Genomic DNA, 56,049 nt, shown 5'->3' on the forward strand with positions numbered 1-56,049 from the left:
ATCCCGAACGGGATCGCCGCAGCGCTTATCTGCCGAGAGTCTTACTTTTTGCCGCCGCCGAGGAGACCGCCGAGCAGGTCTCCGAGGCCGCCGCCACCGGATCCACCCAAGATGCCGCCGAGTGCGCCACCGATGCCGCCACCGGAATTGCCACCGCCGCCGAGAATTCCGCCGAGGAGATCCCCGAGCCCGCCGCCGGAGGCCTGGGCCTGCGTACCTGCGCCGCCGCCGGTGAACTGCTTGGCGAGGTAGGCCAGGACGATGGGAGCGAGGATCGGCAGCAACTGCTTCACCAGATCGTTTCCGCCGCCGCCGACTCCGCCTAGTGCGCTGGCGACCTGATCGGTGTTGCCGCCGAAGATGTTCGAGACGATCTTCTGACCGTCAGCGGTGTCGACTTTGCTGATGTCGACGCCGTCGTCGAGAAGGCTGGTGTCGGCGTGCGACTGCAACGCGCTTTCCAGCGAGGCCGCGCCTGCCGGATCTTGCGCATTGGCGCCGAGGCCACCGACGAGGGTCGGCAGTGCCGTCTTGACCGCCGATTCGGCAGTTGCCTGGTCTACGCCGAGTTGCTGCGCGATCTGGTCGATGGGGATCTGGGATAGAAGGTCGTCAAGCGATGCCATTGATGCCCTACCTCTTCTGGGGTACTACTCGTCAGTACCCGGCTTTTGCAGACACTAGTGAATGTCGGCGTCGACGGTAACCCTCCGGTTGCCGAGCGGTCAGGCTCGGGTCTTCTCGCGGGGGACCAGGCACGCTAGGAGCGCGATAATCAGTCCACCGGCCGTCAAGATGAATCCTGTCTGATTTGTCAGGATCGTGGAGTAGTTTTCCCTGATGACGTTGTCGAATTGGTCGTTCACTCGGTAGTAGAACGTGCCCAGAGTTCCCAATCCCACGATGATTCCGATCCACGCTGCAAGACGAGAACCGAACAATGCGGCAATCAGAATCAAAACGGCGGCGGCGAGCAAAAGTATCGCCATCGAACGGTAGAAGGTCACCGACTGATCGCCGATCTGCTCGATCGCCCAACCCGCCGGAAAGCCGTCCCGCAGGTCCTCGAGACGAACGTTGCCCGGTTTGACGCCGGCCAGAACGTACATGAACGAGCCGACGGCTACGGCGATCCCACAAATCAACAGAACCAGATGAACTAACGTGCGCATGCCACTCTCCCCATGATTGGAGTTCGGTAACGCGGTCGTCGCCGAGCCTAGCCGTGTCGAGAGTGTGAAGCCCGGTATCGAAGCGTGCACAATCATCTCCATGCCCGACAACATGCGTCGACTCGAAGAGATCTCGCTGTCCCTGCCGGAGGCAGAGCGTGTCGACATCGAAGCGTGGGATGGTCACCCGACGTTCCGGGTGCGCGGCAAGAACTTCGTGTTCTGCAACCTCGAAGCCACCTCCTTGACAGTCAAGTTGAGCAAGGAGGAATCCGAAGCGGTGGTGGCCACCGAACCAGGCGCAAGCGCTGCCGGCTACGGGCTCGGTCGCCACGGGTGGGTTGCACTCGACATCGGTACCGACGTTTCCGAGGAGAAATGGTCACAGCTCGAGGAGTGGATCTACACCTCGTTCACCCTCGTTGCGCCGAAGCGGCTTGCCCGGATCGTTCTCGATGCGGATGAGGAACGCTCGTAACGGATAGATTCGTCAGTACAGACGCCGACTAGACGAGGAATTGTCATGACGACACCGGAAACTTCACCGGCCACCGCACAGCCGGGCATGCCGCCGTGGGCGAAGAAGGCCATCGGGATCGCAGTGATGGCGGTGGTCCTGGTCATCGCCTACTTCATCCTTGCCGCCTTCCTGCCGCGTTGGTGGGCGCAGCGCATTGCGTCGCTGGCGAACGGTAGCTTCAGCGCCGGTATTGCGTGGGGACTACTGTTCGGTCTCGTCTGCACACTCGTCCCGCTGATCTTCTTCCGGGCGGTTTGGCAGGTGCGCAAGCGCAAGCATGCTCGAATCATGCAGATCACGGCTCTCGCGTTGGGTGTCATCTTCGCGCTGCCGAATCTGCTCTCTCTGACAGTTGTTCTCGGCAACAACAACGCAGCGCATGCGGGCGAGCGGATCCTCGACGTCGACGGTCCCGGATTCCGCGGAGCCTCCGTTGTCGGTGCAGTCCTCGGCGTCGCGTTGTTCCTGGGTCTCGTTGCGCTCGGCTACCTGTACAAGAAGCGTGGCAAGGATCTCGACAAGATGCGCGGTGAACTCAAGCAGCACGAGCCGCAGAGCAAGGGCGAGGCACCGGCTCCCGAAATCTGAGTCAGCTCTTCGATCGAGTACTCAGGCCGACACCGACTCCGACGGTTCCCGCCGCCACCAATCCGGCGAGCGGGACCGCCCAGTGTCCGGCAAACGTGCAGGCGAGAACCAGGATTGCGCTCACCGGTAGAACGGCCTGCTCGATCCTGTCGCGCTTGAAGTGCCGTGAGTGCATGAGCCACACGAAGATCAAGAACATCGCGGCTGGGATCGTGACCGCAGCAGATGCTGCGAATGTTGAAATGTGCGCTTCGCCGACTGCTTCCTCGACGGCTACTTCGATCCCGGCGCCGATGGCCGCAGCGGACCCGAATACGAAGCAGTGTCCGTACCCCCACAACAGGACAGCGCGATTGCCCTGGTCTGCGAGGTACTCGTGGATCGGGACGGCGAAGTAGATCCACAACGCGGAGAACACGATCAGAACTCCGCCGACGGCAATGGGGATCAGTAGATCGGCGGCGTCGAAGTCACGAATGCCGGATTGGACCGCGATGGTGGCGGCAGCAATGGTTTCGCCGAGCATGATGATGGTGAAGAGGCCGTAGCGTTCGGCGATGTGATGCGGGTGCCACGGCGTCTGGTGGTTGCGTTCGGCGATTGCCGGCACCGCGAGTTCGGCAATCATCAGAACGAAGAAGCCGGGTATCCACGCCGACGCCGGCATCAGAAGCAGCACGATCCAGCCCGCCTGAACGATCACGAGTCCGGCGGCGTACTGCAGCGCTGTGGTTCGCGCCGCACCGGTTTCACCGCTCGCGGCTCGAAGCCATTGGCACGTCAGTGCTATCCGCATGATGAGGTAGCCGACGATAGCTGTCGTGCGGTCGGTTCCGTCGAAAGCGTCGGGGATTCCGGCGGCAAAGACGAGAACGCCACAGATCTGTACGAAGGTCGCGATCCGGTAGGGGACGTCGTCCGTGTCGTAGGCAGAGGCGAACCAGGTGAAGTTCACCCACGCCCACCACAGCGCGAAGAAGACGAACATGTAACCGGCGATGCCGTCGGCGTAGTGGCCTTCGGCAACGGCATGCACCAGTTGAACTCCGGCTTGCGCAGCTGCCACCACAAAACACAGGTCGAAGAACAGTTCGAGTGGCGTCGACGCTCGATGGTCCTCGTCGCGGCTGCGTGCGCGCATCCGGATGATCGGCATAACGGCCCGGCCGTGGCCCGCGCCTGTACTGGTGTGTTCTGTCATCGTCCCCACCTTGCTCCGACGTGAAGTGCAGGAGCGCAGTCTAGGGCGAATTCCGCCGGGTCGACGAATGAGACATTTCGCCCCTCACCACACGAGAACGGGTTTGATGACGCGCCCCGACGCTTGATCTTCGACGGCTTTGTCGATGTCGGAGAAGGCGTAGCGCGTCACCAAGCGGTCGATCGGAAACCGGCCACCAGTGAAGAGTTCGACGAGTTCGGGGATGAATGTCGCGACTTCCGATTCACCTTCGATGCATCCTCGAATTGCCTTTCCGCTCAGCATGATGTCGGCCATGTTCACCTCGACTGTCGACGCTCCGAGCCCGACCACCGCCAGTGTTCCCCGCGCACGAAGTGATGCGACGGCTTGTTTGATCACGGCGCCGATGCCGGTGGTGTCGAGGGAATGCGTCGAGCCACCGTCGGTGGCGGCGCGAACCGCTTCCATCGCGTCTTCGGTGGTCGGGTCGACGGTGATGGCGCCGTATTCCTCGGCGAGGCTTCGTCGATGTGCAACGGGGTCCACGGCAACCAGGGTGGAAACCCCGGTAGCCCGTGCTGCCAGCAGCGCCGCGAATCCGACGCTTCCGGCTCCGAAAACGACAAACGTCGAGTCGGGCTCGGGGCGAAGCAGATTCAGGACCGCACCGGCGCCGGTTTGGAACCCGCAGCCGAGCGGAGCCGTGACGGTCAGATCCACCGCAGGATCGACGACAACGGTGTTGTCGGCAGAGGCGATGACGTATTCCGCGAAACTGGACTGACCGAAGAATGCGGACCGTATCGGAGTTCCGTTTCGCCGGATCGGCGTCGAGCCGTCGGTGCGTGCGCCAGAGCTGTTGAGCCTGTGGGAGCTTTCGCAATATGCCCGATGACCGCTGAGGCACTGCCTGCACGCACCGCAACTGCGGTAGCTCAGCAACACGTGATCACCGGGTGAAATGCTGTCGATCGACGAGCCGACGGCCTCGACCACCCCCGCCCCTTCGTGCCCGAACACACAGGGGCCGAGGCTTTCCGGGAGCACCGACTTCGTGAACAGATCTGTGTGGCACAGACCTGTTGCGACGATGCGAACAAGGATCTCGTCTGCACGGGGTTCGTCGATCTCGACGGTGTCGAGTATGAAGGGGGAGTGCGGTCCGTGCGAGAGCGCCGCTGTCATCTGCATTGCAGACGTCGAATTCTGTTCGGCGCGAATCACGCTCGCTCGAGTAGGAAGTAGTAGTGCTGCCCGCCGTCGAGAACCAATGCCGACTTTCCGTTCATGATGCCCATGAGTGTCGAGTCGTCGACCTTCTTGAAGTGGTCGAAGATCGGCGCGCCGTCGTAGACCATCGTCGCCGTGACTTCGCCGCGAAACTCGATGTTCCACAGGCTTGCTTCGCCATTGCCGCCCTTGACGTCGGAATAGAGGTTTCCGTCCTCGTCGCGACAGATCAACGGCTTAGCGTCTTCGACCGAGTTGAACGTCTTGCCGTACCAACGGCTCGCGAACAGCTTTTCGTGCAGCCGGTGACCGGTGGCGAAGTCGTCACCCTTCCATTCACCGAGTATGTCCGCGGCGGCGACGGTATCCAGCGCCGCCCACACGTCGTCGAGTTCTTCTGGCGACACACCACTTTCCGCTGCACGGAGCCGGGCGAAAGCGGTTTGGGCTTCGTCGAGATTCATGTCTCTCCTTGCATCGGCGGGTAGGCCGCATGTCAGTTCGCGAACCAAATTGTTCGTCAACTTTGCACGCTACGCCGAACCGGATGGTTCGGCAACGGTCGATTCGTTCTAGGCTGTGAACATGCGCTCAGCAGGGGAAGCCACGAGGGACCGCATTCTGGCGGCCGCAAAGGACGAATTTGCCACGTACGGTCTGGCCGGCGCGCGGATCAATCGAATCGCCGCGCAAGCGCGTGCCAGCAAAGACCGTCTCTATGCTTACTTCGCAAGCAAGGAAGAGTTGTTCGCTGCCGTCACTGAACAGTGGACGTCCGAAACCACAGCGGAGACAGCGCTTCGAGGTGATGACCTGCCGGGCTATGCAGGTCGGCTTTTCGACAACTACGTCGCCCATCCCGAGAACGCTCGATTGCAGCAGTGGGCGGATCTCGAAGCGCCGGATGTCATGAGCGAGGACGACATACGAAGCAAGACCTTCCGGCCGAAAATTGCGGAGATTCGCAAGGGACAGCTCGAGGGGCACATTGATCCGGAGTGGAATCCCACGGAATTGATTCTGTTGATCACGGACATCGCCCGGATGTTTGCGCTCAAGTCGTCCCGTACCGTCGCTCGACGTCGCGAGGCTGCGGTGGAGGCGGTTCGTCGATTGACTGCTGTGCCCTGACTCGGAGAATTACGGATCTCAATGCTGCTCCGCTAGGCGTGACGTGGAACTATTGATCCACAAATCTACCTAAAAGGGGCACATTGATGAGTGGTCGTTCCGGAGCACACGAGTTGCCGATAGGCGGAACCGATACTCCCGGTGATCGTTTCGGTCATCTGATCGAGCGTCGTGACGACGCAGATTTCCCGTTCTACAACGATGTTCCCGCTGCGCTCTCGGTGAAGCAATGGTTGACAGTGTGGGCATCCGTCGTCGTCGGATTTGCTGCATTGGTGCTCATCCCGCAGCCCGACAACATTGTGGCCCTGATTCCACGAATTCTGTTCGTGACGGTTCCGTTGGCTGTGCTGGCCATGGTGACAAGAGATCATTGGCGCGCCCTGTTTCGCAAAGTCAGTGGCCACGATGTGTTGGTGATGATCGGTTTTGCCGTCCTCAACCTCATTCTGACGGTGGTATTGGCTTTGATCGTCAAGTCGGTTTTCGGGGTATCGGCCAACGACGTCATCGAGGATGTCGGCGACGCCGGCGCTGTGGACACCGTTGCCTTTTACGTAGGGACACTGTTCCAACTTGTCGGTGAAGAAGTCTTCACGATCATCCCGTTCCTCGCCGTGATGTACTTCCTGTTCGCCAAGGCAAAGCTTTCGCGCAAGAACGCGATTCTCTTGGCCTGGCTGATCAGTTCCCTGTGGTTTGCGGCAGCACACCTTCCGACATACGACTGGAATTTCGCGCAAGCCTTCATCATTATCGGTGGGGCTCGAATTATCCTGACGCTTGCCTACATTCGCACGAAGAATCTGTGGGTCTCCTCAGGTGCGCACATCATCAACGACTGGACGCTTTTCACGCAGGCACTGGTGGCCAACGCGGCGTTCCTCGCCCTCTGAACCGAGAAACGCCGCATTGGACAGTGGTCGGCTGTCGGTCAGAGCTTGACCGACGGCTGACCACTCCTGATTCGGCTTACCTCGGATCGAGCGAATTCGACTCGACCGCTTTCTGTTCCGCGGCCTTCGGCCAGCGCATCGGCAAGATCCGCGGCGGCCTCGAGCACGTACCCGTTGCGCTTGCGGTCGGCATGGTTTCCCGCTGACTTCCGGAAAGCCTTGCGTGCCTTACGGTCGCCGCACACTGCCGTCAGTTCATCACCGGTGATGACGCCGCGCTCGACCTCCGGGGCGAGAACCTCACGGAGGAACTGGCGCTCACGCGGAACCGTCATTCGAAACACGCGGACCACGAGGATCAATGCGGCAGCGATCATAATGACGAAGAGCAGAAAGAGGAGTGCATTCTTGCCCTGTGCCAAGGCGCCGGCGGAATCCCACAGGCCGTGGAGAAGCATCGCGGATGCCATCAAGGCGAGACCACGCCCAACACGCCGTGGTTCGGCCGGACGCCCAAGGAGGTAGACCAGTCCGGTGCAGAAGATCGCACTGTAGAGAGTATGTGCTGCCACTCCGAAGACCATGCGGAGGACGATCGTCGACATTTCGGCGCCGACCGGATTTGCTCCGAACTGCGAGGCAGCCGAGTTCAACGCGTAGAGAATGTCTTCGAAGATCTGGAAGCCGAGCCCGATGAAGGCGCCGAGAATGAAGCCGTCGAACGCGGTGCGCACCAAGCGAGATGCCAGCGAGATGAGCAGGAGCAATCCGACGCCCTTGGCGATTTCCTCGGTGAACGGCGCTGTCAATCCTGCGCCCCAATCCGACGCCCATGCCTGTCCGAACGTTTTGGCGTACAGGGCAAGTATCGCGTCGTTGGCGTTCGCTGCCATCACCCACGTAGCCGCGAAACTGCCCCAGAAGAACGCCACCACGATCAGTTTGACGGGCTGGCGTGCGTACCGGTCGATGTGGTGGGTGAACCACCAGAAGACCGCGCCGTACACGCCGAAGAGCGCGATGGACAATGCTATGGCGTCGCCGTAGGCGGGTGCGGAGGCCGAGAGCATGGAGAAGAGCTTGAAGGCGCCGCTCACCACCAACAGCAGGTACACCCAGAAGGCTGCGTTGCGTGGTTGATAGAAAGCGAAAGACCGCCCCCAGCCCGAGTTTTCGATAGCTTCCGCTCGAATGGTGATCAGATCGTCGGTCGTCTGTACTACGGGAGCGGTCATCACTTGCCCTCTCCGGTTCGGTGGCCGATGCTCACTATCATGTGAGCGATGTCGTCGGTGATCGTCGGAGCCACGTCGCTCGGACCGGTGGACACCACTTCGATGCCCTTACCGTCGACGACAAATGCGGCGATCACGCCGTCTGTGGTCGAATTCGAGTAGCTGGTCAGTACTCCGCGGATGCCGCTTTCCGTAGTGATTGCGGAGGCATCGTCGCTCACCCGTAGTGACTTCTCGGTAGCGAGGGCATCGGAAGTCTTCTTGATCTGTTCGAGGAGGGCGTTTGCGTCGCCGGTGAAAGACGCTGTGTATACGGTGAACATCGCACCTCCGTTCACGAGGGTGGCGCGAGGAGGGAACGAACCGGTCACCGGTGCATCAGCCTCCCGGACGCCGTCGGTGATTCCCCACCCCGGAGCGGGAACGAAGGTGACGCCGTACTGGAGTTCCATGACGTCGCCCGCGACGACGGGGTCGTCGTAGGAGACGGCGTCGTTGATCTGCGGAATGACGATGCTCATCACGATTGCGACAGCCAATACGATGGCGGCCGGAAGGATGGTCGTGCGGTCGAGACCGAACCACCGCCGATCAACCGGGACCCAGCGGTCGTCGGGTTCGTATCGGGTAGGCGTCGGACCTTCCCGTTCCGTGACGTTGGTCTGCGTCATCAATGCCTCGGCTTCTGTGGGTATCTGGGTTGAAGAGTTCGCGCACAACAGTTTCCGATGCCTGTTCACCGGAGAGTGCCGGCAGGCCCCGAGAATCCGAGGAGTGAGCTTGTCTGTGAAGAAATTATCAAACCGGATGTTTCGGACTGCGGACGAAACGCGTTGTTTCCATCGGGACTTGCAATAGGTGCAGCTCGATCGTCGCGTGAGGCGGCGGTCTGGATTTACGGATTTCTCAGTAACGGTGCGTACGTTGGGCGTCGGCTCGTTGACGCCCTCGGGATGTTGACGTGCCGCCAAAACTTTTGTTGTCGACTGTTCAGATGCTGGTGAGCAAAAGGATCGCGGCCGGCCACCCTGGCTGAATATCGTCGACACCGAGCGTGTTCCTTCGGTGCGCGCACCTGTTCAGCATCTGGAGTGGACCCGTGTCGAAGTGGCAGTACGCAAGATCTCGAAGAAGATGGCGATGGTCGTTGTGGCGGCATTCGCCCTGACAGTGGGGTCGGCGCAAGTCGGAACCGCCCGCGCGGACACGCCGGTCAGGGTGAGCGTGGCCGGCCATGTAGTGAGCGCTGGGCATTTCGAGCAGGTGCGGCGCCCCAACCGGTGCACGAAGGCCGCACCGGGGAAGCCGAAACCGAGCGAGCAGAAGTCCACGAATCGCAGTGGGCGTCGAGGTGGTGGGGGATGCTTCTGACCTCGTCGGCTGCATTCGAAGGTTCCGTCCTGCAAATCTGAAACACGTTCTAGTATCGGGTCATGGACGTGACTTATGAGGGGACCGAACGGGAAGTCGCTACCGACAAGGGCACCTTGCGCTATCACGAGGCAGGTGAGGGTCCGCCGTTGATCCTGTTGCACGGCTCGGGGATCGGCGTGAGTGGTTGGCGGAATTACCGGGGGAACCTCGCGGTGTTCGCGAAGCATTTCCACTGCTACATCCTGGAGTTCCCGGGGTTCGGCGTGAGCGATCTCGTCGACGGTCATCCGGTTCTCACGGCAGCTTCGTCGGTGAACCGATTCATGGACGCGCTGGGAATCGAATCGGCTGCGATGATCGGCAATTCGATGGGTGGGGTAGTCGGCGTCAACGTCGCAATGAGGTTTCCCGATCGCGTCCGCAAGTTGGTCACCATCGGTGGCATCGGTCCGAACATTTTCAGTCAGAACCCGAGTGAAGGCACGCGACTCCTGCAGGACTTCGCCGACGGTCCCAGTCGCGAGAAGTTGGTTCGCTGGCTCGAGTGCATGGTCTACGACAAATCCGTGATCACCGAGGAGCGGATCGAGGAGCGGTGGGAAACGGCCAACGACCCGGCCTCGAACCAGGCATTGTCGGCGATGTACGGGTCCAAAGCCTTTGCCGCTCAGCAGCAGATGATGGCCAACTCGGACGCACCGCCCTACTGGTCGATGATGCACAAGGTGCAGTGCCCGACCTTGTTGACGTGGGGGCTCGATGATCGGCAGTGCCCACCGGACATGCCGATGATTCCGATGCGACTGATTCCGAACGCAGAACTGCACGTCTTCCCGAACTGCGGGCACTGGGTGATGATCGAAGCCAAGCAGGCATTCGAGCGGGTGACCCTCGAGTTTCTGCTTCGATGACTTGCTGATGCATTCATGTAGCTCGAATGCACAAGACCCGGCGCCTCCGAATGAGGTGCCGGGTCTGCGTTTGTGCCCCCAGTAGGACTCGAACCTACGACCTGCGGATTAAAAGTCCGTAGCTCTACCAACTGAGCTATAGGGGCGCGGCGCAGAGTCTAACGGGACCGCAGGGTTCGTGAAAACACCACCCCCACCAGAAGTGCAATTCCGATGATGGCGATGGTCCCACCGGTGCGATGCAGACCCGCGTCGTCGATGGTTCCGCGCATGGTCAGCTCGATGACGACGGCAGCAAGATTGGCGCCGATGTACTGGATTGTTCGGTACAGGCCGATCGCCGTTCCGACATCTGCAGAGGTGGTCACCGAGTTGATCAGGTTCTGGTTTCCCATGTTGTTGAAGCCGTTGGGAATGCCCAGGATCGCCGCAATCAGTAGGAGCGCCACCAGTGGCGTCGAGCTCGATTCGACAAAGGCGATCAGAACCCCGCCCACCGCCAAGGCGGCGGTGCCGATCAGCAGGGTGGTCCGTGCGCCGAATTTCCCGTACACCCTCGATGCGGACATGGTCGCGAAGATCCCGACCGCAGCGACAGGGAGCATGAAGAGTCCGGCGCTGATCGGTGACATTCCTCGGGCCACCTGCAGCCACTGGGGGAGTCCGAAGAAAATGCAGTAGAACGCCGTGTAGGTCAGAAGGGTCCGGCCGAGAGTCATGCTCAACGCTCGGTTTCGCGCGACAGCTCGGACGTCGATGAACGCCGAGGTGGTTCGCCGTTCCCACCAGACGAACAGGAACGCGAATAGAGCCGTCGACGGGACGAGGTACCACTTCGCTTGCTCGGCAAGAGAGAGGAGAAAGAGCATCGTAGATGTCGTCAGTGCCAGGAACAGGGCGATGCCGAGTGGGTCGAGAGACTTGAACAGAGCAGCGGCACCGGCCCGGTCGGGCAGGGCGGAGTCGCTCGGAGCGGCGAAGAGGACCCATATTGCAGTAACTACGACAAGTGGGAGGTTCACCCACATGATCGACTGCCAACCGAGTGTGCCGACCAGCAACCCACCGAGGGTAGGCCCCAGTGCGACTACCGATTGTGCACAAATGGTGAGTGTTGCGATGGCTGAACGGGTTTGAGCCCGGTGGCGATCGGCATATTCACGGATGACGGTCATTGCATTCGGATACTGTGTCGCGGTGCCGATTCCGAGCAGGATTCGTGCGGCGATCAGCCAACCCAGTGACGGAGCGAGCGAGCCGAGGATCGATCCAGCAGCGATCAGGCCCAACCCGGCGAGGTAGACGCGTTTGGCTCCGAGAATAGATCCGAGTCGCCCGGCAGCCGGGGCCGTGACAGCAGTCGCGATGTAGAGGGCCGAGATCACCCAGGCCGTGCCGGAACTCGAACCGAAGTAGGTGGCGATCGGGACGATTGCCACCGCAATCATCGACGAGTTCAGTGCCTGAAGAACGGTTCCCGAACCGAGAGCAAGACTCAGTTTCAGCGGAACGGAGGTTTGGGGTGTCGACGTTACGGCGACGGCGGTCACGGGTTCATCAGTGACTCCTCTGATGCGGATGCGGATGCTGGGGTCACGTCCTGGCCGAGTTTGCGCAGGATGCGGCCGGCGATCAGCAGCAAGTCGCGCTCGGCTTCGGTGCACTCGGCTTCGATGACCTCGGCCAGCCACGCTGTGCGTTTCGTTCGGTCTTCGTGCAGGGTCGATGTCCCGAGTTCGGTCATCGTGACCAGGACCGCGCGACCGTCCGATGGATCCGAACTGCGTGTCACCATCCCCTGCTCTTCGAGTGCGGTCACCGTCTTTGCGATGGACTGCGGCGTGACTCGCTCGAACTGCGCCAACGCTTTCGCGGTCGACGGACCTTGTCGATCTAGGTGGCCGAGGGCCTGGATTTGGCTTGGCGTGAGTTTGTGGTCGTTGCGTTTGGTGCGGAGCCGCCGGACGAAGGCGCCCAGATCATCCCAAAGTACGTCGATGTCGTCTCTGGTTTCGCTGCGATCCTTACCTACGTTCATTTAGACAGTCTAACTGTGTTATTTCAATGCTTCCAGTGCTGTTTTGTCGAAAAATAGGGAATAAACAATCGCTTTGGTTGTTTAAAACACTGGGACTGTTACGCCTTGGTCGGCAAAAGTGATTTCGCCCGAATGGTCGGATTGTCGACGTCCCAGGCAATAAAAAGCTCGGATGCGCACCCCCTGTGCCGCACCCGAGCGGCCAAAACCATACCACTTGGTGTCCTTTGGGCATAAAGTCGGTTGTTGTCCCCTGGACAGCCGATTGCGACTAGTACTTTTGGCGGGTATCGCTCTAGTCCTTACGTAGGGTGTGTTGGAGGGGATACTGTGAAGTTTCGGGGGGATGACAGGCGCCGATCACGGCGATTCTGCGTACCAACTCTGCGAGAGGCACAACACCGTAAATGGCACGTCAACAAGAGCGTGCGCGGCGTACCCGCGCCGCCCTGGTCGAAGCGGCTGCAGTCGAATTCGCCAAGCGCGGCTATGCAGCTGCGTCGGTGAACACGATCCTCGAGGGCTCCCGCGCCACCAAAGGCGCCATGTATTTTCATTTCCAGTCCAAGGAAGAGCTGGCGCGAGCAGTTCTGACCTCGGCCATCGAAACCTTCACTGGAATCACTGATCGTTGGGCCAAGAGAACAGACCTCGATCCATTCGTCGCATTGCACGGACTCGTGCTCGACATTGCCGAAGTCTTTCGTGCCGAAGTGATCGTGCAGGCGGAATTCCGGTTGATCATCGAGCCCGAGTTCTACAAGGACGTGCAATCGGGTGGTGGGCAGGTCTGGGGTAAGACCGCTTACGAGTTGGCAGTACGTGCCAAGGACGACGGATTGCTGCGAGAAGATGCCGACCCGGTCAAATTCACGCGCGTGCTGGCGGCCGGCCTTGCGGGTCAGCGGTACATGGCAGACCTGATTGCCTCCAGTGGAGAGCTGGGCGAGTGGTTCGAGGAGTCTCTCGAAGTGGTCCTCGAAGCCATGGCGACGCCGCAGTGGTTGGAGACGTTCCATCGTGACGGATGGCCTCAGGTGGAGTTCCCTGACACCGAATAGCGTACTTTTTCGCCCGTGAACAGGCGATTTGTGATTTCCGAATGCCGTGCCATAAGCTATCCAAGCTCCCAACGGAACGCCGTTGGGGTACTAGTTCGGAGAGATCCGGCGGGCCCCCTTCGTCTAGCGGCCTAGGACGCCGCCCTTTCAAGGCGGTAGCGCGGGTTCGAATCCCGTAGGGGGTACGTTTTGCGAAAGCGAAACGATGCAGTATGGTTTGACCCGCACGACACGCTTTGAGATGCACAAATGCCAGACCAGGACAGTGGTTTGGGAGCGGCTCGAAGATGTAGTACGGTTTCACAGCAAGGAAAAAGCAAGGCCCTGTGGCGCAGTTGGTTAGCGCGCCGCCCTGTCACGGCGGAGGTCGCGGGTTCGAGTCCCGTCAGGGTCGCAAAGCGTTGTTCTCAGTCTCTTGATTGAGAACAACGCAATGCGATAGGCATTCGGTTCGGGTGCCGTCCGGCCAGGTAGCTCAGTTGGTACGAGCGTCCGCCTGAAAAGCGGAAGGTCGCCGGTTCGATCCCGGCCCTGGCCACCATGATCTTTTGAGAAAAGGCTCCGACATCATGTGTCTTGACATGATGTCGGAGCCTTTTCTCGTTCAGTGATTGTTTTCCTTCCAGAGGTAACTATTCTCCGACCCGAACCGGCTGGGAATGCTGCAACGGGTAGCTGTAAGCATTGTTCCGGCGCTTACAGCTACCCGTCGCGAAGTCCAAACCTCAATCATGGCGTGGCATGAGAATCCGATGCTGTCAGGGGATGCTCTCATCGAGGAAATTGGTGTAAAACCTTGTAGTTCAGACCCTTTCGGTGAAAGCGCCTACTTGGCCGCGTCTTCATGTCCGTCCGCATCCACCGCTGAGCGATATGTAAGGCATGCCCCTCATCGGTCTGCCCACAATGGTCTCTGAGTTGTGATGACAGAACGGTGCGAACCGCCGGGAAGCTCGGCACTTCGAATCCTGGCGACGTATCGATCGACCGCTCTGGAAATCGGTGACGTGGTAGGAATCTTCACCGTCTCAGGACAGGGCGCGACCCGACGTTTTCTGTCCCAAAACCACCACAACAGCGATCGCGGTGGCCAGTAATGCGACGAGGCCGAGGAAGATCTGCGCAAAACTGACCCCAGCCGCGGACAGGTAACCGATTATGATTGGTGTGACGATGGCACCTATTCGCCCGACTGCGGACGCCGCGCCCATGCCCGTCACGCGGATCGAAGTCGGGTAGAGCTCGGCGGTGTAGGTGTAGTAGACGGCAGCGACTCCGTTCAAGAATGCGGCGAGCAACGCTGCACCGATAAGCAGCATCACTTCGCTGTCGGACAACGCCACCAGCAAGGCGGAGCCGGTTGCACCTAACACGTAACCGGCGATCAACCATTTGCGTTCCAGCCGATCGATGAGCAATTGCGCGACGAAGTAGCCGGGGATCTGCGCGATCCCGACCACCAAGGTGAACAGGAACGACTTGGTGATTGTGAATCCTTTGTCCGTCACAAGCAGCGTTGGCAGCCAGGTGGAGAATCCGTAGTGGGCGCCCGTCAGAGCGAACCACAACAGCCACAACATCAGCGTCGTGCGTGCCAATGGCCCGGCCCACAATTTCGTCAACGGCGCAAACACGCCCCCGGCACTGACGTTGGACTGCGGTGGTGCACTCGTCTGGGTCGGCGCGGTTTCAGTGAGAGCCTCGGGATCGACCTCACATTTTCGTTCGAAATCCTCGATTATCGCGGTGGCTTCGGCGACCCGCCCACGTGAGAGGAGGTACCTGGGTGACTCGGGCATGCTGCGCCGCCACCAGAGAAGCAAGACTACGGGCAGTGCTGCGATCACTGCCGCGATCCGCCAACCGGTTTCGGGGTGGGGTGCGATCACCACTGGCGCCAGTATTCCCGCCAATATGTACCCGAGCGCAAGGAAACTGATGGTGCGGGCGACGAATCGGCCACGGACGCGAGCCGGCAGAAACTCGGAGATATACGGCGCGATCAAGGTGGCCTCAGCGCCGAGTCCCACGCCGGCGAGCATCCGCCAGACAAACAGTTCGGGAACCGTCGTCGAAGTCCCTATCAAGAGACTGCAAAAACAGAACACCAGGAGCGCGGTGAGCATCATTCGCCGACGGCCGAAGCGGTCCGCCAAAACGCCGGCCACCAGAGCGCCCACCAGGTAGCCGGCGAAAATCGACGACAGCAGCCATCCCGCCGTGCTTTTCGGAATGTGCCAAATCACGATCAGCGCTGAAAGCGCATATGACATGAACGCGCCGTCGAAAGCATCGAAAGTGTAGCCGAGTCCACCCATCACCATCAGCTTGCGATGAGGGCGCCCGGGCTTGAGTCGATCGAGGCGGAGCAGCAAATCGTCCTCATTCGAGACTGCGTGTGTAACGGGTAATTCGGTCAAAATTCCTCCAATCGACGGGAATATCGTCGGCAACGCTAGCTGCATGGAGTGTCTTCTGCAATACTTGTTGCATGAAAAGTATGAGTTTGCTCACGGTTGAGATGAGGTCTGACCTGCCTCGGCAAGAGTGGGCGTTTCCGACTCGTGCGTGGCCGGATTCGTCCGTTCAGATGAATTTCCGGTCACCGGGAGCGTGCTGCGCGTCACTCCGCCAAGAACTTCACTATTAGCTGGTTGCGGCCGATTCCTGGCCGCGTCTACTGGAAGTGAGGTGGAATCTCCGTGTCGAACTCGAGATCTCGGCGTATCGGGAAAGTCGGCCGTGTCGCCGTGGCGCTGCTCGGTGCCGGTGTCCTGTTGGTGGGCTGCGCGAGCAGCAATGACGACAGCGGTACCGACACGACGGCCGCGTCGGGAGACATCGTGACCGGCATGGTCAACGAGCAGTCCGATCCAGGGAGCGCTGTCGCCGGCGGGGCGATGACCTACGGCGTGCAGGTGCTCGTTCCCTCTCTCGACCCGACCAAGACTGCCGCACGCGGCGGTTCCGGCGGTGAGGCCTTCGCTGCTGTGTACGACGTCCTGATGAGTTACGACACTGCGAGCGGCGAGTTCGAGCCCAAGTTGGCTGAATCGCTCGAGACAGCTGACGACGGAGCCATCTGGACGCTGAAACTTCGCGACGGTGTGAAGTTCAGCGACGGCACTGCGCTCGATGCCAACGCGGTGATCGCGAGTATTGATCGGTACAACGCAGGTAAGGGCAACGGCGCAGAACTGTGGCTGGCATCGGTCGCCTCGATGAAAGCTTCGGATGCCACTACCGTGGTCTTCAATCTGAGTACGCCCTGGATGCGTTTTCCGTCGATGCTGGCCCTCGGCCACGGAATGATCGTCGCTCCCAGTTCGCAGCAAGGTGACAAGTTCGCCGCGGTTGGTGCCGGACCGTTCACCGAAGGCGTGTTCAGCCCGGGCGTCGAGCGAATCTTCAAGGCCAACCCCGCCTACTACGGTGGTGCTCCCAAGCTCGAACAGCTTCGGATGGTTGCGCTCAACGGCCCGCAGGCCAATCTCGAATCGCTGAACAGCGGTCAGTTGGACGTTGCCTACATTCGTGGTCTGACGTCGGCGATCAACTCAGCCAAGTCCGCCGGCTATCCCGGTTACATCGACGTACTCAACGCCGGCAGTGCGGAGATCATCAACAACCGTGCGGGCCGTCCGGGTTCGGATGTTCGTGTCCGCCAGGCTATCGGTTATGCACTGGATCCGGAGCTGATCGACCAGCGCGCCGAAAACGGTGAAGGACTCCCGGGTTCGGAGCTGTTCGGCACGACGTCACAGTGGCATGTAGACACCCCGGGGATCGCGTACGACCCCGCCAAGGCCAAGGAGCTTCTGAGCCAGGCCAAGGCCGACGGATACAACGGCACGCTCAACTACATCGTGCTCAGCGAGCCGAAGGACCATGCGATCGGTTTGGCTGTGCAGTCTCTGCTTCAGGCCGTCGGGTTCGAGGTGAACCTCATTCTTGCGAACAATGCCGGCGACATCGTTCAGAACGTCTACGTCAAGAATGATTTCGACCTCGCTCACGCCGGTATCGGTCTGTACGAGTCGATTCCCGATCTCGGTCTGTACTCGACCACCAACAGCACCTCGAAGTCCAACACCGCGGGTTACGCCAACCCCGCTATGGATCAGTTGATCGCTGATCTGCAGCAGACGAAGGACAACGCGTCGGCGCTGGCCGTGATCAGCAAGATCCAGACCTTGTGGAACGAAACGGTTCCGTCGGCTCCGGTCGGTGGATTGGCCGCTTTCTGGGCTTGGCAGAAGAACGTGCATGGTGTGGTTCCGACCGCAACGGGCATCATGTTGTTCGACCAGGCATGGATGGGCGCTGAATAGCCTTACGCGCAACCCGAGAGCCCCGTCCGACGTGAGTCGGGCGGGGTTTTGTCGTGCCCAGCTCGATAGCGTGAACACGCAACCCTTTCGATCATCGTGATTATTTTGAAATATGTTGCTAGTCAAGGTAATTCGAATGATCGAATTTGACTTGCCTGTCGTGGTCGACATAGATTGCATCCACCATCCAGAGTGGCTGAGAGACCTGGCTCGATGATGCCGCAGCAACCCGCTACCTAACCGCAGTGTGGGTGCTACCGCCAGGACCGATGGAGGACACATGACTGTATTTGCCGTGGGTATCGAACTGGACGGCGAGGGTACGCACCCCGCTGCCTGGCGCCGAAGCTCGCACCGCCCGGACCAGCTGCTCACGGGTAAGACCGTGCGCGATCGCGTCTCGGCTGCCGAGAATGCGGGCTTCACGTTCGCGACGTTCGACGATTCCATCCTTCCTCCGAGCGGTGACGTAGTCGGTCGTATCGACGCTGTCTCGAGGGCGGCGTACGTGGCGGCGACGACCAGCACGATCGGGCTGGTCCCCGTCGTCGGGACCACGTACGCCGAACCATTCCATACCTCTTCGCAATTGGCGACGCTCGACTACTCCTCCCGCGGGCGCGGCGGCTGGCTTGCCGTTCCGGTCGAGGACGACGCTGCGGCGAGGGCGTGGGGGAGAGCTCCGGTGGTAACGGAGTCGGCGCGTCGGCAGGAGCAGCGGGATTCGGTTACCGTCGTGACTGATCTCTGGGACTCGTGGGAGGACGACGCCGTCGTCCGTGACTATCTCAGTGGACGGTTCCTCGAGCGTGATCGTTTGCATTACGTCAATTTCGAGGGCGACTCGTTCTCGGTGAAGGGGCCGGCCATCGTTCCGCGGCCGCCGCAAGGCCAGTTGGTGGTCTTCGGCCGCTACGGCGCCATCGAACCACACCAGGCGGATGTTGTTCTCGTGTCAGGTGATTCGGTGGAGGCCATCGCACAGTCGGCTGCCAAGGCGCGCGATGAGGGCGCGTCATTGGTGGTCGCCGAGGTCGATGTGGCTTTCGATACGCCGAATCTGTCTGCGGCGCAGCGACTGACCGAGCTGAACTCGCACGGGAAAGCCGTCGATAGTGGTCGACTGCTCCTGGCTGCAGATCCGGGGGAGGCGGCCGCAGTTCTGAAAGAGTTGGCCGGGCACCTCGACGGTGTTCATTTCCACGCTCTCGTGATCGACGAGGACCTCCCTGTGCTGGCCAAGTTCGTGCTTCCGGGGTTGTCCAAGGCCGGGTTGACGCGGCGCCCCGTTCCGGGCTCGACGCTGAGGGGCAACCTCGGGCTGCAGCGGCCCGCAAATCGATTCGCCCACTCTTCCTGACTTGACTTCGTGCTAAGGATATTTCGGCTATGACTGCATCACGCTCCGCCGTGCCTCGACCCGACGCTCACGTTCACTTCGGCGTCTTCTTCCAAGGGGTCAACCACACCACCATCTGGTCCGATTCCGCCAGTGGATCCCAGATCGACTTCGAGACTTTTCGGCGATTGGTACTCACCGCCGAGCGAGGTCTGTTCGACGCATTCTTCCTCGGTGAGGGCCTGCGGCTTCGTGAACAGAACGGCAAGATTCTCGATCTGGATATCGCCGGCCGCCCGGATGCAATAGCGCAGTTGGCCGCACTCGCCGGTATCACCGACAAGATCGGGTTGGTCGCGACGCAGAACACCACGTACAACGAACCTGCTGACCTTGCTCGTCGACTCTCCGGCCTCGATCTACTTTCCGACGGACGGGCCGGCTGGAATGCGGTGACCACCGACAACGCGTGGACGGGAGAAAACTTCCGTCGCGGTGGTTTCCTCGACCACGCCCTACGCTACGAGCGTGCCGGGCAGTTCATCGAAACTGCGCGGGCACTGTGGGATTCGTGGGCCGACGACGCGATCTCGGTCTCTCGGACGTCCGAGAACTGGTCGAATCCGGGAGCCGTCGGCGAGGTGCACAGGCAGACTTCGCAGTTCGACATCTCCGTGACGCCGACGCTTCCCCGAAGCCGCCAGGGGCATCCGGTCATCTTCCAAGCGGGTGATTCGCCGAGTGGACGCGATTTCGCGGCGACGCATGCCGATGTCATCTTCTCGCGACACGGGACACATTTCGACGGCGCTCTCGACTTCGCCGAGGACATTCGGGCTCGGTTGAGTAAAGCCGGGCGACCCGAAGACGACGTCAAGATCTTGCCGAGCACGCAGATCGTGTTGGCGGAGAACGAGTCCGAGGTGGAGGAGAAGGCTCGGTGGGTCCTCGAAGGTCAGTTCACCGGCCAAACCGCACTCTCTCTCGTCGGTCTGGTGTGGGGTAAGGATCTTTCCGATCGAGACCCGGACGGTCCACTCCCCGAAGAAGATCCGGTTGCTCGCCCGGTCTCGGAGACGCGCGGTTCAGCGCGGGACGGTAGCGACCCCATTGCAATTGCGCGTGAATGGCGCGCTCTCGCGGAGGCAAAGAATCTGTCCCTGCGTCAGGTCGCCATCGAAACTTCGCAGCGTTCGGGTTTTGCGGGCACTCCCGGGCAGGTCGCCGACCAGTTGGTGCATTGGGTGCGCAACGGGGCCTCGGACGGCTTCAACATCTCGCCGTACCTGGTGCCGACCGGACTCGACGAGATCGTCGACTGGTTGATCCCGGAACTGCAGGAGCGTGGGGCGTACCGCACCGAGTACTCCACGTCGACGCTGCGAGAGCACCTGGGGTTGCGACCGCCACTCACGCGTCGGGCTCCCCACGAAGCTGCGGGGTAACGGGTCCTGTCCCACACAGTCACAGCGGCGGCCGAATCCACCAAGCTCGATTCGGCCGTGCGCTGGGAGATCGTCGTCTGCGTAGCGGCGGGTTTCACCACCCTTCTCGATTCGGCGGTGCTCGGAATCGGGGTCCCGTCCATCCGGGCGTCGCTGGGCGCGTCGACCTCCGAGGTGCAGTGGATCCTCGCGAGCTATTCGCTGACTTTCGGCTTGGCCCTGGTGCCGGCGGGCCGACTCGGTGACGTCGTCGGGCGTCGACGCTTGTTCTTGGTCGGGCTCAGCATTTTCGCGGTGATGGGAATCCTCGGAGCGTGTGCGTCGGACCCGTCGATGATCGTTTTGGCTCGGCTGGGACAGGGGATCGGTGCAGGCACCATCAGTTCGCAAGTGCTTGGCATCATCACTGACCGGGTGTCCGGAAAGGCGCGGGCGAAGGCGTTGGGCGCGTACAGCACCGCGGGTGGTCTGGCCGGCGTTTCCGGACCGATCCTCGGTGGTGTTCTGCTGAAGTATTCCGATCCTGACTTCGGGTGGCGGCTGCTCCTGATCCTCAACGTGCCGTTTGCCGTGGTCACACTGCTTCTGGCGTTTCGCTTTCTGCGCCGTGATCGAACCACCCGATCCGGCGCGTCGATAGATCCGGTGGGGTTGTGCCTGCTGGCGGCTACGACCGGGCTCCTGTTGTGGCCCATCGTGACCCGAACGAGTGTCACGGTGGCCGCGGCTTTCCTGATCGGTGCTTTCGGCGCTGCTGTCGCCTTCTGGTTCTGGGAACGTCGGTATGCCGTCCGCGGAGGTACGCCCGTGCTACTTCCGTCGTTGATCGCCTCGCGGGGATTTCGACTCGGTACGACGGTTGCGCTTTTCTGGTTCGGATCCATCCTCGCCGTCAACGCGGTACTCAGCCTCTATCTGATCGAAGGGTTGGGCTTTGCCCCGCTGAGTGCGGCGTTGATCATGACCGGTAGCTCACTCGCGATGGCATTGACGTCGGCCTTCGGGTGGCGGCTGGTTGCCAGGTTCGGCCGAGGTGCGGTCGTTGTTGCGATAGTCGGGGAGATCCTTGTCATCCTCGGGTACATCGCAGCGGTCAATCTGATTCCGCGGGAACATCTGATCCCGGTGCTGGTGGTCCTGGCGGTGTTGTCGGGAGTTGCCAGCGGTTTGGTCGACGCGCCCAATCGGGTGCTGACTCTCGAATATGCACCGCCGGGCGCGAACGGTGTTGCGGCGGGTTTCCTTCAACTGTCTCAGCGCCTGTCAGCGACCATCTCGCTGGCCGCGGTATCGGGGTTGTATCTCGGTGTACTCGGATCGTCGCCCGACGGATACGGACGTGCGTTCGGGATCGCGCTTGCCGTCTGCGTGGTCATGTTGACGCTCTCGTTGGCGGGAGCGGTGGCAGACCGACGCCGGCGAAGGACGTGACCTGGTATTTCGTGGGTCTACATGGACCTCGGGAGGCCGAGCCCGTGTGACTCATGGGACTTGTGTTACCCATGGGTTAGGAGTCGTGGGACGATACTTGTGTGGTGACCGGTCGCAGTGAAGACAAGCCCAACGGTCGCGGGAGTGGAGAGCCAGTTAACTCACCCCGCGGATCGTCGGACAAACGTGACCGCACATCGACGCCCTTTCGCGCTCGAACGGCGATGTGGACGAATCGGCCACTGTTCGATTTCCACATGATCGTCGGTCTGGTCGTGCTGATCGTCGCATTCGGACTACTGATGGTGCTCTCGTCTTCGGGCGTCGAGTCCTACGTTCTGTCCGGGACGTCGTACGCCAGATTCTGGCCGCAGTGCATGTTCGCAGCGATCGGTCTCGTGATGTTCGTGGCGGTCGTGCGCTTACCGACCGAAACGATGCGCAGAGCTTCGCCGTGGCTGCTGATCCTGTGTCTTGTTCTGCTTGTCCTGGTGCTGATTCCAGGTATCGGTTCCGAACAGATGGGTGCTCGCAGCTGGTTCGTGATCGCGGGCATTTCATTCCAGCCTTCGGAGCTGGCCAAACTTGCTCTGGCGATCTGGTCGGCTGCGACAGTTGCGTCGTTCATGAACGCACGGATGGATGTCAACCGCGCATTGCCGGTGATCGGCGGTACGACGCTGCTCGTTCTGGTCCTGGTGGTGTTGGAGAAGGACCTCGGAACCACCATCACGATCGGCATCATCTTCATGTCGGTGCTGTGGTTCGGACTGTTCCGGATGAAGACGTTCATCAGCCTCACACTCGGTTCTGCCGTCGCGTTTCTCGTGCTCGGGCTTACTGCTGGTTACCGATCGGATCGCATCAAGGCATTCCTGAATCCCGACCTCGACCCGCAGGGGTTGAACTTCCAGAGCACTCAGGCCAAGTACGCATTGGCCAACGGCGGCATTTTCGGTCGCGGTCTAGGACAGTCCGACGCCAAATGGAGTTACCTGCCGCAGGCACACAACGACTTCATTTTTGCCGTGATCGGTGAAGAGTTGGGTTTGGTCGGCGCCCTGATTGTCGTAGCTCTCTTTGCGGCGGTACTGATCGTCGGATTGCGGATCGCCAAGCGGTCCACCGATCCGTTCCTCAAAGTCATGACGGCTACGGCAACGACGTTGATCGTCGTCCAGGCGTTCATCAACATTGCTTACGTGGTGGGCCTGATTCCGGTGACCGGTCTGCAATTGCCGCTCATCTCGGCGGGCGGAACGTCGATGATCACCACCCTGCTGATGTTCGGGCTGATCGCTCATGCAGCCTTCCGTGAACCGGAGGCGGTCGCCTCGTCCGAGAGCAGCGGTCGCGGCTGGATCCCGCTGGTCTTCGGCAAGCCTCGGTTCGGCATTGCCAAGAAACCACAGCCTGATCGACGTAGGCCGCCCGCTCGCCGCGCCCAACCTGCTCCAACTGGGCAACGCAGACCGGAACGACGCGCGCCGCAACCCGACAGGCGCCGGGCTCCAGCTCCGGGCCGACGCGCACCGTCGCGTGACTGGTCGGAAGATCCACGCAGACGCGGCCGCTCCGATCGACCCCGGCGCGCTTCCTGATCTGGGCCAGTTCCACTGGCGGGCAATTCGGAAGCGGGCAGTCATCCACCCGACAATTGCGGTGGGCGACTACATTGGGAGTCGGCAAAACGACGTCTAATAAGGGTTGTGGACATGGCAGGTGGCGACAAGGCAGACCAGTCGGTGGTCGAACGTAGCTCGGTGACCGGACGTCGTACGACGCCGTCGCAGCGAGCACGTTTTCGCCGGATTGTCGACGCCGCAATGGAATCCGCCTCCGAAGGCGGCTACGACGCGGTGCAGATGCGATCGGTCGCCGATCGCGCCGGCGTCGCGATCGGCACTGTTTACCGGTATTTCCCGTCCAAGAACCACATGCTCGTTGTCGCATTGTTGTGGATGTTCGAGGGTTTGCGTGACAGATTCCAGGACTTTGTAATCCCGGGTGAGACTCCGTCGGACCGGATTCTGTTTGTGCTGCGCAAGAATACGGAGGTCCTCGAGACCGATCACCTCCGTTACGAAGCGTTGGTTCGGGCGTACATGTTCGCGGACGCGTCGGCGACTCCGGAACTCAATGCGCTCGGTGGGGTCGTGACCGAGATGTTCGCGAAGGCGATCGGCGTCGAGGAAGTCTCGCAACAGCAGATGGACGCGGTGAAGGTCATCGACGACGTCTGGATGTCGAGTCTCGTCTCGTGGGTTGCCGGCCGGATGACGACGGACGAAGTGATGGCGCATCTCGAACTTGCAGTGCGCCTGGTCTTTCGCAAGTTGGGCGGATAGTCCTCACACGGTGTAGCCGCCGTCGACGTTGAGCTTCTGGCCGCTGATGAATCCGGCGGCATCGCTTGCGAGAAAACATACGGCTTCAGCGATGTCGGTTGCCGATCCGAAGCGCTTCAACGGGATTCGGCTCATGGTCACGTCGAGTGCGCTCTGATCGAGTTCGGCCGAGTTGATCAGCCGCTCGGCCATTCCGTCGGTCAACATGCCGGGGCCCACGGAGTTGAACCGGACGCCGTAGCGCCCTTCTTCTGCGGCGAATCCGCGAACAAGTTGTTCGACAGCCCCTTTGGTACCTGCGGAGAGCCCGTCGCGCACGGGAAAACGATCCGTTGCCGCGGTCGTCACTGCTACCACCGAACCTGAAGATGCACGCAGCGAAGGCAGAGCGGTGTGAACGAGGGTGAAGAACGCTGCGGCTTCCTGGTTCAGTTGTTCGGTGAAGAACGCCGGCGTCACGCGTGAGAGGTGCGTCATCGGGACGTGCGGTCCGGCAGCGTGGACCAGCGTCGTCAATCCGCCCAGATCACTGACCGCGTCGCTCACGGCGGCGCTGATCGACAACTCGTCGGTGAGGTCGAGAGGGTACGAGTGGGCGCGCACTCCATGGGTTCGAATCTGCGCGCTCAGTTTCTCGGCGGCGTCCTTGTTGTTTCGGTAGGTGAAGGCGACGTCGTGTCCGCGTTCGGCGAGGGCCAAGGCGATCGCCGACCCGATTCCGCCGGTTCCGCCGCTGACAAAAGCGGTGCGTGCTGCGCTCACAGTGCCTCCAGTGGTATGCCGATACGTAACCTAGCAAATGCTTGGTTGGGATTGCGTTCGGAATATATCACTGCGCGAAGGACAGGCTCAGATTGCTATCGCAACCGGACTGATCGCCCTAATCTGATGCCATGTCCGGAGACAGTGTGCAGTTGACCGATGGGGCGCCGGAAGGGGAACCAGAACCCCATGCCTCGGAACCTCACGCACCGAGTTTGAACAATCGCCTGAACTGGCTGCGTGCCGGTGTTCTGGGTGCAAACGACGGAATCGTCTCGACCGCAGGCCTCGTGGTCGGTGTTGCGGCAGCGACAACCGAGCGTTCCGCGATCTTCACGGCTGGTTTTGCAGGTCTGGTCGCCGGCGCTGTATCGATGGCGTTGGGCGAGTACGTCTCGGTCAGCGCCCAGCGGGATACCGAACGCGCGCTCCTGCAGAAGGAGAAGAAGGAACTCCTCGAGACCCCGGAGGCTGAACTCCAGGAACTGACCGAGATCTACGAGAACAAGGGATTGAGTCCGGAGACGGCTCGACGCGTCGCCGAAGAATTGACCGAGCACGACGCGTTCGCGGCACACGTAGAAGTCGAATTGGGTATCGATCCAGAAGATCTCACCAATCCGTGGCATGCGGCGATTTCGTCGGCAATCTCGTTCACGATCGGCGCGGCGATCCCGCTGGTCGCAATTCTGGTGCCGCCGACGGGTATCCGTGTCCCTATCGCATTTTTCGCGGTGCTGATCGCACTTGCGCTTACCGGAACGATCAGCGCGACGCTCGGCGGAGCCCGCAAGACCAGAGCGGTGCTGCGCGTGGTGATCGGCGGCGCGCTCGCGATGGCAGTGACGTACGGGGTAGGTCAGTTGGTAGGCACGGGCCTCGCCTGACCCCTGCTGTGCGCCTTTGTTAACCCCCCGCGGTTAATAAAGGCGCACAGCAATTCAGGCACGACAGATCATGACCGGCCCTGGCGCATGGTGCAGCAGATTCTGGCTGGTCGATCCCATTACGGCGCCGGCCATCGCACTGCGGCCGTGACTTCCGACAACTATCAACTGCGCGTCGTCGGCGTATTTGAGCATGACCGGGGCAGCGGCACCGGGTTCACTGATGCGGGTGACCGGCACGTCGGGGTACTGGTCGGCCATGCCCGCGAGATTCTCGGCCAGCAGTGCCGATTCCTCCTGTTCGACGGCCTCCCAGTCGATCAGAATTCCCGCTCCGCCTTCGCGGAAGGTGGACGAACCCTGCCAGGTGTGAACTGCGATGAGCGGTGCGTCGAACTGATCGGCATAACGAAACGCGTACTCGACGGCCTTCTTGCTCAACGCGCTTCCGTCGACTCCGACGATGACGGGACGCTGATCCGGACCGGGATTCTGTGCCGAACCGCGCCACACGGTGACCGGACAGGTTGCATGATTGGCCACCTTCAGAGCCGTCGACCCGAGCAGCCGTGAGCGCAGTGCGCCCGATCCGGTCGACCCCATCACGATCAGGCGTGCGGTACCCGAGGATTCGAGGATGTGCGTCGACGCCGGCCCTGGCGCGATCTCGGATTCGATGGTCAGTTCCGGGAATTCGGCCGAAATCACTGTGGCGGCGGCTTCGACGATCGCTTCGCCGTCTTCGCGGATCTGGCTGAGGAACTGCGACTGCAACATCACTGCAGCGGGACTGTAGATCGGACCCTCTTGCGGCAGGGCGTGCGCCAGAATCAGTCGTGAATTCACCGCGTTGGCGATCGAGGCGGCCCACCGGGCCGCGGCCGTGGAGGCCTCGGATCCGTCGATGCCGGCGACGACATCCTGGTGTCCTGCAAGTGTGTTCATGTCTACTCCCTCTGAAATGATCGAGATCGGTCGACTGGTTACAGCGAAGTCACCAGAGTGACGACGCCGACTTCACGGCTTCCTTCCACGTCTTGCGCAGCAGGGTTGATTGCCCGTCGGCGATTTCCAATTCCCGCCGATAGGCCATGCCCAATCCAAAGCTGGTCAATGAAGTGTGTTCCTGCTCTGCGGCAATTTCGAGCAGATGATGTTGGGCTACAACGGAATCCTGATGCTCACCGAGAACGTCCTGGAAGTGGCTGAAATGCTTCAAGGCGCGCTTGGCTCGACTCTTCGACACGGGTTCCATGACCTCGATCGCGTACTTCATCCGCTTGGCTCCCTTGCGGGCGCAGTGCATGCGCTCGTCACGATCGGTGCGGGTATCGGAGTCGAAGACGTGATCGACTCGCTTACCCACCTTGTGTGCCAGGTGGCGCAGGGTATGAGCCAATTCTCGTGCCGACGCCTTCTTTCCCACGCGGTGCGCGACTGTGTCGAACTCGAGGTCGCCGACGTACTCGTCGAGACGATCGAGCAGCGTGGTGTATCGCTCGGAATCGAGCGCTTCGAGGGCAGTTTCCTGTGCGGTTTCACCGCGTGCCGAGAAGAACTCGTCGATTCGAGCTCGCACAGCTTCTCGTTCGGGCATCTCGTCGATTTCGCCGAGGCGTTCCACAAGACGCTCCCACTGGACCTCGACGTCGCGGGCGTCGCCGAACTTTCCACCGATCCATCGCAGATCCGTGATGAGATCGTCGGTCTTGGGGGAGTGGCCGGCGTACGACTGGAGAGCGCTTCGGATGCGACGTGCTGCGACCCGGAAATCGTGAACGGCTTCGTCGTCGGCCCGGCGCGTCCCCAGATCCGCCGCGACCAGTGCGCGCTGTTGTTCGATGAGATAATTGCGCAACAGAATCCGCGGGTTCGACGCTTTGCCCGTGGTGACCTCGTGGCCGACGTACGGCGTGACCGAAGTACCCAGTGCTCGTTTGAGTTTGGACGGACTCGCAGAACGCTCGAGTCCGGCGTCCAGTAGAACCGACTCGATGGCGTCGGCGAGGTCTTGTCCGCCTGCACCTTGTTCGACCTCGACTTCTTGCCACGTCGACTCTCCGGAACCGTCTGCCTTGCAAGCGATGACGGTGTCGGAGACGACTTCGGCAAGCAGCACACCGTTTTCGCCGTTGAGCCTGGTGCGCTCCCGATCGGTGATGATCAGGGCGACCGGCACCAGATCGTGACCGCGGATGATCGCGCGGATCAGACTCGACAGCGGCGAGGGCACATCGGTGCTCTCGTCCGGTGGAAGCTGAATTTCGGTTCGAGTGTCCTGGCCTGCGGGAAGTTTCATGTGCCATCCCGCGTCATCGCCGCCTTCACGCTTGCGCAGCGTGATCTTCTCGGCGAGCAACCGGTAGTCGGCGGTGTCGAAGTAGGTGGCAGAGAGCTGTATCGAGTCGTGGACCGGTTCGCCGACAACACCGGGAAGCCCGCCCAGTGCGGGAACTTCCTGCTCGGCCGGCGCCTCGTACTTACGCTCGATCTCCCGTACGGCTTCGGGTACGTCAGCGGTCTTGCTCATCTGGTCTCCTCTTGCGGTGCGGTCTGCGCTTCCATCCTCCCGGTATCGGACGCACAGTGGAAGGGTCCGGGGTTCCTACGGCGAGTCGCCATGGGCTGATTCGTCCGGCCAGGACAGGGTCCGCCTACTTTCGAACCGTTGCAGGCGGCCGGTAGTCGGATCCTCGAACTCGAGAACCTTCGACAACAGGCGCAGCGGATTCGAATAATCCTCTGCGGCAACGTCGTAGAAGTCGGGATAGAAGTTGTCGCCGTGGATCGGTAGCCCGAGCGAGGTCATGTGCAGGCGAAGTTGATGAGTCTTGCCGGTATGGGGGAGCAATCGGTACCGCGCGAAGCCGTCCCGCGTCTCGATCAGTTCGATTCGCGACTCGCTGTTGGGCTCCCCCTCGATCTCCTCGGCCTTGAGTACCCCGCGTTCTTTCACGATGCGACTGCGCACGACTACGGGGGTGTTCACCTGAGCGTCGTAACGCGCGATGGCCTCGTACTCCTTGGCGACGCGGCGCTCGGCGAACATGGTCTGGTAGTCGCGCCGGGCCGCCTGATGCACGGTGAACAGCAGCAGTCCCGCCGTAACGCGGTCGAGGCGATGAGCTGGACTCAGCTCCGGTAGATCGAGGTCCCGACGCAAGCGGACCAACGCCGATTCGGCGATGTATCGGCCGCGCGGGGTGCTCGCGAGAAAGTGCGGCTTGTCCACGACAAGGATGTTCTCGTCCCGATAGAGGATGTCGATCTCGAACGGCACCCGCGTTTCGACGGGAGGGTCGCGGTACAGGTAGACGAATCGCCGGGGAGCGTAAGCGCTCGTCTCGGTGATTCCGACGCCCTTCTCGTCGACGACCTCCCCGGCTGCGACTTTCTCCCGCAGGCGGACGGCATCCTGGGGAAACCGTTCGAGCAGGTAGTCGAGCGTCGTCGCCCACATGCCGTCGTCGGGCTGACGGATGCGACTGGGGTTCAGGCCGTCGCGGACGGGAAGGGGTGATCGTGACACATCTTCAAAGCTAGCCGTCCGGTCGGCATTCAGACCTATTGACGACATATGGGACGGAAGTTACTATCCGGTAAGTTCGTGACACCGGTCACTGTCGTGGGGGCAGGGCTGGGTCATCACAACAGAAAATTGGGGTTTTCGTGAGGACACGACTTCTACGTCGAAGGTCGACAACGATTGCGGTGGGGCTGTGCGTCGTGGGATTGACGGTGCCGAGCGCCGTCGCTTCTGCGGATCCGACGGGAGGGTCGGACGGGCAGGCCTGGCTCGCGGCAACGGAGGCGACTCCGCAGTATCCGGGGGTCTCCATCGAGTGGGACGTGCCCATCACGATGAGTGACGGCACAGTTCTGCAAGCGAATGTGTACCGACCGGCGGATGCATCCGGGCGGGCCGTGGAATCGAGGACGCCTTCGGTCCTCAACATCACGCCGTACACGAAACTGCTGGACACGCTGGTGGATTCAGCTCTCTCGATCCCGCAGGTCGGAGAGACGTTGATGGACGTGGCGAACTCGCTCGACCTTGCGGCGCCGTTCGACGGAGTGTCGGAGTTGACGGGCGTCATCGCCGGCGGAGGTGCCAGGGTGCTCGGCGTCAACCGTGATCTGGTCCAGAACGGATATACACAGGTTGTGGTCGACGCACGTGGAACCGGCTTCTCCCAAGGTAATTGGGACGTGCTCGGCAAGCGTGAGCAACAGGATTCGGTCGAGGTCATCGACTGGATGAGCAAGCAGGGGTGGTCCGACGGGAAAGTGGGGATGGCGGGCATCTCCTACTCCGCGATCAACTCGGTGCAGGCGGCGAGCAACAATCCACCCGCACTGAAGGCGATCTTCCCGGTCGAACCGGGCAACGATCTGCTGCGTGACATCGTCGGAACCGGTGGCGGCCTCGGCGTCGGGTTCATGCCGTTGTGGTTGGCCGCGGTCAACGGGCTCAAACTTGTCCCGAATGTTCAGGACATCCTGCAAGGAAACTTCGATCCCCTGTGGTTGGCGAGCCGCCTCGAGGATCCGGGAACGCTGATTCCCGAACTGGTGCAAGCGATGACGGCTCAGAGAATCGAGGACGTGTCACCGTCGACTCTGCAAGTCGCGCAAGACGGTCAGTTCTATCAGGACCGATCCGCTGACGTCGGAAACATCACTGTTCCGACGATGGTCTACGGCGGGTGGCACGACATCTTCGCCAACAGTGAGCCGCGGATCTACAACGGAATAGATCTGCCGCCCGGACAGAAGCAGTTGATCATGGGGAACGGCTATCACGTCACTCCCGGCGGTGGGTTCGGCAAGGACGGTGCGCCGCCGCGCCTCGACGTGCTCGAACGTGCGTGGTTCGACAAGTGGCTCAAGGGCATCGACAACGGAATCGATCGATACGGTCCGGTGACAATGTTCCAGCAAGGTGGCGGATGGATCACGGACGATCAGTTCCCGCGCGCAGGTGCGAGCTACGAACGTATGTATCTGAACTCCGCGCCCAGCGGTACTGCCGCTCACGCGGCGTACGACGGTTCCCTGACCGATGACCCGCCCAGTGCCGCAGCGCGATTGACAGTCGCACCCGGACTGCGAGGCTTCTGCTCCGGTGACGGAACCCAAGGCACTGCCGGTATTTCCGTGGTGCTCGGTGCGTCGTGTTCCAAGGATTCCCGATTCCAGGAAGCGGAGGGTCTCACGTTCACCGGCGAGGCAGTGACCGAGCCGACCACTCTCTCGGGCCCGATCAACGTCCATCTCGAGACGGTCCTGGACGCGACGGACGGATTCTGGGGAGCGACGGTCAACGACGTAGCGCCGGACGGAACCTCGACGCCGATCACGAACGGCGCACTGACCGCGTCGCTCCGGGCGGTCGACGATTCCAAGAGCACCCGCTCGGCCAACGGTGACTACAGTGAACCGCACCACTTTCTGACGATCGACACGCGTCAGCCGGTTGTTCCCGGTGAGGTCACCACCGTCGACATAAACATGCTCCCGACGGACGCAGTGCTGCAACCGGGGCACCGACTTCGCGTCGACGTCTACGCTGCCAGCGTGCCGCGTTACCTGGCCCTCGGGCCGATGCTCGCCGACAGTCAACTCAAGCCGCAGCACATCGAGTTGGCTGCGGACCGGCCGAGCTTCGTCAACGTCCCCTTCGTCGGGGGTCGCTGACCCGGACTGCGACGGCGGCGTGAGAACCTGCGGGTTCGCGGAGGTTCTGAGAAGATCGTCCGATGACAGAATCCCGACTCTCCGCCGCCGTCCATGATCGTCTGGACGAACTTCTGGACCCGGTGGACGAGCGGCTCGCGGCGCAGTACCCGGGAAACCGTGACGAGATCCAGCCAGTGCACACGATTTACGTCAGTGCCGCTGATGCAACCGTCGACACTCCTCGTCTCTGGGGTGAGCAGGCGATTGCGCTTCTCGATTCTCACGCGCATGTGTTCGCCGATCTCGACACCGAGTATGCACTCGCCGATGTGCGAGTTCAACTCGGCCGCAAGCCGGTCCAAGACTTTCGAATAGATTTCGAGGACGGATACGGACGCCGCAGCGACGAGGAAGAAGACGCTGCAGCGACGTCGGCCGGGCGGACACTTGCAGCGCTCAGCGCTGATCCTGCCGGGCCGAACTGGGGCGGCATCAGGTTCAAGGGGCTGCCGGCCAGTGAGCGTCGGCGCTCGATCAGGACGCTCGAGTTGGTGCTCGACGCGGCCGGCGGAGTGCCGGACGGATTTGTCTTCACCGTCCCCAAACTGCGCGCGGTGGAGCAGGTCACGGCGACGGTGATGCTCTGTGAAGAACTGGAGAAGGCTCACGGACTCGAGCCGGGTTCGCTTCGGTTCGAGTTGCAGATCGAGAGCCCGCAGGCAGTCATCGCTGCCGACGGAACGGTGGCTGTTGCTCCGGCTATCCACCGCGGTGCCGGTCGTCTGACCGGTTTGCATTACGGCACTTACGATTACAGTGCGGCGTGCGGAATTGCATCGCGTCATCAGTCGCTCGAACATCCGGTGGCAGATCACGCAAAGGCTGTCATGTTGGCTGCTGCCGCGCAGACCGGCGTGTGGGTGTGCGACGGGTCCACTCAGGTCGCGCCAGTCGGGAGTGCCACGGCAATCCGCGACGCGATCACTCGGCACCATGGGCTCGTCACACGATCCCTGGAACGCGGTTACTACCAGGGCTGGGACATGCACCCCGGGCACCTGGTCACCCGCTGGCTCGCCACCTTCGGTTTCTACCGCAACGCGCTCGGTGCCGCCGCTCCGCGCATCGAGTCGTACCTGGGGCGCCAAGGTGGCGATGTGATGGACGAACCCGCAACGGCACAGGCTCTGGCGGCGGTGGTTCTGCGCGGGCTCGACGCGGGGGCCTACCCCGAATCAGAGGTTCTCCGGCTCGCGCCGAGCGCCGACACCGACGCACTCCGCCATCTCGTAGGACGCACCACACCGATCACAGGAGAACACTGACCGATGAGCACCACCGAATTCACCTTGCTGCCCGACCTGGCACTGCGCACCCTCGGCGGAGCCGTCATCTGGGCCAACGACGAGGCATTCGCCGAGCGTGAGGCCCTGATCCGGCCAGGCAAGGCCGGCTACCAGCCCGCGACGTTCGGGCACAAGGGGCAGGTGTACGACGGTTGGGAGACGCGTCGTCGCCGCGCGGCAGGTCATGACGAGGCTATCGTGCGCCTCGGTGTTCCCGGAGTGGTGCGCGGCGTCGTCGTCGACACCGCTTGGTTCAAGGGCAATTACCCTCCCGAGATCTCGGTGGAGGCAATCTCCGTCGACGGGTATCCGGATCCCCTCGACCTCGCCGGCTCCGGCGAGTGGACAACCATCGTCGAGCGCTCGACCGTGCAGGGAGACTCGGAGAATCCGTTCTCGGTGGCGTCGGCGGAGCGGTGGACACACGTCAAGCTGACCATCTACCCGGACGGCGGCGTGGCGAGATTCCGTGTTCACGGTGAAGCGCGGCCGGACCCACGCTTCCTCGACGCCGGTCCGTTGGACCTCGCAGCACTCGAAAACGGTGGCCGCGTGACCGATTGCTCCAACATGTTCTACAGCTCACCGCAGAACATCCTGTTTCCCGGACGCGCTGCTTCGATGGGTGACGGGTGGGAGACCGCCAGACGCCGCGATGACGGAAATGACTGGGTACAAGTACAACTCGCGGGTGAAGGAGTGCTGAGCTTCCTCGAGATCGACACCTCGTATTTCCTCGGAAACAGTCCGGGTGAGGGCGCTTTGGCCGGCCGAACGACGGAAGGGGAGTGGATCGAACTGTTGCCGCGCACGACGCTGCGTCCGGATACGCGTCATCGCTTTCCGATCGAATCCGAAGTCCCGGTCACCGATGTCCGTCTGGACATCTTCCCGGATGGTGGCCTCGCGCGACTGAGAGTCTTCGGCGTATTGACCGACGCTGCTCGAGCTGTGATTTCCGGGCGCTGACGGTAAAGTTGTTGGCATGAGCGACTATCCGCGTGAGAACTATCCCCGGGACGCGTATCCCCGGGACATGGTGGGATACGGGCCTCATCCGCCGCACCCGCACTGGCCCGGCGACGCGCGGATAGCTGTTCAGTTCGTCCTCAATTACGAAGAGGGAGCTGAGAACAACGTCCTGGACGGGGACGCGGCTTCGGAGACATTTCTGTCGGAAATGACTCCGGCAGAAGCATTTCCGAATCGCCACATGAGTATGGAATCGCTGTACGAGTACGGCTCCCGGGCCGGGTTGTGGCGTGTACTGCGAACCTTCGAGCGACGGAACCTGCCTCTCACAGTTTTTGCGGTGGCGCGCGCGATGCAGCGTAATCCGGAAGCTGTCAGTGCTTTTCAGGAATTGGGTCACGAGATCGCGTGCCACGGGTTGCGGTGGAAGTCTTACCAATCCGTGGGCATCGAACGCGAACGCGCAGACATGGCCGAGGCAGTCCAGATCCTGCGAGATCTGACGGGTTCGACGCCCCTCGGTTGGTACACCGGACGCGATTCACCGAACACTCGCGAACTGGTGGTCGAGCACGGCGGCTTCGTCTACGACTCCGATTCTTACGCAGATGATCTGCCGTACTGGGTCGACGTGCCGCGTGGCGCAGATTCGGTGAAGCACCTGGTCGTTCCGTACACGCTCGATACCAATGACATGCGTTTCGCCTCTCCAGCAGGATTTCCCAGCGGCGATCAGTTCTTTGCGCACCTTCGTGACGCCTTCGACGTGCTGTATGCGGAGGGGACGGCCGGATCGCCGAAGATGCTCTCGGTGGGGTTGCACTGCCGCATAGTCGGCCGCCCCGCCCGTGCTGCCGCTCTCGAACGATTCCTGGACCACGTGCAGTCGCACGAAAAGGTCTGGGTCGCGCGGCGCATCGACATCGCCGAGCACTGGAAGTCCGCGCACCCCGCTTAGGGGTCACGGCCGGTCGACAAAAGACTTCATTCGAGCAGTTCGGGTACTTATTAGACCGGCGCGCATTCCGCCATCGAATTCTAGGCCATTGACAACTGGCACGGTTGTGGATGACTCTTTGTAGATGGAGAAACACACAGCAGTCGAAGCGACTTCGCGGTGAGCCGACCAGTGTCAACCAAGAAGCCGACCAAGAACCGCGGATCGACGTTGTCCCACAATGCCCGCGCAGTGGTGACCGGCGCCGGCAGCGGAATCGGCCGGGCCTTTTCGTTGGAGTTGGCGCGCCGAGGCGGTGAGGTGATCTGCGCGGATATCTCGCTGGAGCGAGCCAAGGAAACTGTGGCACTCATCGACGAGATCGGTGGTACCGCACACGCCGTCCAATGCGATGTGTCGATTCGTGAGCAGGTTCAGGACCTGGCGTTGTTCGCGGAACTCGAACTTGCGGGACCGCTTTCGCTGGTGATCAACAATGCCGGGGTCGGTATCGGTGGGAAACCGGTGGGTGAGATCGGTTTCGAGGATTGGGAGTGGGCACTCGGGATCAATCTGTGGGGTGTCGTGCACGGCTGTGAGATATTCGCTCCACAACTGCGTGCGAGCGGCGCCGGGGGATTCATCAACGTGGCCTCGGCCGCTGGGTTTGCGGCTGCGCCGCTGATGGCGCCCTACAACGTCGGCAAAGCGGCCGTGATGTCGCTCTCGGAGACCTTGTCTGCTGAACTTGCCGGTACGGGAGTGCGGGTGACGGTGCTGTGTCCGACCTTCGTCAAGACAAATGTTGCTCGCGACGGTCGAATCACCGCGGAAGCAACACAATTGGCGCAGACGTTGATGCGGCGAACCGGCTTTTCGCCGGAGCGCATCGCCGTCACCACTCTCGACGCCTACGACAAGGGGCGACTCTACGTGGTGCCGCAGTTCGATGCGAAGGTGATCTGGCGACTCAAGCGGTATCTACCCGTTGCATACACGTGGGGCTGTGGAGTTCTCAATCGCTTTGCGCCGAAACAGAAGTCGGGATCATCTGGAGCCTCGGCGGTGCCGGATACGAACTCGCTGAGCACGAAAGGAGCGTGACATGTCCTTCGATTTCGACGGAATGCTGCAGAAGATCAAGGACCGCCAATGGGCTCTGGTGGAGATCGACTGGGATGCTCCCGGTGCCGAGACGATCAGTCCAGAGCTTCACGCGAAGCTGAAACCGTTCATGTCGGACCTGATGTGGATCGAGAACGTCGGTGCCCGTGGCTTCGCTGCGATGGCTCTCAAGGCGCCGACTGAAACTCTCCGAGACATCTATCGGCATTTTCACGCCGAGGAACAGAAGCACGCCAACGCCGAACTCGCGCTGATGCGTAGGTGGGGAATGCTCGACGGCGACGAGATGCCCGAGCCCAACATCAACGTCAAGCTCGTCATCGACTGGCTGGACAAGTATTCCGACGGTTTGTCGCTCTCGATTCTCGGGACCGTCATACCGATGCTCGAGGTGGCGCTCGACGGAGCCCTGGTCAAGTTCATCATGGACGAGATCGAGGATCCGGTCTGTCAGGCCGTGTTCAAGAAGATCAACGCAGACGAGTCCAGGCATCTGGCGGTGGATTTTGCGGTCATCGAGATGCTCGGGCACTCGACGACGCGCAAGCTCGTTGTCGAAACCGTCGGCGCCTGGATGAATCCGGCGTTGATCATCGGGACACTTCGTTACATCCCGTTGCTGAACAAGATGCGCGACAACATCGTTGACATGGGAGTGAACGAGGAACGGCTCTACACCGCGATGAAGCGGTTCAGGAACGTAGGCGAACGGAGTCCGGCCGCGCTCCGCGTCCCGATGTATCGGGTGGTGAAGTGGCACGGCAACATGGTCATCAATCGCAACCATCCCTATCATCTGCTTGCCGATCGGATGGTCAAGGTCACTGGCCGACTTTCCGGCAGCAGGCTCAATTCCGAGCCGACCTGGGCCAAGGAACTTACGTACGAGCCACTCGCATGAGTACTGCCGAGCCACTGTCAGTGGCGATCATCGGTGGAGGTTTCGCAGGAATCGGAGCGGCGATTCGGTTGAAGCAGAACGGTATCGAGGACTTCGTCATTCTCGAACGGGGTATGGAAGTCGGCGGGACGTGGCGCGACAACACGTATCCGGGCGCTGCGTGCGACATTCCGTCCCGTCTGTACTCGTACAGTTTCGCCCCGAACCCGGACTGGTCACACACCTACTCAGCGAGCGTGGAGATCCTCGGCTACATCCGAACGATGGTGAAAGAGTTCGGCCTCGATTCGAAGATTCGGTTTCGGTGCAACGTCACGGGCATCGAGTGGGACGAGCAGACCGGTGTCTGGACGATCGCGCTCGAGGGCCGTGAAGCGGTCGTTGCCAGGACAGTCGTCATGGCGTCCGGTCCGCTCGCGAACGTCAGCTTTCCTGCTGTTCCGGGTTTGGAGAGCTACGAAGGGCACAAGATTCACAGTGCTCGCTGGGACCATGACTACGACTTCACCGACAAGCGGGTCGCAGTGATCGGAACCGGGGCCAGTGGAGTCCAGATCGTCCCGGAACTCGTGAAAACTGCACGATCAGTGAAGGTTTTCCAACGAACCCCCGGATGGGCATTGCCGCGAGCAAATCTACGCACACGACCTCGCACGAAGGAGCTGTACCGTCGTCATCCGGTCGTCCAGACTCTGGCGCGTCGGGCTTGGTACTGGGGACACGAATCGGTAGCGCTCGGGGTGGTCTGGGAATCCCCGTTGACGAGGGTGGTGGAAACAGTCGGGCGTCTTCATCTGCGCATGCAGGTGAAGGACCCGTGGTTGCGGCGACAACTCACTCCCGATTTTCGGGCAGGGTGCAAGCGGTTGCTGATGACCAGCGAGTATTACCCGGCTCTCCAGCAGGACAATTGCACACTCGTGACCTGGCCGATCGCGAGATTGGCCCCACATGGCATTCGCACGGTCGAAGGGATCGAGCATCAATTCGACTGCATTGTGTTCGCCACCGGCTTCGACGTTTGCAAGACCGGAACACCGGTCCCGATCATCGGACGGGACGGACGTGTGCTCGCACAGGAGTGGAAATCCGGGGCGCGCGCGTACAAGAGCATTGCGGTATCCGGTTACCCCAACCTGTATTTCACCTTCGGACCCAACTCTGGTCCGGGGCACAGCTCCGCCCTCGTGTACATGGAAGCGCAACTCGACTATCTCGCCCAAGCGATCAAGATCGTCCTCGAGCGCGACCTCAAGGCGCTCGACGTTCGTCAAGATGTCGAAGATGCGTACAACGTCGAGTTGCAGCGTCGGCTGTCGAAGACCACGTGGAACTCGGGATGTTCGAGTTGGTATCTCACCGACGAAGGTTTCAACGCCACGATGTTTCCCGGCTTCGCGACCCAGTACGTGAACCAATTGAAATCGGTGGATCTTCGGGACTACACGAGCACGGTACGCGAGAAAGACACTGCGCAGACCTGATCCCGGGTTCTGATCGGCCTGGTGTTGCCACTAAGTTGGAATCGTGACGACCGACGCGGCAGAGGAGACGAGGCGGTGACCGAGTACCGCATCGACGATCTAGCGCGCGCTGCGGGCACTACCTCGCGGAACGTACGGGCATATCAGGAACGCGGATTGCTTCCTCCACCGGAGAAGCGGGGGCGGGTAGGCATCTACGGCGACGCGCACCTCGAACGCCTCAAACTGATCGACACACTTCTTCAACGAGGTTTCACCACTGCGCATATCGACGACTTCATCACCGGGTGGGAAACCGGGAAAGACCTGACAGAGGTGCTGGGTCTGCAGCACGCGGTCACCGAACCATGGTCCCGCAGTGACACCGTGAGTATCGAGATGGCCGTCGTACGCGAATTTCTCGGGGGCGATGCGGATGGTCAACTGGATCGTCTCGTAGATCTCGGACTGGTACAGATAGAAGGAGAGAACTGCGTTTTCACCGATCCTGCTTTGCTCAGCGGGTTTTCGAGTCTCCTCGAATACGGTTTTACTCTCGATCAACTTGTCGATGTGCATGAAAAGCTCCACAACGCCGTGGACGGGATCGCCAAAGACCTGATTCAGGCGGCGAAGGATCGCATCGTCGATCAGCACGGGGTCGGTTGGCTCCCGGAGGGCGACGAGGTTGCCGGAACAGCCGAGATGCTCCAGACGATGCGTGAACTCGGTGTGGCGTCGGTACATTCGGCACTGGCCCGGGCGCTCGACGCGAACCTTCAGCGTGAACTCGGCGACTACCTCGCCGCTGTGATCGGCTCGCGGAGCGACGTCGACGAGTCGACTTAGCAGCTTCGATCACGTTCGGGATGCGCTGCCCCGTCGCGGTGCGCTCAGCTCTTGCGTGCCTCGATCAGGAATCGACTCGAGTACGCGACAAACGATCCGTCGCGACGGATCTGCGCGTCGAGTTCGCGGAGTCGGTCTCGGTACTGCGCCACGGTGAATCCCGGAACCATCCAGATCACCTTGCGTAAGAAGTAGACAACGGCGCCGATGTCGAAGAATTCCATGCGCAGACGCTCGAAACGAAGGTCGACGATGGTGAGCCCGGCCGCAATCGCGTCGGCAGTTTCATCCTCGTAGTGCCGTCCGCGACGAGCCTGCGGCTGAGGACCGAGAAAGTACTCGACCAGTTCGAACACGCTGGCGTGACCCACATGTTGAGCGAAGTAGGTTCCCCCTGGTTCGAGCACGCGCGCGATCTCGGACCACCACACTGTCGCGGGGTGCCGGCTGGTCACCAGATCGAATGCCGAATAGGCAAACGGTAGCGGCGGCTCGTCTGCGTCCGCGACGACCACCACACCTCGGGGACGCAGAAGGGCGGTGGCCTTGGCGATGTTCGGTGGCCAGGATTCGGTTGCTGCCATCACCCGCGGGAGTGACGGTGCAGCGGCAAGGACTTCGCCGCCGCCGGTCTGGATGTCCAATGCGGCGCCGGCGCGGCCGAGGCGCTCACCCATCAGCCTCTGGTATCCCCATGAGGGACGCTGCTCCGTGGCGCGTCCGTCGAGCCACGAGAAGTCCCACCCGTCGACGGAGGCGGATTCGGCTTCGGCGACGAGTTCGTCGAAACCTCGTGACATCCTCTGTGACTCGCCTTCAGGCGTTCCTACCGACATCACATCATCATCGTCGCGGAGAGTCGAAGGTGCCACTTGTTTACCGCTACTTCGGGGTGGCGCCGAGCATCGGTGCGAGTTGAGTGGCAATCGGGTTCAGGTTGAGCCTGTCCGGGTCCACCTTGGGCTTGCTGTCCCACGGTTGCGAGGTGTTCGGGTCGGCGAAGGCGATGCGGTTGGCGCTACGAACTCCCGTTTCGCTGCCCTGAGGCGCCTGGCAGTTGGCGGCAGTGTTCAACGGGAAGTTCTGCGTGGTGTCGTCGAAGTTCGGGTCTTTGCGCTTCATCTCGTCGAGAATCGCCATGGTTCCTTCGTAGCCGACAGTGCACGAGAGTGGGTTGTTGGTCTCGAGTACCAAGCCCAGATGAACAGTCCCGTCTCCCGGCGCAACGGTGGGCGCCGCCCCGGCGAGCGCAGGGAGAAAGAGTAGGAATGGCTGCAGGGAAGGCAATGTCGGTGCAGCCGCAGCTGCAACGGCGGCGAGGTTGGAGAGGTTGGTGGTGAGTGCGGGGCCGGCTTCGGTGACGAGTGCGCCGACTTGGTCGCTGGCCGGTATGCCGTTGTCGATCACGCGTCGGATGTCGGGGTCGCTGGTGCGCAACTGCGCGGTCAGTGCGTCGAGGTCGGTGCTGAACTGCTTGATCGCCGACGATTGATCGGACTGGGTCGTGAGCACCGTCTGGCTGTCGCGGATCAGTCCGAGGGTCTGGGGAAGGGTATCGAGGCCCGACTGGGAAATCCCCGACAGCGAGTCGGCAAGTACCTGCAGATCTTCGCCTTTGCCGTTGAATGCCGCGCCGAGTTCCTTCGCGACCGTATGCAGTGCGTCGACGGGAACGGACCGCACCAAACCGTCGGCGCTGGTCAAGACGTTCTCGATCGGGATCGGCGTGGTGGTGTCGCCCACGGCGATCACCGAGCCGTCGTCGAGGAACGGACCCTGGTCGGTATCGGGCTGCAGGTCGACGTACTGCTCGCCGATGGCAGAGCGATTGGCCACGACGGCTCGCGCTGATGCGGGGATCGGGGGAGCACTGCTGTCGATCAACAGGTCGACTTCGATTCCCTCGGACGTGAGGGACATGTCGCCGACGCGTCCGACGGGTACACCGCGGTAGGTCACTTCGGCATTGGTGAAGATGCCGCCGGACGTCGCCAGTTCGGTCTTGACCGTGTACTGGCCGAATCCCAGAAGATTGTCCAGCCGTACATATTTCGCACCGACGTAGATCAACCCGAGTAGCGCGACGGCGACGAGAGCGATCAGCTGCCATTTGGCGAGCCTCGACATCACCATCGGAGATCGAGCCCGAACTGATGTGGTGTGCTCATGGTTCGACTCCCGAATGACAAGCCGGGTACGGCTGATGTTGAGCGAATTGTGTTCACCCACGGACGTTCTGAGGTGAACCGGAAAGTTCCGACAATTCGTTGTTGGCGATAACTATAAACAAGTCGTCACAGATAGAAAGTCGGGGTGTATGTTTCCGCAGGTCGCTGAAAACCAAGTGGCACAGCTCACTTCACGCGTAGAAGTGTGATGCACAACCTTTCCCGTGCCGTGCAGGCTTGACTTAGCCGGTCGTATCTATAAAAGTAGATGCGTTCCGGTCGGCGAAGGGTGAGGTGTGATCGATGGACGCTTTGGCGATCTTCAAGTCCCTGTCGAACCAGACTCGCCTGCAGATCATGGAGTGGCTTGCGCATCCGGCGAAGTACTTCGACGAAGACTCGTACACGCAACAGGATCTCGGTTTTCACATCGGAGTCTGTGTCGGTGACATTGCGTCGCGATCGGGGCTCGCACAGTCGGTGATCTCGGGGTATCTGCAGGGCATGAAGGATGTGGGCCTGCTCGAGTCCGAACGTATCGGGAAGTGGACGTACTACCGGCGGAATGAAGCCGTGATCGCCGAGTTCAGGGAATTCGTTCGCGAAGAACTGTGACAGTCGGTTTTTTCGCGACGATGTGCGTCATCATATCTACATATCTAGATATATATCTGTTTCGCGTCCCGTGTGGCGCAGTAAGAGGAGTGTGTTGTGAAGTCGAAATTATTGATTCCCGTTCTGGCATTGGGCGTATTCGGAATCATCACCACCGAAATGGGGATTATCGGAGTTCTGCCCCAGGTCAGCGACAAGTTCGGCATCACCGCGTCCGATGCAGGATGGTTGGTCGGTGTGTTTGCGCTCGTCGTGGCGGTGACCGGTCCGTTCACGACGCTTTTCACTTCGGGAATCAACAGGAAAACCGTTCTGCTGGTGGCGATTGCAGTCTTCGCGGTTTCCAATCTGGTGTATGCGACAACGTCGAGTTTCGAGGTGATGTTTGCTTTCCGGATCATCCCCGCCGTCGTTCATCCGGTCTTCTTCGCTCTCGCGCTCGCGAGTGCGGTTCGTCTGGTGCCACCAGAGGAGGCAACTACTGCGGTCACGAAGGTGTTTGCCGGTGTCACCGTCGGATTTGCGTTCGGTGTGCCGTTGACGTCGTATCTGGCCGAGAATTTCACGGTGTCGACAGCTTTCGTTTTCGGCGCCGTGGTCAATGTCCTCGCGTTTTTCGGAATTCTGACACTTCTGCCCTCGATCCCGGTGGCACAACGCATTTCCTACGGCGCGCAGGTCGGAATACTTCGACGGCCCCGGGTGTGGTTGACCATTCTTTCCGTCACGTTCGTCTTCGCAGCCATGTTCTCGGTGTACGGATACTTCGCCGAATATCTCGGCGGGGTGACCGGAATGAGCGGATCGTGGATCAGCGCGATGCTCTTGGCTTTCGGTGTCGTGATGATCTTCGGGAACTTCGTTTTCGGCGCGATGCTCGGAAAGAATGTGGTGCGAACGGTGGTGGCTTTCCCGTTGCTCTACATCGTCGTGTACGTCGTGATCTATCTGGTGGGGCCGTACTTTGCCGCGATGACTGTTGCCGTGTTGGTTTGGGGCATGGTGCATTCCGGTGGACTGGTCGTTTCGCAGAGTTGGATGGGACGAGATTCGGTTGATGCACCCGAGTTCGGTAACAGCCTGTTCATTTCGTTCTCCAATCTGGGGATCACGCTCGGAACAGCGACAGGCGGCCTGTTTCTCTCGCATCTCGGAACACGGCAATTGGTCTGGGCCGGAGTCTTGTTCGCTGCTCTCTCTCTGGCAATGATCATCGCTCGATTGTCGCTCGGGCGGGTTCACAACGAGAACGGCGCCAAGGTGCCGGCGTAGTTCTTGGGAAGTGGCCGCGAGAACTCACCGCGCGTACTGGTCGACAAACCAAGCGTGATCAAGGATTGAACCATCGTGACGGCAGCGGCAACGCCGTCCACTACCGGCACCCCCAGTTCGGCAGACAGTTCCTGGCAGAGGTCCGCCATACCTGCACAACCCAGAACGAGGACGTCCGAGTCGTCTCGTTCCAATGCGTCGAAGCAGGCTTCCAGGATCACTTTTCGCGCATCGGGATCACGATCGAGTTCGAGAACCGGAATCTCGCAGGAGTGGATACCCCGGCAGCGGGCCTGCATCCCGTAACGGCCCACCAGGTCGGCAGCGCGGCCACGGGTTCGGCCGAGGGTGGTCACAACGCTGAATCCACGGCCCAGAAAGCCGGCGTAGTTCATCGCCGCCTCGGCGATCGCAACCACTGGACCCCTGGCCAGTTCGCGGGCTGCGTCCAGACCTGGATCCCCGAAGCAGGCGATGACGTATCCGTCGACACCGTCCTTCTCGCCGGACGCGACCTCGGCGAGAATCCCTGGGACGCTGAGAGCTTCGTCGTAGTGGCTTTCGATCGACGCGGGTCCCATGACAGGGCTGACAGCCTCGACGAATGTGCCCGGACCGGCGATGGCTCTGGCACATTCCTCGATCTTGGCGGTCATGGCCCACGTGGTGTTGGGGTTGATCACCTTGATTCTCATGACGTTCAGTCGACCGTCGCGGTTTCCGCGGAGGAAGCATTACGGACAGCCAGGGGGGTACGCGTGGCGAGCAAGTAGTAGACGGCAAATCCGAGTCCGCAACCGATGAACCAGCTGTACTGTGCTGCCGTGTACATCCCGGTGAGATCTTTGGCCAGCACCGGGACCATCGCGACGACTGCTCCCACGATGGTTGCGATCACTGCGGCCGGGTTGTATCCCTTTCTGTACCAGTAGGTTCCGGTAGGTGACATGCTGAACAGTTCGTCCACGATCACCTTCTGCTTGCGCACGAGGTAGTAGTCGGCGATCAGGATTCCGAACAGCGGACCGATGAACGCTCCAAGGGTTTCGAGCGTGTAGTGGATGACGTCCGGATTGTTGTAGAGGTTCCACGGGGTGATGAGGATCGAGCCGATCGCTGCGATCATTCCGCCGGCACGCCAGCTGATCTTCTGTGGGCTGACGTTGGAGAAGTCGAAGGCAGGGGAGATGAAGTTGGCGACGATGTTGATGCCGATCGTGGCGATGGTGAAGGTGAGTGCGCCGAGGACGATGGCGAAGGTGCTGTCGATTCGTGCCACGGTTGCAACTGGATCGGTGATCAGTTCGCCGTACACCGGCAGTGTCAACGATGCCGTGACGACAACCAGCACCGAGAACACGAGGAAGTTGACCGGCAAACCGAGGAAGTTGCCCTTCTTGACTGCAGCGAACGACTTCCCGTAGCGGGAGAAGTCGCCGAAGTTGAGCATCGGTCCGGAGAAGTACGAGACAACCAGAGCGATAGCACCGAGCATGACGGGGACGGCGTCGAACCCTGAGTACTTGACGTCGCCGAGCGTGAGATCGATTGCGCTCCAGCCTGCCTGGTAGATGAGGTAGCCGCACAGCATGAACATCACGACATACACTGCCGGCCCGCAGAAGTCGATGAACCGACGGATCGACTCCATGCCTCGCCAGAACACGCAGGCCTGCAATACCCACAGCAGCATGAAACTTCCCCACCCGAGAGCGGAGAGTCCGGCGAATCCGTAGTCTTCGACGACGGCATAGGGCGCGAGTGACGGAAAGAGTTTGATCAGTACTACATCGAGCGCTGCCGAAGCGAGGAAGGTTTGAATCCCGTACCAAGCCACGGCAATCAGGCCACGGATTATTGCCGGGATGTTCGCGCCGAGAACTCCGAACACGCTGCGGCAGATCACCGGATACGGCACGCCTGTGGCCTGGCTCGGTTTGGCGACGAGATTGCAGAAGAAGTAGACGATCGTGATACCGAGCAGCAAAGCGACGAGTACTTGCCAGCTGGCCAACCCCAGTGCGAAAAGGCTACCGGCGGTGACATATCCACCGACGCTGTGTACGTCGGACATCCAGAAGGCGAAGATGTTGTACGACGACCAGGTCTGCTTGCGAAGCGGCGCCAGATCCTCATTGGTCAAACGTGGGTCGTAGCCGGGCTTGATCAGTCCGCTGCCGACCGGGTGACCCGCAGCTTCGACCAGGTCACCTGGGCCGGTTTCCATTGCGGGAGTAGGTGTAGAGGTCGTTCGAGAGGGAAGAATGTCGGTCATGACAGCTCCCGTGCATCAGTGCAGGAAATCAGCGGACAGAGCACAAGCTCTCAGCGTCAGTGATGAAAACCGTGTCGAGAGAAAGGTATCGACGCTGTGTTGCACAGTTATTGCGCGATCGGTATATCTTTTTCGGACAGTAGACCGGTGTTTGTGGGCAGAGTCGCGATCACGGTATTGAGTCGGCGATGATGGATTTCGGACGCACTCAGAAGGGCGGCTGCGTCCCGGTGCAGGAATGCGTCCAGCATCGCGGTGTGATCCGAGTGCAGAACCTGGCGATCGATGCCGGCAACATGGACCATCGGCTGAACCGGTTCGGTGATGTTCCAGGCAGCTTCGAACATGTGCAGAAGTCGAAGCATGTGCGAAGGTCGAGTCAGCGCGAGGTGAAAGTTTCGGCTCTCGCAGTGATAGGACTGAGAGTCGTCGTAGCGCAATGCGATCTCCAGACGGGAGTTCACCTCGACGGCGTGTTCGTGATCCTCCTCGGTGGCCTGCTCGACCGCGACGGCCAACGCAGCTGATTCGAGAGTTTCGCGGACGATGTACATCTCACGCAATTCCGCCGGCGTCAACTGAGCAACGGTGTAGCCGAATTGATGTCGGTGGTCGACCAAAGATTCTCCGACCAGGGTTTTCAGTGATTCCCGCACTGGTATTCGGCTGACGCCGAAAACATCAGCCACCTCGCCCAGAGGAATCGGGGTACCCGGAGGTGCCGAGCCGGACAGAATCACTCGCCGCAGTTCGTCGAGGATCGCTTGTTGTGGACTACCGGGAGCATCGATTACCAGTTGCGTCAGCAGTACCGATCTACGGCGCGGCGGCATGTCGCTCTCCCTTCGTGTATCTGCCAGCGTAGAAATACGTTGTTTCGCCCGCGTGACACCGGTGTGGCCGTCGTGAATCGCGCACTCGAAGGGGAACATGAGTGATCCGATCACAAGCGAAAGTGAGTGCTGCTCAGGAGGCCGATCGTGGGCGTAGCGTTGTTGTGTAGTGGTATGGCAGAAAGCGAGTCGGTCGATGGCATCCGCTGTGCGCTCAGAAGCCGACCAGCGAGTTGTCGGTAACTTGCCCTTGGAGCTGACAAGTTTTGTCGGTCGCCGGCGCGAGTTGGCCGACGCCAGGAGATTGTTCGAGACGTCCCGTTTGTTGACACTGACCGGGATCGGTGGCGTGGGCAAGACACGGCTCGCGATCCGACTTGCGGGAGCGTTGCAACGGGTGTTTCGAGATGGTGCCTGGTTGGTGGAACTCGGGGAGCAGACAGATCCTGATCTCCTCGAAGATTATGTCGCCGTGATTCTTGGTGTCCGGTCAGTCTCGTCGCCGGACCCGCTGCAGGCATTGATCGACTACTGCGCCGATCGGAGTTTGCTCTTGGTGCTCGACAACTGTGAACATCTGGTCGATGCAGTTGCGCTGTTCACCGGGGCGATTTTGCGTCGATGTGCCGGTGTGAAGATCCTCGCGACGAGCCGCGAGTCGTTGGGTGTGGGTGGTGAAGCGACGATGCGGGTTCCCTCCCTCAGCACCCCGCTGCAGTATGACTCGGGAGTGCCCGAGGGGCTGGCTCGATACGAATCCGTGTCACTGTTCACCGAGCGTGCGGCCACGGTAGTTCCAGGCTTTGTCCTCACGGAGGGGAACAAGCTTGCCGTAGCCCGTATCTGCCACGATCTGGACGGCTTGCCGTTACCGATCGAACTGGCGGCAGCTCGCCTGCGTGGTATGTCTGCCGAGCAGATCATGAGCAGGCTCTCGGATCGATACCGACTTCTGACAACGGGTGGACGCGATGTTCCGAGTCGTCAACAGACGCTGCGATTGTCGATCGATTGGAGTTACGACCTCTGCTCGTCATTCGAACAACAGTTGTGGGGGAGGTTGTCGGTGTTTTCGGGTGGGTTCGACCTCGACGCCGCCGAGGGCGTGTGTGGACAGGATATGAATTCGACCGATGTGCTCGATCTCGTCACCGCGTTGGTCGAGAAGTCCATCCTCATTCGTGAGGAAACCAACGGGGATGTTCGCTACCACCTCCTCGATCTTCTCCGGGAGTACGGACATGAAAAGTTGGAGTCCGCCGGTGAGTATTCCGATCTACGTCGAAGGCATCGTGATTGGTTCGAATCCCTTGTTGTACAGGCTGATTCCGAATGGATCAGCAGCGCGCAGGCGGAGTGGATCGAGTGGCTGAGTCGTGAGCAGCGTAACGTGTACGAAGCGCTGGAGTTCTCGATTTCGACGCCGGGTCAGGCACGGTCTGCGACACGAATGGTCGCGGCGTTGTACCGATTCTGGCTCAACGGTGGGCGGATCGGTTCGGCGAGGCGCTGGGTGGATCGGACCCTGAGCGCCTCCGATGGAGAGCCGGACATGTATCGCCTGGAAATTCTGTGCATCGATGCTGTGGCACACGGCATGCAGGGTGATCTCGTTCGCGCACGCGGACAGGTCGACGAGAGTTGGCGCCTTGCCGAGGTCATCGGAGACGTGCGCTCGCGAGGCCTGGCCGGATGGGCTGACGGATATGTCGACGCGTTCAATGGCGAATTCGACACTGCCACCGAGAAGTTGGAACTTGCCGTAACGCTGTTCCGATCAGCTGAGAATCTGCAGCACGAGGTGATCGGGTTGGGCACCCTCGGGCTCGCGTACATCTTCACCGGTGCTCTGGAGCGTTCTGTGGAGTGCTTCGACGAGTCCCTCGCGATCACCGCACCGCTGCACGAAGTGATGTATCAGGCGTCGACGTTGGCCAACCTCGGGCTTGTGGATTGGCTTCGGGGCGACCTCGCGCGCACTCGTGACCATTTGACGCGAAGTCTGCGGACCACCGACGCCTCGTTGAACTCTGCATGGTGTGTCGAACCGATGGCTTGGGTTGCGGCAGCGCAACGTGATTGGAAGCATGCAGCAGTTCTGCTCGGTGCCGCAGCGATGTTCTGGCAGCGGGTCGGGGGTCGACTGAGCGGGCTTTCGAGTTTGTCAGCCCATCACGACAGCGCTGCAAGTTCTGCTCGAAAGGCATTGGGTGATAATGCTTTCGAGAGGGAATTTCGCAGAGGATTCGAGATGGCCGAAGGTGAAGCTGTGGCTTACGCGCTCGACGAGCGTCGTAGCGCACCGGCTGCATCGCCGATCGACGCACCTCACTTGACCCGTCGTGAACAGCAGGTCGCCGAATTGGTGGCTCAGGGACTGACCAACCGTGCAATCGCGGAGCACTTGGTCATCTCGCTGCGCACGGCTCAGGGGCATGTGGAGCACGTGCTGACAAAACTGGGATTCACTTCCAGATCACAGATCGCGGCGTGGTTCGTCTCGACCGCGCAGGAGACCGACTCCCGAGGCTGAGAACGCGGGCAGAGGTGAGTGCTTCTCCGGGTGCAGTTCGCGGGGGTAGCGTTGATTCGTAGCGGAATCGCAGAAAGCGAGACGGTCCATGGCACCCGCTGTGCGCTCAGATGCCGATCAGCGAGTAGTCGGCAACTTGCCGTTGGAACTGACGAGTTTTGTCGGTCGACGGCGTGAGTTGGCCGACGCCAGAAGATTGTTCGAGTCGTCCCGTTTGTTGACACTGACCGGTGTTGGTGGTGTCGGGAAGACGCGGCTTGCGATCCGACTTGCGGGAGCGTTGCAACGGGTGTTCCGAGACGGTGCGTGGTTGGTCGAACTGGGTGAGCTCTCGGATGCGGATCTGCTCGAAGACCACATCGCCGCGACTTTGGGCGTGCGGCCGGTTTCCTCGTCTGGCGCACTGCAAGCACTGATCGACTATTGCAGCGATCGGAGCCTGCTGTTGGTGCTCGACAACTGTGAGCACTTGGTGGATTCGGTTGCCAGGTTTGCCGGGACCGTCTTATGCCGGTGTGCCGGCGTGAAGATTTTGGCGACCAGCCGCGAATCGCTGGGGGTCGGTGGCGAGGTCACGATGCGGGTTCCCTCCCTCACGACTCCGGAACTTCGGGGGCCGAGCGCTTTCGACGGACTGGCCCGGTACGAGTCCATTCTGTTGTTCGCGGAACGAGCCGCAACAGTGGTGCCGGGGTTCGTACTGAGCGAAGAGAACCGGAATACCGTTGCCCGTATCTGCCACGATCTGGACGGCTTGCCGCTACCGATCGAACTGGCGGCAGCTCGCCTGCGTGGTATGTCTGCCGAGCAGATCATGAACAGGCTCTCGGATCGATACCGACTTCTGACGACGGGTGGACGCGACGTTCCGAGTCGTCAACAGACGCTGCGATTGTCGATCGATTGGAGTTACGACCTCTGCTCACCATCCGAACAACAGTTGTGGGGCCGGTTGTCGGTGTTTTCGGGTGGGTTCGACCTCGACGCCGCCGAAGGTGTGTGCGGGCAGGATATGGGTTCGAACGAAGTGCTTGATCTGATTACTGCTTTGGTCGAGAAATCCATTCTCATTCGTGAAGAGATCGACGGTATCGTTCGCTACCATCTCCTCGACCTGCTCCGGGAGTACGGGCGGGAAAAACTGGAATCCACCGGGGAACAGCTTGAACTGTCTCGCCGACAGCGTAATTGGTTTGAAGATCTTGTCGTCCGTGCCGAATCCGACTGGATCAGTTGCGGTCAAGAATCATGGGCCGCGAGGCTCGGTCGCGAACAACACAATCTGAACGACGCGCTGGAATTCTCGATTTCTACCGCTGGCGAGGCGCGGTCTGCGACTCATATGGTCGCCGCGTTGTACAGATTCTGGTTGTCCGACGGATTGATCGGCCAGTTGCGGTATTGGGCTGATCGAACACTGAGCGTCCCAGACGCTGGGCCTGACATATTTCGCGTGGATGTTCTGTGCGTAGACGCCGCGGCGCATGCGATGCAGGGCGATGTTGTTCGCGCGCGCGAATTGATCGACGAGGGCCACCGCCTTGCCGAGGCTCTGGGGGATGTGCGCTCGCGGGCGCTGGCGGCTTGGGCAGACGGGTACATCGACACGGCCGCAGGAGAATTCGGCAATGCCACAGTGAAATTGGAAACTGCCGTGTCGTTGTTTCGGCTCGACGAAAATCTGCAATACGTCGTCATCAGTTTGGACACCCTCGGTCTTGCATACATCCTTGCCGGTGAACTGGAGCGGTCGGTACAGTGTTTCGACGAGTGCATCGAGATCACCGAGCCACTGCACGAAGTCACATATCAGGCCCACGCGTTGGGGTTTATCGGACTCATCGCTTGGCTTCGCGGCGACTTCGAGCGCGCGAGTGAGTATTTGACGCGCAGTTTGCAGACTGACAAATCTTCGATGAATGCGGCGTGGTGCATCGAACCGTTGGCGTGGACCGCGACAGCACAACGTAATTGGAAGCAAGCAGCGATTCTGCTCGGCGCCGCAGCGATGTACTGGCAGAAGATCGGGCAACCGCTCACCGGATTCCCGGGATTGTCGCGTTTCCGTGAGAACGCCATGGAGGTTGTTCGAAAGGCTTCGGGTGAAAGTACTTTCGACAAGAATTTTCACCGGGGAACGGCGATGACCGAGGGCGAAGCTGTGGCATACGCGCTCGACGAGCATCGCACCGCCGAAGCTGCATCGTCGATCGACGTGATTCGACTTACTCGTCGTGAGCAGCAAGTTGCGGAACTGGTTGCTCAGGGGTTCACGAATCGCGCTATCGCAGAGAGCCTCGTCATTTCGGTACGCACGGCTCAGGGGCATGTGGAGCATGTGCTGACGAAATTGGGCTTCACCTCCAGAGCGCAGATCGCGGCGTGGGTGGTGTCGACTGCGCCGGAGCGTGACTCGCGCGATGTCAATGGTTCAACAGACCGGAACTGAAGTCCGATCGCAGTTTCCCCCGGTCGTCGCAGCACAGGCAGAACACCGGGTAACGCTTACCCACTTCCCTCCGTTGAAACGACACTCGCAGCGGACCCGACGCATCTACACGCGGAGATTCCGTGAGCAACGTGTACAACCACGGGCCCTCGTCCAATTCGACGATGGCGAGGACAGTCGCGGGATCGCCGCGAACCGTTCGCCAGGACACGACAGTGCCGTCTCCGCAACACCGCGTTACGTCCAACCGGGCCCCGCGACACCTGGTGCAGACGGCGCTTGCAGGGGAGAGGATGGCATCACATTCCGCGCAATGGGGGAGTGTCAAGCATTCGGATCGCGACGAATGTCCCGAATAGCGCTGCAATACAAGATGTTTCATCAGGCTTACGTGATACATGTCAGTAACGTCGGGCGAGGTAGTACGGCATCGAGTCCACGGGCGCGCGTTTGACCGACTCCCCAGACGTCGGGGCGTGAACTACTTGACCGCCTCCGGCATAGATCCCCACATGTTCCCCGCCGTAGTACAGGACCACGTCACCCGGCTGGAGGTCGTCCCGGGAAACCGGAGATCCGCCGACCGCCTGGTCGTAGGTAGTTCGCGGAATCGAAACGCCCGCTTGTGCATAGGCCCACTGAACGAGGCCTGAGCAGTCGAACGAGTCCGGTCCGGTCGCGCCCCAGACGTACGGGGCGCCGATCTTGGACTCTGCGGCTGCCAAGGCGCGGCCTCCATCCGAGGAAGCGAAAGCTGACACTTTCTCCGGATTCGTGACCGCAGAAACTCCGGCGATGTTCCAGTCCGGAAGCAAGGGTGCCTGAGCGTTTGCGGTGTCGATACTCACGGCGAGGGTCGTCAATGACAGAGCGCCGATGACGATGACCCTCCCGAGTGTGTTCTTCGTCGTGCGGGGGTTGGTGAATCGATGGTGCGACATTTCTCGTGTTGCCTTCGTGTCGATGCGTCCCGAAGCAGGTATTCAGCTGGGCGTGATCGGGCTTCGGCTTGTGACACACAGCCTGGTTTCGCATCGACGCGTTCGCGCCGGTCAGTTGGACGGGGTGCATACCTGTTTTTCGAGTGGCAGCACTTCGCGGAATTCCGCGAAATGTGACGCCGGAAGGAAGAAGTAGGTACCGATGTAGGTACCACGGTCGTCGCGGCGCCGGAGGGTGCACGGCAATATCGAGTTCGATACTTCATCCGAGGAAAAACCACACCTGAACTGGGATTTGACATGACCGTCGACGCACGCCGAACCGATGAATTCATCGAGTGGCGCACAGCCGTGGTCGATTCTCGACCTGTCGACTTCGGCGTCGGCGGACACGGCGAGACAGTGGTCTTTCTGCACGGGTGGGGGTTGTCGCCTCGTGCTTATCGATCCGCCCTTGCTGCTGTTGTTCACCGGGGATACCGGGTGATCGCGCCTGCGCTTCCAGGCCTTGGTGGCACGGCCGAGCTCGACCGAGCCGATCGCACCTTCGAAGGTTATGCCGCGTGGGTGACGCGGTTTCTGGACGCGGCCGGCGTTGCCGGCCCGGTGACCGTCGTCGGGCATTCGTTCGGCGGCGGTGTGGCGACAATGGTGGCGCGGGATTTCCCCACCCGAGTCTCGCGCTTGGTTCTGGTGAACGCGGTCGGTGGCGGAATCTGGTCGAGTAGCGGCGGCCAGGAGCGCTCGATTCGTGAACGGCCGTGGTGGAGCTGGTGTGGGTCGGCGATGGTCGAAGCGGCCGAGACGGCACACACTCACAGAATCACACAGTTTCCACTCGACGAGTTCGCGTTCAACGCGCTTCGCAACGTCGGTGCGGTGTGGCGAACGGGCAACCTCGCGCGGACTGCCGATCTCATCGATGCGCTCGAAGAGATTGCAGTCCGCGCGATGCCGGTTGTCGTGTTGTGGGGCGCCGGTGATCGTGTCATTCCGCGCGCGAGCTTTGATGCTGTCTGCGCTGCTTTGCATGATCCCGAGGTCCGTGAGGTTCGCGGTAATCACAATTGGCTGCTCGACGATGCGGAGTTGTTCGGCCAGGTGCTGACGGAAGAACTGGCCGGTCGAGATGTCAATGCGCCAGTTCTGTTTCCGTCTCTCGCATCTTGTTCGACCATGCGGATTGCGCAGTGACCAGGCTGCCGGCGATCAGGGTGTGCGAGCACCCACACGTTTCGACATCCAGACGTGGCCGGACCCACGGACCGATCGACGACGCGTTGGCTGCGGTCGGACTGCGACGGCGGCACGGTCGGCTCGATCACGATCCTGCTCATGGATGGCTACGCGGACATGTCCGCGAGGTAAGCGTCTAGCTGGATCCGGTGGTCGTTCTGTACTCTCGCAGTCATGCAACAGCGGAGTACGGGAACAGTGACGCGATCACTGTTGCTGCTTCTGTTGCCGTTCGTCGCCCTTCTCGCAGTACCTCCGCTTGGTTCCTCGGGTAGCGCCGCGGTGCTGGGAACTGCGATCGCCGTCTTCGTGGTCGCTGCACTCGCAACCTCCTCGAAGTACGAACTTCTCCAACTACGCGCGGTTTCGGCCGCCGGCCCGTCGGATGACGAACGCTGCCTGCGTGGCGCTTTCCGCAGGCAGAGCAGCCCGGACGCGCCTGGCCGTCCGCAACCTCGAGCACCCGGAATCGGTCTGTAGATCGGCCGTCGGCGGGGGTGAACTCGTCGTAGGTCGGTCAGACGTCTTGCGTCCACGACCATTCCGCGCTCTCGATTGCCTGAGCGTGCCTCTCGGTGAGGTTCATTCGTCATGCTCGATTTTGTCTACTACCCCGTGTCCGGAATCCTCTGGTTCTGGCACAAAGTATTCTCACTGATCTCCGGATCACCCGACAACGGCGTCGTGTGGGCGTTGTCGGTCGTATTTCTGGTCTTCACACTCAAGGCCTTGCTGTTCAAACCCTTCGTCAAGCAGGTCCGCACCCAACTGGTGATGCAGAAGCTGCAACCTCAGATAAAGGCGTTGCAGAAGAAGTATTCGGGTGACCGGCAGAAACTTACTGTCGAGATGGCAAAGCTGCAGAAGGAACACAACTACAGTCCACTACTCGGATGCCTGCCGATGCTCGTCCAGGCGCCGGTGTTCATTGGTCTCTACCACGTCCTGCGATCATTCAATCGAACCGGAGCAGCATCCCACGTCCCATTTCTGAGCCCGACCGAACCGATGTCGGTGGCGGACAACGCGAACACGGCCAACTACTTCTTCAGCGCCTCGGACGTGCAGTCGTTTCTCGACGCCAAACTGTTCGGCGCGCCGTTGTCCGCCATGATTTCGAGTCCGGCAGCGCAGCTGGAAGCGTTCGGCGACGTCAGTCGGATCTCCATCATTCTGGTTGCTGTACCGCTGATGATTTTTGCCGCCGTCGCTACGCATTTCACGTCGCGGGCGTCCATCGCGCGCCAGGTGGACACCGGAACCGTCAACCCTCAAACGGCAATCATGAACAAGCTTGCTCTGTGGGTGTTTCCGGTCGGTGTGATTGCCTTCGGTGCTTTTGCTCCCGTCGCGATCCTGCTCTATTTCGTGAGCAACAACTGCTGGACGTTGGGACAACAGCATTTTGTGTACGGACGCATCGCGGCAGAGCAGAAGGAGGCCGAATTGTCGTCGACACCCGCAGTGGCCACGCCCCCGGCACGTGCAGCGGGTGCCCCACCGGTGCCAGGAGCAAAGCCGATCCGAGCCAAGCGCAAGCGATGACCGAAAAATCGGCCCTCCCTACCGACGGGTAAGGCACGTACGCTGGAATGCATGACCAAATGGACCGCAGAAGACGTAGTCGATCAGACCGGCCGCACATTTGTCGTCACGGGGGCGAACAGCGGACTGGGTGAGGTAGTCGCACGCGCGCTGGGCAAAGCCGGGGCCGACGTCGTCCTCGCCTGTCGCGACACCACGAAGGCCGACGCCGTAGCCGCAGAGATCGGATCCAACGCGGTTGTCCGCAAGTTGGATCTCTCGGATCTGTCGTCGGTACGAGCCTTTGCCGACGCAACGGAGAAGGTCGACGTCCTGGTGAACAACGCCGGCGTGATGGCGGTCCCGTTCCGCCGGACCGTCGACGGATTCGAAATGCAGATCGGCACAAACCATCTCGGACACTTCGCGTTGACCGGATTGCTGAAGGACAAGCTCACCGACCGAGTGGTGACGATGTCGAGTGCTTTGCATCAGCTCGGGACCGTCGATCTGGACGATCTCAATTTCGAGCGTCGGAAGTACAACCGCTGGTTGGCCTACGGGCAGTCCAAGCTTGCCAATCTGTTGTTCACGTACGAACTTCAGCGCAGGCTTGCAGCGTCGGGGTCACCGCTCAAGGCGCTCGCTTCGCATCCGGGATATGCGTCGACGAACCTGCAAGGGCACACCGAGTCGATCCAGGACAAGCTGATGGGAATCGGCAATCAGATCTTCGCGCAGTCCGCGGAGATGGGTGCGCTCCCAGAGCTGTGGGCGGCAACCGCGCCGGATGCCTTCGGCGGCAGTTACATCGGACCGGATGGTCCGTTCGAGCAGCGCGGATATCCGAAGGTCGTGGGGTCGAACAAGAAGTCACACGACACGAGGACCGCCGCGGGCTTGTGGACTCTGTCGGAGAAGTTGACCGGGGTGTCGTTCGGCATCTGATTCGGATACGACTGTGGCCGCGAACTCCGAGAAGTTAGCGGCCACAGTCAAATATGTTTCAGGTGCAGACAGTTCGGTTAAAGCGTGAAAAACAACTTGCC

The 56,049-nt window shown here is 61.0% G+C and carries 50 protein-coding genes, 4 tRNA genes and 1 riboswitch; of the genes, 33 read left to right on the forward strand and 21 right to left on the reverse strand.

Annotated elements, in window-relative coordinates; genetic code table 11:
• Positions 1-41: 41 nt before the first annotated feature.
• Both ACFQ6H_RS23785 and ACFQ6H_RS23790 read right to left on the reverse strand, forming a co-directional pair.
• The gene (locus tag ACFQ6H_RS23785) at positions 42-626 is read right to left on the reverse strand and encodes a DUF937 domain-containing protein (RefSeq protein ID WP_378648978.1); all 585 of its coding nucleotides are present in this window, start codon (positions 624-626) and stop codon (positions 42-44) included.
• A gap of 99 nt (positions 627-725) precedes the next feature.
• The gene (locus ACFQ6H_RS23790; RefSeq protein ID WP_378648980.1) at positions 726-1,172 is read right to left on the reverse strand and encodes a hypothetical protein; all 447 of its coding nucleotides are present in this window, start codon (positions 1,170-1,172) and stop codon (positions 726-728) included.
• A 100-nt stretch (positions 1,173-1,272) separates the two neighbouring features.
• Here ACFQ6H_RS23790 and ACFQ6H_RS23795 point away from each other — a divergent pair, with 100 nt between their 5' ends.
• Together ACFQ6H_RS23795 and ACFQ6H_RS23800 are read left to right on the forward strand one after the other, a co-directional pair.
• A complete protein-coding gene (locus ACFQ6H_RS23795; protein WP_378542981.1) occupies positions 1,273-1,650 on the forward strand; it encodes an MmcQ/YjbR family DNA-binding protein in 378 nt (125 codons plus the stop codon).
• 45 nt (positions 1,651-1,695) lie between these two features.
• Positions 1,696-2,280: a hypothetical protein gene (locus tag ACFQ6H_RS23800; RefSeq protein WP_378542983.1), complete on the forward strand. Its 585-nt coding sequence runs from the start codon at positions 1,696-1,698 to the stop codon at positions 2,278-2,280.
• A gap of 1 nt (position 2,281) precedes the next feature.
• On the opposite strand, the gene ACFQ6H_RS23805 is transcribed toward ACFQ6H_RS23800, so the two are convergent.
• The 3 genes from ACFQ6H_RS23805 to ACFQ6H_RS23815 all read right to left on the reverse strand — a co-directional run bounded on the left by ACFQ6H_RS23805 (position 2,282) and on the right by ACFQ6H_RS23815 (position 5,157).
• A complete protein-coding gene (locus tag ACFQ6H_RS23805) occupies positions 2,282-3,481 on the reverse strand; it encodes a low temperature requirement protein A (RefSeq protein WP_378648982.1) in 1,200 nt (399 codons plus the stop codon).
• An 84-nt stretch (positions 3,482-3,565) separates the two neighbouring features.
• A complete protein-coding gene (locus ACFQ6H_RS23810; protein ID WP_378649040.1) occupies positions 3,566-4,654 on the reverse strand; it encodes an NAD(P)-dependent alcohol dehydrogenase in 1,089 nt (362 codons plus the stop codon).
• Positions 4,655-4,683: 29 nt separating this feature from the next.
• A complete protein-coding gene (locus ACFQ6H_RS23815) occupies positions 4,684-5,157 on the reverse strand; it encodes a DUF4334 domain-containing protein (protein WP_378648984.1) in 474 nt (157 codons plus the stop codon).
• Between the two features lie 121 nt (positions 5,158-5,278).
• Here ACFQ6H_RS23815 and ACFQ6H_RS23820 point away from each other — a divergent pair, with 121 nt between their 5' ends.
• A complete protein-coding gene (locus ACFQ6H_RS23820) occupies positions 5,279-5,824 on the forward strand; it encodes a TetR family transcriptional regulator (protein ID WP_378542989.1) in 546 nt (181 codons plus the stop codon).
• 86 nt (positions 5,825-5,910) lie between these two features.
• Positions 5,911-6,720: a CPBP family intramembrane glutamic endopeptidase gene (locus tag ACFQ6H_RS23825; RefSeq protein ID WP_378648986.1), complete on the forward strand. Its 810-nt coding sequence runs from the start codon at positions 5,911-5,913 to the stop codon at positions 6,718-6,720.
• 38 nt (positions 6,721-6,758) lie between these two features.
• Here ACFQ6H_RS23825 and ACFQ6H_RS23830 read toward each other — a convergent pair whose 3' ends face one another.
• Both ACFQ6H_RS23830 and ACFQ6H_RS23835 read right to left on the reverse strand, forming a co-directional pair.
• Positions 6,759-7,955, reverse strand: a complete 1,197-nt coding sequence (locus ACFQ6H_RS23830) for a PrsW family intramembrane metalloprotease (RefSeq protein ID WP_378648988.1) — start codon at positions 7,953-7,955, stop codon at positions 6,759-6,761.
• Positions 7,955-8,626: a hypothetical protein gene (locus ACFQ6H_RS23835; protein ID WP_378532023.1), complete on the reverse strand. Its 672-nt coding sequence runs from the start codon at positions 8,624-8,626 to the stop codon at positions 7,955-7,957. The genes ACFQ6H_RS23830 and ACFQ6H_RS23835 overlap by 1 nt, the downstream gene beginning before the upstream one ends.
• A 394-nt stretch (positions 8,627-9,020) precedes the next feature.
• On the opposite strand from ACFQ6H_RS23835, the gene ACFQ6H_RS23840 reads away from it, so the two are divergent.
• Both ACFQ6H_RS23840 and ACFQ6H_RS23845 read left to right on the forward strand, forming a co-directional pair.
• On the forward strand, positions 9,021-9,326 hold the full coding sequence (locus ACFQ6H_RS23840; protein WP_378648990.1) for a hypothetical protein: 306 nt from the start codon (positions 9,021-9,023) through the stop codon (positions 9,324-9,326).
• 62 nt (positions 9,327-9,388) lie between these two features.
• Entirely contained in the window at positions 9,389-10,240 is an 852-nt protein-coding gene (locus tag ACFQ6H_RS23845; protein ID WP_378648992.1) for an alpha/beta fold hydrolase, read from the forward strand.
• A 73-nt stretch (positions 10,241-10,313) separates the two neighbouring features.
• Here ACFQ6H_RS23845 and ACFQ6H_RS23850 read toward each other — a convergent pair.
• The 3 genes from ACFQ6H_RS23850 to ACFQ6H_RS23860 form a co-directional block, all read right to left on the reverse strand.
• Positions 10,314-10,386: transfer RNA gene (locus ACFQ6H_RS23850), tRNA-Lys, on the reverse strand.
• A 12-nt stretch (positions 10,387-10,398) separates the two neighbouring features.
• Positions 10,399-11,790: an MFS transporter gene (locus ACFQ6H_RS23855; RefSeq protein ID WP_378532029.1), complete on the reverse strand. Its 1,392-nt coding sequence runs from the start codon at positions 11,788-11,790 to the stop codon at positions 10,399-10,401.
• Positions 11,787-12,278 carry a MarR family winged helix-turn-helix transcriptional regulator gene (locus tag ACFQ6H_RS23860; RefSeq protein WP_378631403.1) on the reverse strand — a complete coding sequence of 164 codons (492 nt, stop codon included), beginning with the start codon at positions 12,276-12,278 and terminating at the stop codon, positions 11,787-11,789. The genes ACFQ6H_RS23855 and ACFQ6H_RS23860 overlap by 4 nt, the downstream gene beginning before the upstream one ends.
• Before the next feature lie 407 nt (positions 12,279-12,685).
• On the opposite strand from ACFQ6H_RS23860, the gene ACFQ6H_RS23865 reads away from it, so the two are divergent.
• The 4 genes from ACFQ6H_RS23865 to ACFQ6H_RS23880 all read left to right on the forward strand — a co-directional run bounded on the left by ACFQ6H_RS23865 (position 12,686) and on the right by ACFQ6H_RS23880 (position 13,880).
• Complete coding sequence (locus ACFQ6H_RS23865; protein ID WP_378532033.1) at positions 12,686-13,339, forward strand: TetR family transcriptional regulator; 654 nt, start codon at positions 12,686-12,688, stop codon at positions 13,337-13,339.
• A 112-nt stretch (positions 13,340-13,451) separates the two neighbouring features.
• Positions 13,452-13,524, forward strand: a tRNA-Glu gene (locus ACFQ6H_RS23870).
• Between the two features lie 135 nt (positions 13,525-13,659).
• Positions 13,660-13,733 (forward strand) — tRNA-Asp (locus tag ACFQ6H_RS23875).
• A 70-nt stretch (positions 13,734-13,803) separates the two neighbouring features.
• A tRNA-Phe gene (locus tag ACFQ6H_RS23880) sits at positions 13,804-13,880 on the forward strand.
• Between the two features lie 487 nt (positions 13,881-14,367).
• Here ACFQ6H_RS23880 and ACFQ6H_RS23885 read toward each other — a convergent pair.
• Complete coding sequence (locus ACFQ6H_RS23885) at positions 14,368-15,759, reverse strand: MFS transporter (protein WP_378648994.1); 1,392 nt, start codon at positions 15,757-15,759, stop codon at positions 14,368-14,370.
• Positions 15,760-16,041: 282 nt separating this feature from the next.
• Between ACFQ6H_RS23885 and ACFQ6H_RS23890 the strand changes: the two genes are divergently transcribed.
• The 6 genes from ACFQ6H_RS23890 (at position 16,042) to ACFQ6H_RS23915 (ending at position 24,233) form a co-directional block, all read left to right on the forward strand.
• A complete protein-coding gene (locus ACFQ6H_RS23890) occupies positions 16,042-17,670 on the forward strand; it encodes an ABC transporter substrate-binding protein (protein ID WP_378648996.1) in 1,629 nt (542 codons plus the stop codon).
• A gap of 180 nt (positions 17,671-17,850) precedes the next feature.
• A riboswitch (SAM riboswitch) is annotated at positions 17,851-17,946 on the forward strand.
• A gap of 4 nt (positions 17,947-17,950) precedes the next feature.
• Positions 17,951-19,030, forward strand: coding sequence for an LLM class flavin-dependent oxidoreductase (locus tag ACFQ6H_RS23895; RefSeq protein ID WP_378648998.1), 1,080 nt, complete (start codon positions 17,951-17,953; stop codon positions 19,028-19,030).
• A 29-nt stretch (positions 19,031-19,059) separates the two neighbouring features.
• Positions 19,060-20,454, forward strand: a complete 1,395-nt coding sequence (locus ACFQ6H_RS23900; protein ID WP_378649000.1) for an NtaA/DmoA family FMN-dependent monooxygenase — start codon at positions 19,060-19,062, stop codon at positions 20,452-20,454.
• Positions 20,455-20,511: 57 nt separating this feature from the next.
• The gene (locus tag ACFQ6H_RS23905) at positions 20,512-21,885 is read left to right on the forward strand and encodes an MFS transporter (protein ID WP_378649002.1); all 1,374 of its coding nucleotides are present in this window, start codon (positions 20,512-20,514) and stop codon (positions 21,883-21,885) included.
• A gap of 224 nt (positions 21,886-22,109) precedes the next feature.
• Positions 22,110-23,486 (forward strand): putative lipid II flippase FtsW, encoded by a 1,377-nt coding sequence (gene ftsW / locus ACFQ6H_RS23910; protein ID WP_378532757.1) that lies wholly within the window; start codon positions 22,110-22,112, stop codon positions 23,484-23,486.
• 114 nt (positions 23,487-23,600) lie between these two features.
• Positions 23,601-24,233 (forward strand): TetR family transcriptional regulator, encoded by a 633-nt coding sequence (locus tag ACFQ6H_RS23915; protein ID WP_019745059.1) that lies wholly within the window; start codon positions 23,601-23,603, stop codon positions 24,231-24,233.
• A 3-nt stretch (positions 24,234-24,236) separates the two neighbouring features.
• Here ACFQ6H_RS23915 and ACFQ6H_RS23920 read toward each other — a convergent pair whose 3' ends face one another.
• Complete coding sequence (locus ACFQ6H_RS23920) at positions 24,237-24,995, reverse strand: SDR family NAD(P)-dependent oxidoreductase (RefSeq protein WP_378532046.1); 759 nt, start codon at positions 24,993-24,995, stop codon at positions 24,237-24,239.
• Positions 24,996-25,126: 131 nt separating this feature from the next.
• Here ACFQ6H_RS23920 and ACFQ6H_RS23925 point away from each other — a divergent pair, with 131 nt between their 5' ends.
• Complete coding sequence (locus ACFQ6H_RS23925) at positions 25,127-25,882, forward strand: VIT family protein (RefSeq protein WP_378532048.1); 756 nt, start codon at positions 25,127-25,129, stop codon at positions 25,880-25,882.
• Between the two features lie 54 nt (positions 25,883-25,936).
• Here ACFQ6H_RS23925 and ACFQ6H_RS23930 read toward each other — a convergent pair whose 3' ends face one another.
• The 3 genes from ACFQ6H_RS23930 to ACFQ6H_RS23940 all read right to left on the reverse strand — a co-directional run bounded on the left by ACFQ6H_RS23930 (position 25,937) and on the right by ACFQ6H_RS23940 (position 29,411).
• Positions 25,937-26,827 carry a universal stress protein gene (locus ACFQ6H_RS23930; protein ID WP_378631425.1) on the reverse strand — a complete coding sequence of 297 codons (891 nt, stop codon included), beginning with the start codon at positions 26,825-26,827 and terminating at the stop codon, positions 25,937-25,939.
• 49 nt (positions 26,828-26,876) lie between these two features.
• On the reverse strand, positions 26,877-28,412 hold the full coding sequence (locus ACFQ6H_RS23935) for a CYTH and CHAD domain-containing protein (RefSeq protein ID WP_378649004.1): 1,536 nt from the start codon (positions 28,410-28,412) through the stop codon (positions 26,877-26,879).
• A gap of 75 nt (positions 28,413-28,487) precedes the next feature.
• Positions 28,488-29,411: a pseudouridine synthase gene (locus ACFQ6H_RS23940; RefSeq protein WP_378649006.1), complete on the reverse strand. Its 924-nt coding sequence runs from the start codon at positions 29,409-29,411 to the stop codon at positions 28,488-28,490.
• A 140-nt stretch (positions 29,412-29,551) separates the two neighbouring features.
• On the opposite strand from ACFQ6H_RS23940, the gene ACFQ6H_RS23945 reads away from it, so the two are divergent.
• The 8 genes from ACFQ6H_RS23945 (at position 29,552) to ACFQ6H_RS23980 (ending at position 39,154) form a co-directional block, all read left to right on the forward strand.
• Positions 29,552-31,579 (forward strand): CocE/NonD family hydrolase, encoded by a 2,028-nt coding sequence (locus tag ACFQ6H_RS23945; RefSeq protein ID WP_378649008.1) that lies wholly within the window; start codon positions 29,552-29,554, stop codon positions 31,577-31,579.
• A gap of 62 nt (positions 31,580-31,641) precedes the next feature.
• A complete protein-coding gene (locus ACFQ6H_RS23950) occupies positions 31,642-32,886 on the forward strand; it encodes a DUF6986 family protein (RefSeq protein WP_378649010.1) in 1,245 nt (414 codons plus the stop codon).
• A 3-nt stretch (positions 32,887-32,889) separates the two neighbouring features.
• Positions 32,890-33,876, forward strand: coding sequence for an allantoicase (gene alc / locus ACFQ6H_RS23955; protein ID WP_378649012.1), 987 nt, complete (start codon positions 32,890-32,892; stop codon positions 33,874-33,876).
• A 16-nt stretch (positions 33,877-33,892) separates the two neighbouring features.
• Positions 33,893-34,837, forward strand: coding sequence for an allantoinase PuuE (gene puuE, locus ACFQ6H_RS23960; RefSeq protein ID WP_378649014.1), 945 nt, complete (start codon positions 33,893-33,895; stop codon positions 34,835-34,837).
• A gap of 171 nt (positions 34,838-35,008) precedes the next feature.
• Positions 35,009-35,920, forward strand: coding sequence for an SDR family NAD(P)-dependent oxidoreductase (locus ACFQ6H_RS23965; RefSeq protein ID WP_378649016.1), 912 nt, complete (start codon positions 35,009-35,011; stop codon positions 35,918-35,920).
• A gap of 1 nt (position 35,921) precedes the next feature.
• Positions 35,922-36,842, forward strand: coding sequence for a ferritin-like domain-containing protein (locus ACFQ6H_RS23970; protein ID WP_378649018.1), 921 nt, complete (start codon positions 35,922-35,924; stop codon positions 36,840-36,842).
• Positions 36,839-38,326 (forward strand): flavin-containing monooxygenase, encoded by a 1,488-nt coding sequence (locus ACFQ6H_RS23975; RefSeq protein ID WP_378649019.1) that lies wholly within the window; start codon positions 36,839-36,841, stop codon positions 38,324-38,326. Before ACFQ6H_RS23970 ends, ACFQ6H_RS23975 begins: the two co-directional genes overlap by 4 nt.
• 75 nt (positions 38,327-38,401) lie before the next feature.
• Positions 38,402-39,154, forward strand: coding sequence for a MerR family transcriptional regulator (locus tag ACFQ6H_RS23980; RefSeq protein WP_378649021.1), 753 nt, complete (start codon positions 38,402-38,404; stop codon positions 39,152-39,154).
• 44 nt (positions 39,155-39,198) lie between these two features.
• Here ACFQ6H_RS23980 and ACFQ6H_RS23985 read toward each other — a convergent pair whose 3' ends face one another.
• Together ACFQ6H_RS23985 and ACFQ6H_RS23990 are read right to left on the reverse strand one after the other, a co-directional pair.
• Positions 39,199-39,954 (reverse strand): methyltransferase domain-containing protein, encoded by a 756-nt coding sequence (locus ACFQ6H_RS23985; RefSeq protein ID WP_378649023.1) that lies wholly within the window; start codon positions 39,952-39,954, stop codon positions 39,199-39,201.
• A gap of 82 nt (positions 39,955-40,036) precedes the next feature.
• Positions 40,037-41,287, reverse strand: coding sequence for an MCE family protein (locus ACFQ6H_RS23990; RefSeq protein WP_378649025.1), 1,251 nt, complete (start codon positions 41,285-41,287; stop codon positions 40,037-40,039).
• A 338-nt stretch (positions 41,288-41,625) separates the two neighbouring features.
• On the opposite strand from ACFQ6H_RS23990, the gene ACFQ6H_RS23995 reads away from it, so the two are divergent.
• A complete protein-coding gene (locus ACFQ6H_RS23995) occupies positions 41,626-41,937 on the forward strand; it encodes an ArsR/SmtB family transcription factor (protein ID WP_378532074.1) in 312 nt (103 codons plus the stop codon).
• 96 nt (positions 41,938-42,033) lie between these two features.
• Positions 42,034-43,209 carry an MFS transporter gene (locus ACFQ6H_RS24000; protein WP_378649027.1) on the forward strand — a complete coding sequence of 392 codons (1,176 nt, stop codon included), beginning with the start codon at positions 42,034-42,036 and terminating at the stop codon, positions 43,207-43,209.
• Here ACFQ6H_RS24000 and ACFQ6H_RS24005 read toward each other — a convergent pair.
• The 3 genes from ACFQ6H_RS24005 to ACFQ6H_RS24015 form a co-directional block, all read right to left on the reverse strand.
• Positions 43,176-43,904 carry an aspartate/glutamate racemase family protein gene (locus ACFQ6H_RS24005; protein WP_378649029.1) on the reverse strand — a complete coding sequence of 243 codons (729 nt, stop codon included), beginning with the start codon at positions 43,902-43,904 and terminating at the stop codon, positions 43,176-43,178. The two genes, ACFQ6H_RS24000 and ACFQ6H_RS24005, sit on opposite strands and share 34 nt — an antisense overlap.
• A 5-nt stretch (positions 43,905-43,909) precedes the next feature.
• Positions 43,910-45,484 (reverse strand): NCS1 family nucleobase:cation symporter-1, encoded by a 1,575-nt coding sequence (locus ACFQ6H_RS24010; protein ID WP_378649030.1) that lies wholly within the window; start codon positions 45,482-45,484, stop codon positions 43,910-43,912.
• Positions 45,485-45,591: 107 nt separating this feature from the next.
• On the reverse strand, positions 45,592-46,317 hold the full coding sequence (locus tag ACFQ6H_RS24015; protein ID WP_378631453.1) for a GntR family transcriptional regulator: 726 nt from the start codon (positions 46,315-46,317) through the stop codon (positions 45,592-45,594).
• Positions 46,318-46,513: 196 nt separating this feature from the next.
• On the opposite strand from ACFQ6H_RS24015, the gene ACFQ6H_RS24020 reads away from it, so the two are divergent.
• Positions 46,514-48,850 carry an ATP-binding protein gene (locus ACFQ6H_RS24020; protein WP_378649032.1) on the forward strand — a complete coding sequence of 779 codons (2,337 nt, stop codon included), beginning with the start codon at positions 46,514-46,516 and terminating at the stop codon, positions 48,848-48,850.
• Between the two features lie 88 nt (positions 48,851-48,938).
• A complete protein-coding gene (locus ACFQ6H_RS24025) occupies positions 48,939-51,299 on the forward strand; it encodes an ATP-binding protein (protein ID WP_378649034.1) in 2,361 nt (786 codons plus the stop codon).
• A gap of 401 nt (positions 51,300-51,700) precedes the next feature.
• Here ACFQ6H_RS24025 and ACFQ6H_RS24030 read toward each other — a convergent pair whose 3' ends face one another.
• Positions 51,701-52,240 carry a C40 family peptidase gene (locus ACFQ6H_RS24030; protein WP_378532089.1) on the reverse strand — a complete coding sequence of 180 codons (540 nt, stop codon included), beginning with the start codon at positions 52,238-52,240 and terminating at the stop codon, positions 51,701-51,703.
• Between the two features lie 300 nt (positions 52,241-52,540).
• Between ACFQ6H_RS24030 and ACFQ6H_RS24035 the strand changes: the two genes are divergently transcribed.
• The 4 genes from ACFQ6H_RS24035 (at position 52,541) to ACFQ6H_RS24050 (ending at position 55,948) form a co-directional block, all read left to right on the forward strand.
• A complete protein-coding gene (locus ACFQ6H_RS24035; RefSeq protein ID WP_378649036.1) occupies positions 52,541-53,434 on the forward strand; it encodes an alpha/beta fold hydrolase in 894 nt (297 codons plus the stop codon).
• 216 nt (positions 53,435-53,650) lie between these two features.
• Complete coding sequence (locus ACFQ6H_RS24040) at positions 53,651-53,956, forward strand: DUF6412 domain-containing protein (RefSeq protein ID WP_378649038.1); 306 nt, start codon at positions 53,651-53,653, stop codon at positions 53,954-53,956.
• Positions 53,957-54,067: 111 nt separating this feature from the next.
• Positions 54,068-55,021, forward strand: coding sequence for a membrane protein insertase YidC (gene yidC / locus ACFQ6H_RS24045; protein ID WP_378532095.1), 954 nt, complete (start codon positions 54,068-54,070; stop codon positions 55,019-55,021).
• 51 nt (positions 55,022-55,072) lie between these two features.
• The gene (locus ACFQ6H_RS24050; RefSeq protein WP_378446142.1) at positions 55,073-55,948 is read left to right on the forward strand and encodes an oxidoreductase; all 876 of its coding nucleotides are present in this window, start codon (positions 55,073-55,075) and stop codon (positions 55,946-55,948) included.
• Positions 55,949-56,049 lie beyond the last annotated feature (101 nt).

The sequence above is a fragment of the Rhodococcus sp. NPDC056506 genome, from assembly GCF_042794945.1.
In the GTDB taxonomy this organism is placed as follows: Bacteria; Actinomycetota; Actinomycetes; order Mycobacteriales; family Mycobacteriaceae; genus Rhodococcus_F.

Excerpts from the sequence above, each read along its gene's own strand:
- ACFQ6H_RS23785 (WP_378648978.1), bottom strand. The coding sequence starts at position 626 with ATGGCATCGCTTGACGACCTTCTATCCCAGATCCCCATCGACCAGATC.
- ACFQ6H_RS23790 (WP_378648980.1), bottom strand. The coding sequence starts at position 1,172 with ATGCGCACGTTAGTTCATCTGGTTCTGTTGATTTGTGGGATCGCCGTA.
- ACFQ6H_RS23795 (WP_378542981.1), top strand. The coding sequence starts at position 1,273 with ATGCCCGACAACATGCGTCGACTCGAAGAGATCTCGCTGTCCCTGCCG.
- ACFQ6H_RS23800 (WP_378542983.1), top strand. The coding sequence starts at position 1,696 with ATGACGACACCGGAAACTTCACCGGCCACCGCACAGCCGGGCATGCCG.
- ACFQ6H_RS23805 (WP_378648982.1), bottom strand. The coding sequence starts at position 3,481 with ATGACAGAACACACCAGTACAGGCGCGGGCCACGGCCGGGCCGTTATG.
- ACFQ6H_RS23810 (WP_378649040.1), bottom strand. The coding sequence starts at position 4,654 with ATGCAGATGACAGCGGCGCTCTCGCACGGACCGCACTCCCCCTTCATA.
- ACFQ6H_RS23815 (WP_378648984.1), bottom strand. The coding sequence starts at position 5,157 with ATGAATCTCGACGAAGCCCAAACCGCTTTCGCCCGGCTCCGTGCAGCG.
- ACFQ6H_RS23820 (WP_378542989.1), top strand. The coding sequence starts at position 5,279 with ATGCGCTCAGCAGGGGAAGCCACGAGGGACCGCATTCTGGCGGCCGCA.
- ACFQ6H_RS23825 (WP_378648986.1), top strand. The coding sequence starts at position 5,911 with ATGAGTGGTCGTTCCGGAGCACACGAGTTGCCGATAGGCGGAACCGAT.
- ACFQ6H_RS23830 (WP_378648988.1), bottom strand. The coding sequence starts at position 7,955 with ATGACCGCTCCCGTAGTACAGACGACCGACGATCTGATCACCATTCGA.
- ACFQ6H_RS23835 (WP_378532023.1), bottom strand. The coding sequence starts at position 8,626 with ATGACGCAGACCAACGTCACGGAACGGGAAGGTCCGACGCCTACCCGA.
- ACFQ6H_RS23845 (WP_378648992.1), top strand. The coding sequence starts at position 9,389 with ATGGACGTGACTTATGAGGGGACCGAACGGGAAGTCGCTACCGACAAG.
- ACFQ6H_RS23860 (WP_378631403.1), bottom strand. The coding sequence starts at position 12,278 with ATGAACGTAGGTAAGGATCGCAGCGAAACCAGAGACGACATCGACGTA.
- ACFQ6H_RS23865 (WP_378532033.1), top strand. The coding sequence starts at position 12,686 with ATGGCACGTCAACAAGAGCGTGCGCGGCGTACCCGCGCCGCCCTGGTC.
- ACFQ6H_RS23895 (WP_378648998.1), top strand. The coding sequence starts at position 17,951 with ATGACTGTATTTGCCGTGGGTATCGAACTGGACGGCGAGGGTACGCAC.
- ACFQ6H_RS23900 (WP_378649000.1), top strand. The coding sequence starts at position 19,060 with ATGACTGCATCACGCTCCGCCGTGCCTCGACCCGACGCTCACGTTCAC.
- ftsW (WP_378532757.1), top strand. The coding sequence starts at position 22,110 with ATGTGGACGAATCGGCCACTGTTCGATTTCCACATGATCGTCGGTCTG.
- ACFQ6H_RS23915 (WP_019745059.1), top strand. The coding sequence starts at position 23,601 with ATGGCAGGTGGCGACAAGGCAGACCAGTCGGTGGTCGAACGTAGCTCG.
- ACFQ6H_RS23925 (WP_378532048.1), top strand. The coding sequence starts at position 25,127 with ATGTCCGGAGACAGTGTGCAGTTGACCGATGGGGCGCCGGAAGGGGAA.
- ACFQ6H_RS23930 (WP_378631425.1), bottom strand. The coding sequence starts at position 26,827 with ATGAACACACTTGCAGGACACCAGGATGTCGTCGCCGGCATCGACGGA.
- ACFQ6H_RS23935 (WP_378649004.1), bottom strand. The coding sequence starts at position 28,412 with ATGAGCAAGACCGCTGACGTACCCGAAGCCGTACGGGAGATCGAGCGT.
- ACFQ6H_RS23950 (WP_378649010.1), top strand. The coding sequence starts at position 31,642 with ATGACAGAATCCCGACTCTCCGCCGCCGTCCATGATCGTCTGGACGAA.
- alc (WP_378649012.1), top strand. The coding sequence starts at position 32,890 with ATGAGCACCACCGAATTCACCTTGCTGCCCGACCTGGCACTGCGCACC.
- puuE (WP_378649014.1), top strand. The coding sequence starts at position 33,893 with ATGAGCGACTATCCGCGTGAGAACTATCCCCGGGACGCGTATCCCCGG.
- ACFQ6H_RS23970 (WP_378649018.1), top strand. The coding sequence starts at position 35,922 with ATGTCCTTCGATTTCGACGGAATGCTGCAGAAGATCAAGGACCGCCAA.
- ACFQ6H_RS23975 (WP_378649019.1), top strand. The coding sequence starts at position 36,839 with ATGAGTACTGCCGAGCCACTGTCAGTGGCGATCATCGGTGGAGGTTTC.
- ACFQ6H_RS23985 (WP_378649023.1), bottom strand. The coding sequence starts at position 39,954 with ATGTCACGAGGTTTCGACGAACTCGTCGCCGAAGCCGAATCCGCCTCC.
- ACFQ6H_RS23990 (WP_378649025.1), bottom strand. The coding sequence starts at position 41,287 with ATGGTGATGTCGAGGCTCGCCAAATGGCAGCTGATCGCTCTCGTCGCC.
- ACFQ6H_RS23995 (WP_378532074.1), top strand. The coding sequence starts at position 41,626 with ATGGACGCTTTGGCGATCTTCAAGTCCCTGTCGAACCAGACTCGCCTG.
- ACFQ6H_RS24005 (WP_378649029.1), bottom strand. The coding sequence starts at position 43,904 with ATGAGAATCAAGGTGATCAACCCCAACACCACGTGGGCCATGACCGCC.
- ACFQ6H_RS24010 (WP_378649030.1), bottom strand. The coding sequence starts at position 45,484 with ATGACCGACATTCTTCCCTCTCGAACGACCTCTACACCTACTCCCGCA.
- ACFQ6H_RS24015 (WP_378631453.1), bottom strand. The coding sequence starts at position 46,317 with ATGCCGCCGCGCCGTAGATCGGTACTGCTGACGCAACTGGTAATCGAT.
- ACFQ6H_RS24020 (WP_378649032.1), top strand. The coding sequence starts at position 46,514 with ATGGCATCCGCTGTGCGCTCAGAAGCCGACCAGCGAGTTGTCGGTAAC.
- ACFQ6H_RS24025 (WP_378649034.1), top strand. The coding sequence starts at position 48,939 with ATGGCACCCGCTGTGCGCTCAGATGCCGATCAGCGAGTAGTCGGCAAC.
- ACFQ6H_RS24030 (WP_378532089.1), bottom strand. The coding sequence starts at position 52,240 with ATGTCGCACCATCGATTCACCAACCCCCGCACGACGAAGAACACACTC.
- ACFQ6H_RS24035 (WP_378649036.1), top strand. The coding sequence starts at position 52,541 with ATGACCGTCGACGCACGCCGAACCGATGAATTCATCGAGTGGCGCACA.
- ACFQ6H_RS24040 (WP_378649038.1), top strand. The coding sequence starts at position 53,651 with ATGCAACAGCGGAGTACGGGAACAGTGACGCGATCACTGTTGCTGCTT.
- yidC (WP_378532095.1), top strand. The coding sequence starts at position 54,068 with ATGCTCGATTTTGTCTACTACCCCGTGTCCGGAATCCTCTGGTTCTGG.
- ACFQ6H_RS24050 (WP_378446142.1), top strand. The coding sequence starts at position 55,073 with ATGACCAAATGGACCGCAGAAGACGTAGTCGATCAGACCGGCCGCACA.